This window comes from Hyphomonas sp. BRH_c22 (genome assembly GCF_000961795.1).
Classification (GTDB): Bacteria; Pseudomonadota; Alphaproteobacteria; order Caulobacterales; family Hyphomonadaceae; genus Hyphomonas.
The window spans coordinates 1-57,671 of sequence record NZ_LADU01000099.1 but is presented as its reverse complement, the minus strand read 5'-3'; the positions used below and the strand labels follow the sequence as shown (position 1 = coordinate 57,671).

General features: G+C 61.7%; 52 protein-coding genes (1 of these 52 running past the window's edge). 18 read left to right on the top strand and 34 right to left on the bottom strand.

Annotation, left to right across the window (positions count from 1 at the left end):
- The 9 genes from mnmA to VR74_RS13890 all read right to left on the bottom strand — a co-directional run.
- Positions 1 to 431 carry the 5' end (the start) of a tRNA 2-thiouridine(34) synthase MnmA gene (mnmA, locus tag VR74_RS13930; protein ID WP_045697805.1) on the bottom strand. It extends 754 nt beyond the left edge of the window, so 431 of the gene's 1,185 nt are visible here — the first part of the coding sequence; the start codon lies at positions 429 to 431; its stop codon lies off the left edge, out of view.
- 86 nt (positions 432 to 517) lie between these two features.
- Positions 518 to 1,303, bottom strand: a complete 786-nt coding sequence (locus VR74_RS13925) for a copper resistance protein B (protein WP_045697803.1) — start codon at positions 1,301 to 1,303, stop codon at positions 518 to 520.
- Entirely contained in the window at positions 1,300 to 3,183 is a 1,884-nt protein-coding gene (locus tag VR74_RS13920) for a copper resistance system multicopper oxidase (RefSeq protein WP_045697800.1), read from the bottom strand. Before VR74_RS13920 ends, VR74_RS13925 begins: the two co-directional genes overlap by 4 nt.
- 192 nt (positions 3,184 to 3,375) lie before the next feature.
- The gene (locus tag VR74_RS13915) at positions 3,376 to 4,218 is read right to left on the bottom strand and encodes a protein-glutamate O-methyltransferase CheR (protein ID WP_299950602.1); all 843 of its coding nucleotides are present in this window, start codon (positions 4,216 to 4,218) and stop codon (positions 3,376 to 3,378) included.
- Between the two features lie 70 nt (positions 4,219 to 4,288).
- Complete coding sequence (locus tag VR74_RS13910; protein WP_045697798.1) at positions 4,289 to 4,654, bottom strand: response regulator; 366 nt, start codon at positions 4,652 to 4,654, stop codon at positions 4,289 to 4,291.
- Positions 4,655 to 4,752: 98 nt separating this feature from the next.
- Entirely contained in the window at positions 4,753 to 5,394 is a 642-nt protein-coding gene (locus tag VR74_RS13905; protein ID WP_045697796.1) for a histidine phosphotransferase family protein, read from the bottom strand.
- A gap of 194 nt (positions 5,395 to 5,588) precedes the next feature.
- Complete coding sequence (locus VR74_RS13900; protein ID WP_045697794.1) at positions 5,589 to 5,936, bottom strand: YdbL family protein; 348 nt, start codon at positions 5,934 to 5,936, stop codon at positions 5,589 to 5,591.
- Positions 5,937 to 5,955: 19 nt separating this feature from the next.
- Positions 5,956 to 6,156 carry a YnbE family lipoprotein gene (locus VR74_RS13895; RefSeq protein WP_045697793.1) on the bottom strand — a complete coding sequence of 67 codons (201 nt, stop codon included), beginning with the start codon at positions 6,154 to 6,156 and terminating at the stop codon, positions 5,956 to 5,958.
- Positions 6,157 to 6,229: 73 nt separating this feature from the next.
- Entirely contained in the window at positions 6,230 to 9,568 is a 3,339-nt protein-coding gene (locus VR74_RS13890; protein ID WP_045697791.1) for a YdbH domain-containing protein, read from the bottom strand.
- Positions 9,569 to 9,746: 178 nt separating this feature from the next.
- On the opposite strand from VR74_RS13890, the gene VR74_RS13885 reads away from it, so the two are divergent.
- Together VR74_RS13885 and VR74_RS13880 are read left to right on the top strand one after the other, a co-directional pair.
- Positions 9,747 to 11,120: a M23 family metallopeptidase gene (locus tag VR74_RS13885; protein ID WP_299950599.1), complete on the top strand. Its 1,374-nt coding sequence runs from the start codon at positions 9,747 to 9,749 to the stop codon at positions 11,118 to 11,120.
- Positions 11,121 to 11,234: 114 nt separating this feature from the next.
- Positions 11,235 to 12,602 (top strand): M23 family metallopeptidase, encoded by a 1,368-nt coding sequence (locus VR74_RS13880; RefSeq protein WP_299950596.1) that lies wholly within the window; start codon positions 11,235 to 11,237, stop codon positions 12,600 to 12,602.
- 57 nt (positions 12,603 to 12,659) lie between these two features.
- On the opposite strand, the gene clpB is transcribed toward VR74_RS13880, so the two are convergent.
- The 12 genes from clpB to VR74_RS13820 form a co-directional block, all read right to left on the bottom strand.
- A complete protein-coding gene (gene clpB, locus VR74_RS13875) occupies positions 12,660 to 15,275 on the bottom strand; it encodes an ATP-dependent chaperone ClpB (protein ID WP_045697789.1) in 2,616 nt (871 codons plus the stop codon).
- A 126-nt stretch (positions 15,276 to 15,401) separates the two neighbouring features.
- Positions 15,402 to 15,923 (bottom strand): GNAT family N-acetyltransferase, encoded by a 522-nt coding sequence (locus VR74_RS13870; RefSeq protein ID WP_299950593.1) that lies wholly within the window; start codon positions 15,921 to 15,923, stop codon positions 15,402 to 15,404.
- Positions 15,924 to 15,943: 20 nt separating this feature from the next.
- On the bottom strand, positions 15,944 to 16,651 hold the full coding sequence (locus tag VR74_RS21095; protein WP_299950590.1) for a DUF4167 domain-containing protein: 708 nt from the start codon (positions 16,649 to 16,651) through the stop codon (positions 15,944 to 15,946).
- A gap of 194 nt (positions 16,652 to 16,845) precedes the next feature.
- Positions 16,846 to 17,709 carry a peptide chain release factor N(5)-glutamine methyltransferase gene (gene prmC, locus VR74_RS13860; protein WP_045697784.1) on the bottom strand — a complete coding sequence of 288 codons (864 nt, stop codon included), beginning with the start codon at positions 17,707 to 17,709 and terminating at the stop codon, positions 16,846 to 16,848.
- A complete protein-coding gene (locus tag VR74_RS13855) occupies positions 17,706 to 18,554 on the bottom strand; it encodes a pepsin/retropepsin-like aspartic protease family protein (protein ID WP_045697782.1) in 849 nt (282 codons plus the stop codon). Before VR74_RS13855 ends, prmC begins: the two co-directional genes overlap by 4 nt.
- A gap of 25 nt (positions 18,555 to 18,579) precedes the next feature.
- Positions 18,580 to 19,653, bottom strand: coding sequence for a peptide chain release factor 1 (gene prfA, locus VR74_RS13850; protein WP_045697780.1), 1,074 nt, complete (start codon positions 19,651 to 19,653; stop codon positions 18,580 to 18,582).
- A gap of 60 nt (positions 19,654 to 19,713) precedes the next feature.
- Positions 19,714 to 20,142 (bottom strand): MAPEG family protein, encoded by a 429-nt coding sequence (locus tag VR74_RS13845; RefSeq protein WP_045697778.1) that lies wholly within the window; start codon positions 20,140 to 20,142, stop codon positions 19,714 to 19,716.
- The gene (locus VR74_RS21090) at positions 20,133 to 21,464 is read right to left on the bottom strand and encodes a hypothetical protein (protein ID WP_299950587.1); all 1,332 of its coding nucleotides are present in this window, start codon (positions 21,462 to 21,464) and stop codon (positions 20,133 to 20,135) included. The genes VR74_RS13845 and VR74_RS21090 overlap by 10 nt, the downstream gene beginning before the upstream one ends.
- An 87-nt stretch (positions 21,465 to 21,551) precedes the next feature.
- A complete protein-coding gene (gene ispG / locus VR74_RS13835; RefSeq protein ID WP_045697777.1) occupies positions 21,552 to 22,685 on the bottom strand; it encodes a flavodoxin-dependent (E)-4-hydroxy-3-methylbut-2-enyl-diphosphate synthase in 1,134 nt (377 codons plus the stop codon).
- A gap of 84 nt (positions 22,686 to 22,769) precedes the next feature.
- Entirely contained in the window at positions 22,770 to 23,744 is a 975-nt protein-coding gene (locus VR74_RS13830) for a helix-turn-helix domain-containing protein (RefSeq protein ID WP_045697775.1), read from the bottom strand.
- Between the two features lie 91 nt (positions 23,745 to 23,835).
- Positions 23,836 to 26,100 (bottom strand): phosphoenolpyruvate--protein phosphotransferase, encoded by a 2,265-nt coding sequence (ptsP, locus tag VR74_RS13825; RefSeq protein ID WP_045697773.1) that lies wholly within the window; start codon positions 26,098 to 26,100, stop codon positions 23,836 to 23,838.
- Between the two features lie 26 nt (positions 26,101 to 26,126).
- Complete coding sequence (locus VR74_RS13820) at positions 26,127 to 27,374, bottom strand: aspartate kinase (RefSeq protein WP_045697772.1); 1,248 nt, start codon at positions 27,372 to 27,374, stop codon at positions 26,127 to 26,129.
- Positions 27,375 to 27,466: 92 nt separating this feature from the next.
- On the opposite strand from VR74_RS13820, the gene ubiG reads away from it, so the two are divergent.
- Together ubiG and VR74_RS13810 are read left to right on the top strand one after the other, a co-directional pair.
- Positions 27,467 to 28,243, top strand: coding sequence for a bifunctional 2-polyprenyl-6-hydroxyphenol methylase/3-demethylubiquinol 3-O-methyltransferase UbiG (ubiG, locus tag VR74_RS13815; RefSeq protein ID WP_045697770.1), 777 nt, complete (start codon positions 27,467 to 27,469; stop codon positions 28,241 to 28,243).
- On the top strand, positions 28,240 to 28,854 hold the full coding sequence (locus tag VR74_RS13810; RefSeq protein ID WP_299950584.1) for a DUF924 family protein: 615 nt from the start codon (positions 28,240 to 28,242) through the stop codon (positions 28,852 to 28,854). The genes ubiG and VR74_RS13810 overlap by 4 nt, the downstream gene beginning before the upstream one ends.
- On the opposite strand, the gene VR74_RS13805 is transcribed toward VR74_RS13810, so the two are convergent.
- The gene (locus VR74_RS13805; protein ID WP_045697768.1) at positions 28,851 to 30,221 is read right to left on the bottom strand and encodes an MFS transporter; all 1,371 of its coding nucleotides are present in this window, start codon (positions 30,219 to 30,221) and stop codon (positions 28,851 to 28,853) included. The genes VR74_RS13810 and VR74_RS13805 overlap by 4 nt on opposite strands.
- Positions 30,222 to 30,340: 119 nt before the next feature.
- Between VR74_RS13805 and VR74_RS13800 the strand changes: the two genes are divergently transcribed.
- The gene (locus VR74_RS13800; RefSeq protein WP_045697829.1) at positions 30,341 to 31,834 is read left to right on the top strand and encodes a M20 family peptidase; all 1,494 of its coding nucleotides are present in this window, start codon (positions 30,341 to 30,343) and stop codon (positions 31,832 to 31,834) included.
- Between the two features lie 41 nt (positions 31,835 to 31,875).
- Here the strand turns inward: VR74_RS13800 and VR74_RS13795 are convergent, their stop codons facing one another.
- From VR74_RS13795 to argF, 3 genes are all read right to left on the bottom strand, one after another.
- A complete protein-coding gene (locus VR74_RS13795; RefSeq protein ID WP_045697767.1) occupies positions 31,876 to 32,808 on the bottom strand; it encodes an Hsp33 family molecular chaperone HslO in 933 nt (310 codons plus the stop codon).
- Positions 32,809 to 32,883: 75 nt separating this feature from the next.
- On the bottom strand, positions 32,884 to 33,831 hold the full coding sequence (locus VR74_RS13790) for a radical SAM protein (protein WP_045697766.1): 948 nt from the start codon (positions 33,829 to 33,831) through the stop codon (positions 32,884 to 32,886).
- Positions 33,832 to 33,943: 112 nt separating this feature from the next.
- Entirely contained in the window at positions 33,944 to 34,882 is a 939-nt protein-coding gene (argF, locus tag VR74_RS13785) for an ornithine carbamoyltransferase (protein WP_045697765.1), read from the bottom strand.
- Between the two features lie 197 nt (positions 34,883 to 35,079).
- Here argF and VR74_RS13780 point away from each other — a divergent pair, with 197 nt between their 5' ends.
- From VR74_RS13780 to VR74_RS13770, 3 genes are all read left to right on the top strand, one after another.
- The gene (locus VR74_RS13780; RefSeq protein ID WP_299950582.1) at positions 35,080 to 35,265 is read left to right on the top strand and encodes a hypothetical protein; all 186 of its coding nucleotides are present in this window, start codon (positions 35,080 to 35,082) and stop codon (positions 35,263 to 35,265) included.
- A gap of 195 nt (positions 35,266 to 35,460) precedes the next feature.
- A complete protein-coding gene (locus VR74_RS13775; protein ID WP_045697761.1) occupies positions 35,461 to 36,675 on the top strand; it encodes a saccharopine dehydrogenase family protein in 1,215 nt (404 codons plus the stop codon).
- A 129-nt stretch (positions 36,676 to 36,804) separates the two neighbouring features.
- Positions 36,805 to 37,950, top strand: coding sequence for a carboxynorspermidine decarboxylase (locus VR74_RS13770; RefSeq protein ID WP_045697759.1), 1,146 nt, complete (start codon positions 36,805 to 36,807; stop codon positions 37,948 to 37,950).
- Here the strand turns inward: VR74_RS13770 and VR74_RS13765 are convergent.
- Positions 37,947 to 38,789 (bottom strand): carbon-nitrogen hydrolase family protein, encoded by an 843-nt coding sequence (locus VR74_RS13765; protein ID WP_045697756.1) that lies wholly within the window; start codon positions 38,787 to 38,789, stop codon positions 37,947 to 37,949. The genes VR74_RS13770 and VR74_RS13765 overlap by 4 nt on opposite strands.
- A 104-nt stretch (positions 38,790 to 38,893) precedes the next feature.
- Here VR74_RS13765 and VR74_RS13760 point away from each other — a divergent pair, with 104 nt between their 5' ends.
- Positions 38,894 to 39,337 (top strand): hypothetical protein, encoded by a 444-nt coding sequence (locus VR74_RS13760; RefSeq protein ID WP_299950578.1) that lies wholly within the window; start codon positions 38,894 to 38,896, stop codon positions 39,335 to 39,337.
- On the opposite strand, the gene VR74_RS13755 is transcribed toward VR74_RS13760, so the two are convergent.
- From VR74_RS13755 to VR74_RS13720, 7 genes are all read right to left on the bottom strand, one after another.
- Entirely contained in the window at positions 39,334 to 40,524 is a 1,191-nt protein-coding gene (locus tag VR74_RS13755; RefSeq protein WP_045697752.1) for an aspartate aminotransferase family protein, read from the bottom strand. The genes VR74_RS13760 and VR74_RS13755 overlap by 4 nt on opposite strands.
- Before the next feature lie 718 nt (positions 40,525 to 41,242).
- Positions 41,243 to 41,989, bottom strand: coding sequence for an ATP phosphoribosyltransferase (gene hisG / locus VR74_RS13745; RefSeq protein WP_045697748.1), 747 nt, complete (start codon positions 41,987 to 41,989; stop codon positions 41,243 to 41,245).
- The gene (locus VR74_RS13740) at positions 41,986 to 43,116 is read right to left on the bottom strand and encodes an ATP phosphoribosyltransferase regulatory subunit (RefSeq protein WP_045697746.1); all 1,131 of its coding nucleotides are present in this window, start codon (positions 43,114 to 43,116) and stop codon (positions 41,986 to 41,988) included. The genes hisG and VR74_RS13740 overlap by 4 nt, the downstream gene beginning before the upstream one ends.
- Positions 43,113 to 44,594: a histidine--tRNA ligase gene (gene hisS, locus VR74_RS13735; protein WP_045697827.1), complete on the bottom strand. Its 1,482-nt coding sequence runs from the start codon at positions 44,592 to 44,594 to the stop codon at positions 43,113 to 43,115. Before hisS ends, VR74_RS13740 begins: the two co-directional genes overlap by 4 nt.
- A gap of 266 nt (positions 44,595 to 44,860) precedes the next feature.
- A complete protein-coding gene (locus VR74_RS13730) occupies positions 44,861 to 45,334 on the bottom strand; it encodes a PaaI family thioesterase (RefSeq protein WP_045697744.1) in 474 nt (157 codons plus the stop codon).
- 67 nt (positions 45,335 to 45,401) lie between these two features.
- Positions 45,402 to 45,578, bottom strand: a complete 177-nt coding sequence (locus VR74_RS13725) for a rubredoxin (RefSeq protein ID WP_045697742.1) — start codon at positions 45,576 to 45,578, stop codon at positions 45,402 to 45,404.
- Positions 45,575 to 46,246, bottom strand: a complete 672-nt coding sequence (locus VR74_RS13720; protein ID WP_045697740.1) for a TetR/AcrR family transcriptional regulator — start codon at positions 46,244 to 46,246, stop codon at positions 45,575 to 45,577. Before VR74_RS13720 ends, VR74_RS13725 begins: the two co-directional genes overlap by 4 nt.
- Before the next feature lie 79 nt (positions 46,247 to 46,325).
- On the opposite strand from VR74_RS13720, the gene VR74_RS13715 reads away from it, so the two are divergent.
- Complete coding sequence (locus tag VR74_RS13715; protein WP_045697826.1) at positions 46,326 to 47,600, top strand: cytochrome P450; 1,275 nt, start codon at positions 46,326 to 46,328, stop codon at positions 47,598 to 47,600.
- A gap of 3 nt (positions 47,601 to 47,603) precedes the next feature.
- Here the strand turns inward: VR74_RS13715 and VR74_RS13710 are convergent, their stop codons facing one another.
- Entirely contained in the window at positions 47,604 to 48,965 is a 1,362-nt protein-coding gene (locus tag VR74_RS13710; RefSeq protein WP_045697738.1) for an AarF/ABC1/UbiB kinase family protein, read from the bottom strand.
- A gap of 125 nt (positions 48,966 to 49,090) precedes the next feature.
- Between VR74_RS13710 and VR74_RS13705 the strand changes: the two genes are divergently transcribed.
- The 8 genes from VR74_RS13705 to recF all read left to right on the top strand — a co-directional run.
- Positions 49,091 to 50,269 (top strand): saccharopine dehydrogenase NADP-binding domain-containing protein, encoded by a 1,179-nt coding sequence (locus VR74_RS13705; protein WP_045697735.1) that lies wholly within the window; start codon positions 49,091 to 49,093, stop codon positions 50,267 to 50,269.
- A 216-nt stretch (positions 50,270 to 50,485) separates the two neighbouring features.
- Positions 50,486 to 51,268 (top strand): enoyl-CoA hydratase, encoded by a 783-nt coding sequence (locus VR74_RS13700; protein WP_045697733.1) that lies wholly within the window; start codon positions 50,486 to 50,488, stop codon positions 51,266 to 51,268.
- 93 nt (positions 51,269 to 51,361) lie between these two features.
- Positions 51,362 to 52,429 (top strand): hypothetical protein, encoded by a 1,068-nt coding sequence (locus tag VR74_RS13695; protein WP_045697731.1) that lies wholly within the window; start codon positions 51,362 to 51,364, stop codon positions 52,427 to 52,429.
- A gap of 115 nt (positions 52,430 to 52,544) precedes the next feature.
- Positions 52,545 to 52,808, top strand: a complete 264-nt coding sequence (gene rpsT / locus VR74_RS13690; protein WP_045697729.1) for a 30S ribosomal protein S20 — start codon at positions 52,545 to 52,547, stop codon at positions 52,806 to 52,808.
- Between the two features lie 559 nt (positions 52,809 to 53,367).
- A complete protein-coding gene (locus tag VR74_RS13685; protein WP_045697728.1) occupies positions 53,368 to 54,852 on the top strand; it encodes a chromosomal replication initiator protein DnaA in 1,485 nt (494 codons plus the stop codon).
- 199 nt (positions 54,853 to 55,051) lie between these two features.
- A complete protein-coding gene (dnaN, locus tag VR74_RS13680; RefSeq protein WP_045697726.1) occupies positions 55,052 to 56,173 on the top strand; it encodes a DNA polymerase III subunit beta in 1,122 nt (373 codons plus the stop codon).
- Between the two features lie 4 nt (positions 56,174 to 56,177).
- A complete protein-coding gene (locus tag VR74_RS13675) occupies positions 56,178 to 56,573 on the top strand; it encodes a putative quinol monooxygenase (protein ID WP_299950572.1) in 396 nt (131 codons plus the stop codon).
- 22 nt (positions 56,574 to 56,595) lie between these two features.
- On the top strand, positions 56,596 to 57,671 hold a 1,076-nt coding region (gene recF / locus VR74_RS13670), incomplete at its 3' end, for a DNA replication/repair protein RecF (protein WP_045697724.1).

Sequence of the window (57,671 nt, the reverse complement as noted above, 5' to 3'; positions counted from 1 at the left end):
CAATCGGCGCCCAGCTCCTTCGCGGTGCGAAGCAGGTCCGAGAACTTGACCGTCTGGTTGCAGCGGATGCACGGGATCGGCGTCGATCCGGCCAGATAGGTGTCGGCGAAATCCTCCATCACCTGCTCGCGGAATCGGCTTTCATAATCGAGCACATAATGCGGAATGCCGATCTGGTCGGCGACATTGCGGGCATCGTGGATGTCCTGCCCGGCGCAGCAGGCGCCCTTCTTCTCGATGGCCGCGCCATGATCGTAAAGCTGCAGCGTGATGCCGATCACGTCATAGCCCTCGGCCTTCAGCATCGCGGCCACGACGGAGCTGTCGACCCCGCCCGACATGGCGGCGACAACCCGCGTATCGGCAGGCGATTTAGCAAATCCGAGGGAATTCACGCCGCCCGTCCAGGCAGCGGCTTGTGTGTCTGTCATCTCATACTCCCACCGGGTTCAAGGCCCGGAGCAGCTTCAGGAGCGGCGCATATAGCGCGGGACGGGAGAAATTGCGAGCCCCGGCCTCAGAACCAGGCCCGGACGCCCGCCACGAAAACCGTGCGGCCTGTATCCTCGCCAGCGGCGTCAAGGTAATCAGCCGTCCCGCCAAAATGGTCCTGCCACTCAACGCCGATATAGGGCGCGAACTCGCGGATGATCTCATACCGCAGGCGCAGGCCTGCATTCAGGCTGGTGAGACCGGAGCCGGTTTCCAGTTCCGGAATGTCCTGCGCCGAGAGTTCCGCTTCCATACGCGGCTGCAGGATGAGGCGCTGGGTGAGGCGGAACTCATATTCGGTTTCGATACGCGCCGTCAGGTCGCCCTCGCTGCTGAGGAAAGCGGCCGCGTCGACTTCGAACCAGTAGGGCGCGAGGCCCTGAATGCCGAGCACCGCATGCGTGCGGCCCTTCGGCTCAAGGTCATACCGCACGCCGCCTTGCAGGTCGAAATAGGGCGAGATGGCATGCGACCAGAGCGCCTGGACTTCCGCATCGTCGAGTTCGTCCGTCTCCAGCGAATACTCACCTTCTGACTTGATCCAGAGCTTGTTCACATCGCCGCCATACCAGGCATCGCCATCCCAGACGAGCGCATCGCCTTCGTCCGATGACTGCCATTCAAGCCGGTCAGCCATCACGTAAAACTGGCGCGTATCACCATGATGGCTCAGCACATGGTGGCGCGCTTCGGCCATTTCATCGGCGTCGTAATAGGCATCGGCCATGGACCAGGGCGGCGAGGCCTCCTCGGCGAGGACAGGCATTGCCAGCATGCCGGCCAGGGCAAAAAGTGCCGCCGAACGGTTCATCGCTTCATGTCCTCATGGTTCATCGTGGAATGGTCCATCTCTTCGTCACCCATGACTGAGTGATCCATCGTCGAATGATCCATGTTCTCATGGCCTTGATGGTCCTCCATCGGTGCCGCATCTGCCGGCAGCACCGAGACAACCTGCATCATGCCCGCGGCCATGTGGTAAAGCAGGTGGCAGTGAAAGGCCCAGTCGCCGACATGTTCCGCAGAAATATCGACAGACAGCCTCTCCGCCGGCTTGACGATCACCGTATGCTTGCGCGGCAGATGGCCGCTCGCCTCTGCGCCGGGAATAACGAGATCAAAGAACATGCCATGCAGGTGGATCGGATGCGGCATCATCGTATCATTGATGAGGGTCAGGCGGACACGCTCACCCTCATGGAACTTGATGGACTCTGTGACCTCGGAGAATTTCACACCATCGAACGACCACATGTAGCGTTCCATATTGCTCGTGAGGTGCACGACAATTTCTCGGCCCGGCGCGCGGGTATCCGGGTTCGGGTCAAGGCTGCGCAGCTGGCTATAGGTCAGCGTACGGTGGCCCACATCGGCCAGGCCAATGCCCGGCTCGTCCAGGCGGCTTACCGGCATGGCTGCGATATTGGCAATACCGGGGCCTTTCGCGATGGCGGCCTCCATCGAAACCATCTGCACGGCAGGGCCCTGCGGATCAGGCATCACATGCCCCATCGCCGCGTGGTCCATGGCTTCGGGCGCCTCTGTATCCATCTCCATCGCGCCATGGCCCATGGCCGCATGATCCATCCCCATGTCCTTCATGGTCAGTGTCGGCACAGGCCGCAACGCGGGCACTTCGGCCCGCATCCCGGGCCGCGGACCCAGAGTGGCGACAGCCTGGCCGGACCGGTCAATCGACTCGGCGACAAAGGCAAAAGCCTCCGCCACCTGTGGCGTCACGATGACATCATAGGTCTCCGCCACGCCGATCTGGAACTCGTCGACTTCCAGTGGCTGCACGTTCAGGCCATCGGCCTGCACGATCGTCATTGGCAGGCCGGGCATGCGCACATTAAAAAGCGTCATCGCCGCAGCATTGATGATCCTGAGGCGCACGCGCTCTCCCGGTGTGAACACCATGTTGAAATTGTCTGCCGTCGACCGCCCATTGACGACATAAGTATAGGTCGGCGCGCCAACATCTGCGATATCGCGCGGCGACATGCGCATCGCCCCCCACATGGCCCGGTCATCCAGCGCGGCACCGAGGCCCTTGTCAGACGCATCCTTCAGGAAGTCGCCAACGGTGCGCTGCTGGAAGTTCTGGCTGTCGGAATGCTTCTTCAGTTTCGCAAACAGGCGGTGCGGGTCGCCAAAGGTCCAGTCGCCGAGAACAAGGATGTATTCCCGGTCATAGGCAACCGGGTCCGCGCCCTTCGGGTCGATAATGATCGGGCCATAATGGCCGACCTGCTCCTGCAGCCCGGAATGGGAATGATACCAATAGGTGCCGTTCTGAGGCACGCGGTACTTGTAGGTGAACGTTTCTCCCGGTTGGATGCCCGGAAAGGAAACGCCCGGCACACCGTCCATGTGGAAAGGCACGAGCAGGCCGTGCCAGTGGATGGAGGTTTCCGCGCTCAGCGTGTTGGTGACATTCAGCGTCACATCATCACCCTCCCGGAAACGCAGCAATGGCGCTGGCGCCGATCCGTTGATGCCAATCGCCCTGGCAGCGCGGCCATCAATGCGGATCGGGAACTCGTGGACGGCCAGGTCGAATTCCTTGCCCTGCAGTACAGGGATGCCGAGATTGCCCTCGCTTGCCGAGCGTGCCCATGCCGGGAGGCTGCCGGCAGTCGCAATTACGCTGCCCGCTGCATACTGGAGAAAATGGCGCCGGTTAAACATCGTTGATCCTGCATGCTGGAAAATGATCTGTGCCGTGGTTCTAGCGGAACCGTTGCCCACAACGAAGCATCAACGGCACATAAAACCGATCACTTCGGGGTTATCCAGCCAGAACATACGGCACTCACGGCAGGGAGGAGACCGGCTTACTGCATTTGGCCGGCCGCATGGCGCGGTGAGCACCGGCAAATGTCAGGCGGCAGACGCCTCGGCATTGGCCGTTCCGGCCGCGACCCAGGCGCCGCGGAAATCACGCGCAGGTTCCAGCTTGTCGGTCAGGCCGATAAGGCCTTCGCCCTGGCCGAGCACGATCATGCCGCCGGGAACCAATTGACCCGACAGGCTCTCGACCACGCTGATCCGCGCTGAACGGGCCATGCCCGGAAGCACATTGCGGCAGAAAATGACGTCAAACTTGCCAAGGCCTGCCGCGCTTTCAAGCAGGTTGTGCTGGCGGAAGCTGACACGGCCGCGCAGGGCTTCGCTCGCTTCCCACTGGCCGGTTTCGAGCCGGTTGAAATGCTTGGTCAGCCGGTGGATCGACAGGCCCTTCTGCACGTCGTAATGGCCGTAGCGGCCCAGCCGGGCCTGCTCGGTCGCCGCCTTGCAGATGTCGGTCGATAGGATTTCGATCTTCGCGCCGCGCAGGGCGGGCGGTAATTCGTCTTCAAGCAGGATGGCGAGCGAATAGGCCTCCTGTCCGGTCGAGCCACCCGCGAACCAGACTTTCAGGCGCCCGGTATTGCCCGCCTTGAGCCGCGCTGGCAGTACCTCTTCCAGAACCCGCTTCAGCGTATCGCGGTCACGGAAAAAGCTCGTATCCTTTGACACGAGCGCTGCAGCGACTTCTGCGATCAGGGCCGGATTTGCCCGCGATTTCAGGCAGTGGACAAGGTCCGCCATCGAGCCGAAGCCTTCGCGCCGCGCGATCGGGGAAAGTCGCGCCTCAATAAGATACGCCTTGGATTTCGGAATCGACTGGCCCGACCCTTTCAGGGCCAGATCCGCCAATTCACTGAACACCTCATCCTGCATATCCCGCTCCGGTCCCGGGTGATTCAAACCCTAATCGTTACCAATATCGGGGCTTTTATTAAGAAATGCTTCAAACAAGGCCGACTTCTGCGAATTTGCTCTCAAGAATGTCAGCATCAAACGGCTTCATAATGAACTCGTCTGCCCCCGATCGGAGGGCCTCATTGATATGCTCTGCGTCGTTTTCGATGGAGCAGAATACCACAAGCGGTTTCTTCCCGCCATCTTCCCGCCGAAGCGCCCGTAGGAAATCGAGGCCGTTCATCACCGGCATGTTCCAGTCCAGCAGTACGGCATCCGGCATGCTTTCACGGCAGGCTTTCAGTGCCTCGGCGCCGTCGCCGGCTTCGGTCACGTTGAACTTGAGATCCTGGATAATTCGCGCCGCAACTTTGCGGACGACGCGGGAATCGTCGACAATCAGGCAGGTTTTCATGTTCCGTCTCCAAGAGCAGACTCGTCAGCCGGGTTAACTGGTGCCCGACGAGCGTTAAGAATTCGCTGCCGGACTCAAATAAACCGGCCAGCCCCGGTTCAACCCTCTGCGCGAATACGTGTGGCCATGATGATGGCAACATCGTCGCCCTGCTTGGCGGTGATTTCGCCTTCCAGGCTGTCGCAGATCATCTTCGCGAACAGGGGCTGAATATTTTCAGGCTTCCAGCCTTCCTCGGGCTCGATCCCCTGGACCGACCTGGCCGCTTCATCCTTCAGCTTCACCCGCTCTCCCCGGGATGAGACCGTCAGCGTCATGCCTGCGGCCTCATTGCGCACGCGCGCATGGATAACGCCGCCGCGCGGCAGCGTATCCACCGCCATCATGATCAGGTTCATCAACAGGCGCGCATGGGAATAGCTGAGATGGTCCGTCGTGATATCCCATTCGATACTGGGCTTGAGACCAAGCAGGTAATTTTCTGTGATCTTCTTGAATTCGTGCATGTCCGCCGTGCCCGCCTGCAGGCCAAGCGATCCGTAGGCGTAGCGCAGGAACTGGATCGTGGCGGCCGCCTTGCGGGCGCTCGAGCGCAGCAATTCCTCGAATTGCTGGTCCATTTCGGAATCGCCGGGCTCGTCGAGCATTTCGAGCGCGCTTGTGACGCCCGATACGGGTGAAACAAGGTCATGGCAGATACGCGAGGAGATAAAGGCTGAAAGCCGTGCAGGATCGATCATGGAAGGTCCAGCCCCTTTTTGAACTCAGATTTCGCGCAGAATCGAGTGAGCCGCGCTTCGTGTCAATCAATCGGGTATGAAAGTCTTGCGACGGGACCTGTGGCGCCGATTGGTGAGCGGGCACGCAACAGCCCTCGCAGCGTTGCGGCGAGGGCTGTCAAAAGAAGGGGTGGTTCCGTGCGGAAACCAGAAGGCTATTTCTGCTTCCAGGCGCCGGTTTCGTCCATGTAATACTGGCCAGCTCCGGCGCGGGCGATCTGCTTTTCACCCGTAACGCGGGCGACCTGGGCCACTGTTGTGCCGGTTTGCTCCGACAGCTGCTCGTAGAGTGCGCGGCGCTTGTTGTTGATCTCCTGCACCTTGCGGACAATTGCAGGGTCTGCCGAACCGACAACGCCGAGATAGCCGTCAATACGCTCGCCGACTTCACCGGCCGAAATCGCGGCCTCCAGCTGGGGGTCGCCAGCATGTGCGGCTGGCGCGCTCACGATGGCAAGCGACGCGACGGCGAAAGCGAGAAAGATATTCCTGATCATGTTCATGACTTATATCCTGTCATCGCTATTGAGGAAACAGATCGGGGTTGCTGGAAATCAGGTCTTCGACTTCCTTGTCGAGCTTGATGCGCACTTCCTGATCGATCTTCACGTTCAGATTGATCGTGATGGGCTTGTCGGACGGCTCGATGCGAATGGTCGGCGTGCACGCCGCTGTGAGAGCGATGCATCCGGCCAGAAAGATGGTTTTCTGCGGGGTCGTCAATTTATGACTCCTTTTACTTGAGCACGAGCATGACACGGTTCAGCTTAACGTCAATCGACCGCATGGTTGTCTCTCATTCACCTTGCTGGTTCTCCTTGTCATTAGCCATGTCGACGAGGATTTTGACGAACTTGTCCTGTTGGGAGGCATAGGACCCGCTCTTGAACAGATCAGTCAGGTTGGAATCGAGCGAAAGATTGAACTCGAACGCCTGCCCTTTGGGCATGGTGAGTTTCTTTCCGAACGCGAGGGGCTGCGTATTGCGGCCGATCAGATGCACGCTCGCAACGGTCCGGTCCATCAGGTCGCCGGTCAGCCCTATTTCCAGTACGGAGAATTGCAGGTCTTTCAGCGCATCGAATGCCAGCTTGGCGTTCGGGTCACTATTGGCAGCCGAATCGACCGCATCGCCCGTATAGGCAATCCGCCCGCCGCTTGCGTCAGCCGCAAGTCGCGCGTCACGCACCTGGACTTCGCTGCCGACGAAATCGACCGGGAAAGTGCCGCTCACCGTGCCTGTTGCCTGGACATCCGGCATCTTCAGAACCGCGACCAGCTGGCTGAGTTCGATCGCGTCGGCGGTCACTTCAACGCGCTGGTCCTTGCCGCCAAGCGTCCACTCAAGCGGCGCAAGTGCGAGCCGGCCGCCCGCGAACGGGAACCCGGCCGTCTCGACGCCGACGACCTTGCCCTTGTCGAGATGAAATTCGATACGACCGTCCGTCAGCGGAACGCCGATGTTCATCGCGCCGACGGTGACGACCTGACGGCGATCGGTTGTAAGGGCAAGCAGGTCACTGAACCGGACAGTCCCGTTGACGCCTTCGACCCGGCCCAGCCTTGTTGTCTGGAAACCGAATTGTTCAATCGTGACCTCTCCCGTCGCTGTCATACTGCCCGAGACGATATCGACATCCGCCTTGGCCGACGCATCACCGTCGGCATTGGTGAAGACACCGCGCAGCTTCTCGGACAGCATGACGGGCTGCAGACCGCCCGTGTGAAAGGCGAGTGGACGGGACCGGATCGCCGCCTGGCCCGTCAGTTTCGCGACATCGAGGTCCAGCGTCGTGTCGGCCACAATCCTGTCACTTGCTTGCAGGCGAAGCGGGCCAGTCATCGCCATCTGCCCATTGGTCAGCGTCGCTGTCATGTCAGAGATCAGCGGCTGGTAAATCGGGTCGTCCCTGTAGTCCTGTATCAGCACGCCATTTGCGCCGAGATTGCCGGAAAGGCCGCCCTTCCCGCTGGTGCCGTCGAACCGGAAACTGTGCGCTGATACTCTTGCCGGTATCAGTGTGCCGCCAAAGACGGTTTCACCGAGGCGTGCGGACAGCTTTGGTGCACCACGTCCGGTGGCGATCCCCATGCGGGGTGCTTCGCCGGAAAGCGTCAAGGTGCGCGATCCGATCGTCAGCGGCAGATCCATATGGCTCGCCAGCACCGTCATCGCCAGGCCGCCATTCGACGACCAGTCGACCGACGCCTTCGAGAGCTTAAGCGCACCGGACGTGGAGCCGGTTGAGAAGGGCAGCTCGACGCTACCCAGCGTGACGGCCCCGCTCGGGGATTTGCCCCCCTTGCGAATGAAGCCGCCGCCGGAAGGGCAAACATTCAGATTCACCGGCTCGGCCTGTATGCTGCCGAAAACAAATCCCTGGCTTTTGACGCCGACGCATTTCGTCCCGTCCGGCACGACCTGCCAGCCGGCATCGTCGCGCGTGACGTGGAAACCGCCCGCAATATTCGTCATTTTTAGGTTGATACCGGACACGGGCCCGGACACGGACAGACGGCCGCGGCTAAGCAGGTCGAATGTCTCAGGCGCGCTCGACAGGTTGAAGGTATCAAGGTCGGCAGAGAAAACCTTTGCACCCGCAGTCCACGGGCTCAGCCTGAGGGCGTGCGACGTTATTTCGAGCCCAGCCTCGCCTTGCTGGAACTGATCGAGCGATAGCGTCAAAGTCGGTGCGGCACCGCCCGACAGGGAAATATTGCCGCTGACCTTGCGTTCAGCCCCGCGAATGGCCAGCCATGGTCCCACCTCCGGCGGCGCGATGACCAGACGCAGTCCGGACGCGGCTTCAAGCACGGTTTTCTCGCGGCTCGAGAAGGAAAATACGCCGTCCCGCGAACCGGCACTCAGCTCCATGTCCAGATCGAAATCGGCAAGCGCGCGATCAATGGCCGACCGCAGGCTGGCACCATGATCCGAGAGCATTCCGGGAAGCACAACGGGCGCGGTCAGATCCTTGCGCAGTCCTGGCGTCACCTCCGCGCCGGAGGCCGACGCATTGCCGGCATACAGAAGCGTGCCTTCCGCCGACCGGCTGAACATGCCTTGCGACGCGAGGCGCTCGGCCTTGCCCTGCGGTGCCACGGCGTTGACGGCGTTCAGGCTGACCGGACCGCCTATATTGCCGGCATCACCCGTCAGCTGGGCCTCAAGGGTCATGGCGTCGGCGCCATACCCGTCGCGCGATACCGCCGACGTCTCCAGCCTGAACGCCGCCTTGGTGAGTACAGACATAACATCGCTTGCCGACAGGCTCGGCAGCTCGGTAAAGCTCGCCTCGCCTTCGGTTAGCGCTGCGCTCAGCTTGCCGCCCGGAAAGGAGCCTTCCGCAATCTCGCCCCGCCAGCTCAGCTTCATGGGGCCATCGCCCACATCGGCGGCGTCCACTGTCGCATCGAATGACGCATTCGACACAGACACGGATTTCAGCTCCGCCCGTTCCAGCATGAGGCTGGCTTCGCCGGAAATGCGGCCCTTGTCTGCCTGGAGGGACACGATGCCCTCGGACCATTTGAACTGGCTGTCAGGGCCCTGAAGGTCTGCCGGGTCGAGTACGAGATCCAGGGTGCCCTTTGCCGGAAATGTCCCTTGCATCGAGATCGTAGCTGAGAGTTCACCCGCGTCCGTCGCGAAGAATATGCGGCCGTCCGTGATATCTATCGCCGGCAATTGCAGCGGTGCGGAAGAACCCGACTGGCCACCAAGCTTTTCCAGCCCATAGAAGCGGACGCCTTCATCGTCGAGCGTTCCACGCACCACAGGCTTATCGACTGAAACACCGGTCAGTTCCGGGGTCAGCAAACGCGGCCAGTTCAGGCGGACGATGGCCTCGGTGGCCTCGAGCGGTACATGCGCGCCAGCGCTGACTTTGAGCCCGCGAATTGTGGCACCATCCGAACCAATGCGGACGAATTTCCCCTCACAGGTGAGCGCCCGTTCGGCGCACCAGCCCGCAAGCGCGCGCTCGGCAACCGTCTTGCGCAGGAACCAGCCTGTTGCCAGCAGCCCGATCAGGAGGATGGCGACTGCAAGCGCGGTCCAGCGCACCCAGCGGATCGGTCGCACGAGCGTATCGGCGTCCGAAAAGCCTAAATTTTCGTCATCTGTCGTATTCACTGTGCCATCCGGCTTGCATCTTGCTAGACTGGGATCCTAGAGTTCTATTAAGGCAAGAAGGCCAAATTTAGCGCGTTCTGTATTCTTTAACGCAACGTGCTTATGTCATTATGAACGCTTGTTCATCCTCACCTGTTGCTTGGGTGCTGATGTTCATGAGTAATACGGGAAGTTGCGCGTGGAAGAAATCACCGAAACCGAACCGAAAGAGACACACGCGCCGAACCGCAATGTGTCACAGGGCCTCAAAAGCCTGGCGGTCCTTGTTGTTCTGGGAACGGCCTCTGCCGTGGCCGGGCTGTTCATGGTCGATCCGTCGGGCCAGCCCACACACGGTACGGCCGATGCAGCGACACCGCTCCCGCTCGCCGTCACTCTGCTCAGCGCCACCGACCTGAACGATCCGGCCGTGCTCGCCCGCAATACCGGCACCCTCAAGTCACGCCAGACCCTGACAGACCTCGTCGTCAGTCTCGGCGCCAACCATCAGGACGCCAATAGCGCGCTTCACACGCTCTATTCCGGCGATCTGCTCGACGCGCGCCGCCTGCGTCCGGGCCTCTTGGCAGAAGCCTATATGGAGGACGACCAGCTCAAGGCCCTGTCGATCCGTGCGGAAGCCGATCGCAGCCTCCTGATCACGCGCACGCAGAATGGTACCTGGGAAGCCACCGCCCTCAACGCCCGTCTGACTCCCTCCTACCACCGCATTGCCGCATCCATAGACACCTCGATCTATGACACGGCCCGCAGCCTTGGCGCAGGCGACCAGCAGGTTGTCGATTTTGCCAACGCCTTTGCATATGACGTTGATTTCCAACGCGAAATACATCCCGGCGATGCGTTCGAAATCGTTTACGAAACTTATGTCGACGAACGCGGAAAGCCCGTGAAGTCTGGCGAGGTCGTGTTCGCATCGCTGGACGGCCGCGCCCTCAGCCGCGACTTTTACCGCTTCGCACCCAGCGACGACCAGGTCGCTGACTATTTCGACAGCAAGGGCGAAAGCGCCACCAAATTCCTGATGAAAACGCCCATCAACGGGGCCCGGCTGTCCTCGTCATTCGGCAAGCGGCGCCATCCCATTTCGGGCTATACCCGCCTGCACAAGGGTACGGATTTCGCAGCCCCCACGGGAACGCCCGTCTATGCAGCCGGACACGGCACGGTGGCCCGCGCGAGCCGGTATGGCGGCTATGGCAACTATGTGAAGATCAAGCACGCCAACGGGTATGAGACGGCCTATGCGCACCTCTCGCGCTATGGCCGGGGCATGAAATCCGGCAAGCGCGTCCGTCAGGGTGATATCATCGGATATGTCGGTTCGACCGGTGCCTCGACCGGGCCTCATCTCCATTATGAGGTCTACATCAAGGGCACGCCGGTCAATGCGATGGGCCTGAAACTCCCGACCGGGCGCAAGCTCGCCGAGACGCCGGAAATCCTCGCTGAATTTGCTGCCCGAAAGGCCGAGATCGACCAGATCCGCGCGGATCAAGGCGCTGATTTCGAACAGGCGCTCCTGGTGTCGGCAACCACCGACCAGCCCTGAACCGAGCTGAATCCCTCAAATTGACCCGAAATTCGCGTTTGTGGCGTATTTCTTGCTCGTGATGTCCTGAATCACTCAGCGTGGCCCTATCGGGCCCTGCCAGGGACATCAGGTATGACAAAACGACGTCTGGGACCGGCAAAGGTCGACCGCACATTCCGGCCGGATCGTGCGCTGGAATGGGCCATGGGCGCCTTCGTGCTGTTCGGCATGCTGGCGCTTTTCGTCTTCGTGCGCCCGCAGCAGCCCGCCGAACTCACCAGCGCCGATGCGGCGCAGGCTATGCTGGATTTCCGCGAGAACCTTCCGATGGCCTCCACCGCCAGCAGAATTGGGCAGGTGACGGCCGGCGCAGCCGCAGCCGACGTGCTGGAAGTGCTGGGAGCCAGCGCCGAGGACGCGGAAGCCGCTGTGGATGCCCTGCGTCAGACGGGCCTAGTTGACCGCAAGCGCATGCGCCCCGGCACGGCCCTGACGGCCTACTTCGACGAAAGCGCGCTGCAGGACGACACGAGCCGCCTGATTGCCGTATCGATCAAACCTGACGCCAGGAATACCCTGCTCGCCACCCGCCAGGCCGATGACCGTTTTTTCGTGAGCGTTCTGACCGCACGCCTGATGACCTCGCACAGACGCGTCGCTGGCGAGATCGAAACCACGCTGGCCGCCGCGCTGGCCGAGGGCGGAGGCACGCCGGGACATGCAACAGCCCTCGCTTCCCTGTTCCCCGATGATCCGGCGCTGGCCGCTGGCGGCGTCCGCGGAGACCGCTTCGATGCCGTCTTCGAAGTTGCAGAAGACGAGCGCGGGAATTTCATCGAGAATGGCGATCTAGTCTTTGCCGCCTTCAATGGCACGACCAGCCATGGCAGCTGGTATCTCTACACACCCGGAGACTCCGGCCGTACGGAGTTCTTTGATGCGAACGGTGTGGCCGCTCAGCCCTTCCTCACGCGCTTCCCCATCGGGCGCGTTCCGATCAATTCAGGATTTGGCCAGCGCTATCATCCGCTCACGGGGTACCTGCACCTGCACACAGGCGTCGATTATCGCGCCCCGGCCGGCACACCGATACAGGCAGCCGGAGACGGCGTGATCGAATTCGTCGGCTTTAGTGATGGCTATGGACGGCATGTCCGCATCCGTCACAAGCGCGGCTTCGAGACCCTGTATGCGCACATGTCGAAATCTGCCGGCCTCGCCGCAGGCGACACTGTGAACGCAGGCGACATCATCGGCTATGTCGGCGACACCGGCTCAGCAACCGGCGCGCACCTCCATTACGAAATCCGCCGCAATGGCCGCTACGTGAACCCGATGACGCTCGAACTCCCGTCCGGGCGCAACCTGGCGAGCGAACCGGAGGAATATGCGGCCTTCCTGAAGCAGAAGGCGACGATAGACGCCCTCCGTGGCGCGACAGTTCCCGACAGCCTCATGGCAGCCACCTTGCTGCCCGTGGTGCACACCAGCAGTCCGTGACGGGAAGAGCGATCTGCCGCACCTGCGGAAAGCAAAGGCGCGGCAGAAGTTGTCTCTCTAGTTAAGCGCCACACGTCCCTTGGTGAAATCATTCGGTACGCCGTTGATGGAAAGCATATCGCCTTCGACACCGACATGGATGGTTTCACCGTCCGCAATGCGGCCTTCAAGCAGCAGGCGCGCAAGCGGGTCCTGCAGCTCTTTCTGAATGACACGCTTCAGTGGTCGGGCCCCGTAGACGGGATCGTAACCACGCGCGGCCAGCCAGTTGCGGGCATCGAGGCTAAGGTCGAGCTTCATCTTGCGAGATGCCAGCAGGTGCTCAAGGCGGCCCATCTGGATATCGACAATATGATCGATCTCACCCCGTCCGAGACGCTTGAAGAAGACGATCTCGTCGATGCGGTTGATAAATTCCGGACGGAAATGCATCCGGATTGCGCTCATCACGCTTTCGCGTGCCGCCTCTGACACCTCGCCCTCTTCACCGCTCGCCAGGGCGTCAGCCCCGAGGTTCGAGGTCATGATGATGATCGTGTTCTTGAAGTCCACGGTCCGGCCCTGTCCATCGGTCAGACGCCCGTCATCGAGCACCTGCAGCAGCGTGTTGAAGAGATCCGGGTGAGCCTTCTCAACCTCGTCGAACAGGATCACCTGATAGGGGCGACGGCGTACGGCTTCGGTCAAAGCGCCGCCTTCATCATAGCCGACATAGCCGGGAGGCGCGCCAATCAGGCGGGCAACCGAGTGCTTCTCGGAATATTCCGACATGTCGAGCCGCAGGATCGCCGTATCGTCCTCGAACATGAATTCGGCGAGCGCCTTTGTCAGCTCTGTCTTGCCGACACCGGTCGGACCGACAAACAGGAACGAACCGATGGGCCGGTTGGGATCCTGCAAGCCCGCCCTTGCGCGCCGCACGGCATTGGACACCGCTTCCAGCGCCGCATCCTGCCCGACAACACGTGCCCGAAGCGCATCTTCCATCTGCAACAGTTTTTCCCGTTCGCCTTCGAGCATCTTGTCGACCGGAATGCCGGTCCACTTGGAAACAACGGCCGCAATGTGCTCAGGCCGTACAACCTCGGATACGAGGCCGTCGTCTTCGTCTTCCGATCCTTCGACATCCTTGATCTGCTTTTCCAGCGCCGGAATGGTCGAGAATTTCAGCTCGGACGCCCTTGCAAGATCGCCCGTCCGCTGCGCTTCGGCCATATCGGCATAGGCGCGGTCCAACTGGTCTTTCGCATTGGCCGTGCCCTTGAGCTTGTTCTTTTCGGCCGACCAGGCGGAGGTCAGTTCGTCGGATTTCGACTGCAGGTCGGCAATGTCGGTCTCGATGGTTTTCAGCCGGTCCTTAGATGCCGCATCCTTTTCCTTCTTGAGCGCCTCCGCCTCGATCTTCAGCTGCAGGAGACGACGGTCAATCTCGTCGAGCTCCTCTGGCTTGGAATCCACCTGCATGCGAAGGCGCGACGACGCCTCATCCATCAGGTCGATTGCCTTGTCCGGCAGGAAGCGGTCGGTTATATAACGGTTGGACAGGGTGGCTGCCGAAACAATCGCAGCATCCGACACGCGCACGCCATGGTGCGCCTCGTACCGCGCTTTCAGCCCACGGAGAATGGAGATCGTGTCCTCGACCGATGGCTCATCCACGAACACCGCCATGAAGCGCCGGGCGAGTGCCGGATCACCTTCAACATGCTTGCGATACTCATCGAGTGTCGTTGCACCGATACAATGCAGCTCACCGCGTGCGAGCGCAGGCTTGAGCAGGTTGGACGCATCCATCGCGCCATCGCCTTTACCCGCGCCAACGAGCGTGTGCATTTCGTCGATGAAGAGGATCACACCGCCAGCCGCCTGCTGCACCTCGTTCAGTACCGCCTTGAGTCGCTCTTCAAATTCACCGCGGAATTTCGCACCGGCAATCAGCGCGCCCATGTCGAGCGCAAGCAGGCGCTTGCCCTTCAGGCTTTCAGGCACATCGCCATTGATGATGCGCAGTGCGAGACCTTCGGCAATCGCCGTCTTGCCCACGCCGGGTTCGCCGATCAGCACCGGATTGTTTTTCGAGCGGCGCGACAGGACCTGCATCGTGCGGCGGATTTCCTCGTCGCGGCCAATGACCGGATCAAGCTTGCCGTCACGCGCATCCTGGGTCAGGTCGCGGGAATATTTCTTGAGGGCCTCATAGCCTTCTTCGGCATTGGCACTGTCAGCCGTGCGGCCCTGGCGGAGCTCGCTGATCGCCGCTTCCAGCGACTTGGGCGTCACGCCGGCACTTTTCAGCGCTTCGGCGGCCGGATCACCGGAGAGGCCTGCGATTGCCAGCAACAGGCGTTCGGTGGTGACGAACGAATCGCCTGCTTTCTTCGCGCTGTCTTCCGCATCCTGGAACAGCTTTGCCGATGCTTGCTCAAGGCGCAGACCTGTATTGGCGCCGGTCACCTTGGGCAGTTTTGCGAGTGCGGCATCGACGCCCTGAACAACCAGTTCCGGTCGCCCGCCAGATGCGCGGATAAGGTTCACGGCCAGTTGGTCGCGATCCTCAAGCATGGTCTTGAGCATGTGGGCAGGCGTCAGTGTCTGATGGCCGCTGGCGAGCGCCGCCGTCTGGGCGCCCTGCACAATGGCGCGTGCGCGTTCTGTGTATTGGTCAATATTCATGGTTATCCCCTTCCAAAGGCAGACTTGATCACTGGAAAGAAGACCCCGCTCAGCGGCGGCCTCTGACTATGGTTTCGATTTGGGGAGGGACAGGGAACTCTGCAAGGCATGCAGCCTGCGACAACTTCAATCGCGCCGGAGAATGAACTCGCGGTCAACCTGGGCGCCAACGTGAAAATCGTATTCGCCGACCTTGGTGAAGCCGTAGCGGCTATAGAATTTCTGGGCTTTCAGGTTTTCGGACCAGACTCCGAGGAACAGGGGCGGACGGCCCGCCTCCTCAACCCAATCGAGTACCGGCTCCATCAGCGCGGCGCCGACACCAAGTGACAGGATATCCGGGCGCACATATAGCCGTCGCAGCTGGAGTGCGCCCTTCGGCATGGGGTCCACCGGAAGGTCACAGGGGCTCGCCTGAGCATAGCCTGCGAGCGAGTGATCGGCCGATTCGGCAATCCAGATCGGCCGGTCCGGTCGCGACACCTGGCGTTGCCAGCTCTCCAGGCCATAGTTGTCACCGAGAAAGGCATCGAGATCGTATCGCGAATACAGGTGACCGAACGCTGCCACGAATGATTCGATGCCAAGCGCCTGCAGCGGCTCTGCATCTTCGAGTACGGCGCGCCGTATCACTAAGTCCTGACGCACGCCTGGCACTTCGCGCGAGCCTAGTCTGCAGTGGTCTCGGCGGCGTCGTCAGCGCGAGACACGTCTTCCGAAGCATCAGGCGCAGTCTTGCGGCGACCACGTGACAAGGTCTTCATGACCCCATCAGTCACCGCTTCTGGCTCATCGGAGGCTTCCTTGGCGCGATAGGGCTTACGACGCGATTTCGGACGATCAGAAACTGGTTTGGGCTTCCGTTCGGAAGCGGCATCAGATGCATTCGCCTCATCACCATCAATCACCTTGAAGGAATCTGGCGTATCGGACGTTGCCTCAGCCTCATCGGCCTCGTCATTGCGATTCGACCGTGAGGTGACTTCAACCGAAGCTTCTTCCCGTTCCTGGCGATTGTCCGAATCGGAATCGTCATCAGAGCCATCATTGCGGTTATCACGATCATCGCGCCGGTTGTCCCGGTCATCACGGCCGCTGCGCGGCTGTGGTTGCTGCTGCTTGTCCTTGGCTTCCAGCTGCTTGGCCACGATCCGCTGATAGTGTTCTGCAAACTGGAAATACGCTTCAGACAATACGCGGTCGCCGCTGGTATGGGCGTCCCTGGCATATTGCTGATATTTTTCAAGAACCTGCTGGGCGGACCCACGGATCTTTACGTCCGGACCGACACTTTCATAGTGCCGGTTCGGATTGTTGTGATTGTTGTTACTGCTAGTACCGCCTGAGCGACGATTGCGCCCGCGTGAGCGTTTCATGAATGTGTATCCCGTTTCATGCGCCTGCGTGTCTTGCAGGCAATTCCCAACGCAATGGCCTAAGGATTTCTGGCCGAGCCCCGTATTTGCGCGAGTCTGACGAGGGTGGAGCAGACTTGCCTTAAGCGGCTTCCAACACCTCACGCATAGGTTCTAGCCTGTAATATGCGCTCCGCCAAGCGGAAATGTGCGTGTCAGGAGCGCGGCTGAATCGCCCAGACAACACGGTCATTGCCGCTCAGATCCGGGCAACTGCCGATGTTAACCATCCCGGCACCGGACAATATCTCCTGCACATCCTCTTTCTGGTCGAATCCAATCTCCAGCACCAGCGGCGTGCCCGGCTTGAGTTTCCGCCGCGCAAGCACGGTCAATTCACGATAGGCGTCGAGCCCATCCGTTCCACCATCCAGCGCGGCGATCGGATCATGATGGCGCACCTCGGGCTCCAGGGTTTCGATAAGGGCGCTGCAAATATAGGGGGGGTTCGAGATGACGAGATCCGCCTGCCCCCAGCCCGTCCAGTCTACCCACGACCCTTCAAACACAGTGGCGCGGACATCAAGGCCGAGACGGCAGAGGTTTTCCCGTGCGAGGCTGGCCGCGTCAGGGCTCGCCTCCACCCCGACGCCTCGTGCCTCGACTCGATTGGCAAGAATCGCGGCAAGCAGGCATCCCGAACCCATGCCGAGATCAGCGACCAGCACAGGACGATCAGGCGTTAGCAAGTCAAGCGCTGCTTCGACGACCGTCTCGCTGTCAGACCTGGGAATGAGCGCGCGCGCGTCTGACAGGAATTCGAGCCCGTAGAACTCAGTCGTGCCGAGAATATGCTGCAGCGGGCGGCGGGTCATGCGCTCACGGATCATCCGCTCATAGCGCTCAGCAATGACAGGCGGTGCAGCGTCCTGTTCCGACATGATCCAGCGGGCGGCGCTCATCCCGGTAATGACCCGCATCAGCAGCCTTGCTTCAAAGTATGCGTCATCAATGCCGGCTTCGGCCAGATGCCGCGCGCCCGTTCTGACGATATCGCCGTATCGGACTCCCGCGTTCACGGCCTTGGCTCAAGCCAGAGCCGATTGCCCGGAAAGTCGATCACCATGATGAAGTCACGCAGGACCGACACGCCGACATTGGCGTCAGCGCCATCCGCGGATGGCGCGACGGCCGCGATGAGGTCGTGTACTTCGACGCCTGCAATCGACAGGCTGTCGATCCGCACCAATGTGCGCTCCACTGGCCCTCCCAGGCCGCCGCCTTGTTTAATGCCGAGGATGCGGTCTGCCGTCAGCAGGCCCGCCGCCCGTGCAAATTCTTCGCTCAGCAGGATTTCACTGCCATTGCCAAGATCGAAGTCCGCCTGCACCGGCGCTGCGCCATTGAAGCTGACCGGCATCTGCTTGATGCCATTGGCATCGGACAAGTTGACAAGCATTCCCCGCGGCTGGAAATCATCTGGCACCTGGTGGAACCGGCCAGCTTCGATGTCGAGATAATACCGTCCGGCATCGAATAATTCCCGGCCCATGATGACGGTCACAGGCTCACCGACCACGCGGTTGGCAATGTCTTCGAGGTCGAGAATCGCAATCGCCTGATCGTCCATCCTGTTACCGGCCGCCTCAAGGCTGACGCCTTGCGCGAACTGGACCTCGACCTCAGTGGCGCCCGTTCCTTTCGCCTGGTCCGTGCCCGCCCCAGCAAGGTCAAGGCGGTCTGCGAAGGCGGCGTCCACCAGCGTCATTTCCGCTCCGGAATCCATCAATGCCTCGGCGGGTTCGCCGTTTATGCTGATGGGCATGAAGATCCGATTGCCACTGACACGAATTTCCTCTGGTGGCCGGGACATGCAGGCCGTCAGGGCCAGCGCACCAAGCAAAAAGCTAACCATCGTCTTCATGCCGCTTTTCCTGTCTCCCGATGCCCTATTGCGCATCCATCGCAGCGAGTTTCCTGGCTTGATCCTCGGTTATCAGCGCCTCGATCACATCCGGCAACTTATCGCCGGAAATGATCCGGTCCAGTGAATACAGTGTCAGCCCGATGCGGTGGTCTGTGAGGCGGTTTTCGGGGAAATTATACGTCCGCACTTTCTGGCTTCGGTCGCCTGATCCGATCTGGTTCGCGCGTGCTTCGGCGCGCTCAGCGTCCTTGGCAGAGCGTTCGCGTTCATAGAGGCGGATCTTGAGCTGCTCCATCGCCTTTTCGCGGTTCACGTGCTGCGACTTCTCGGAGCTTGTCGCTACGATACCCGTCGGCAAGTGCGTGATGCGCACCGCGGAGTCGGTCGTGTTGACGTGCTGTCCACCTGCGCCTGACGAGCGCATTGTATCAATACGGATGTCTTCGGGACGCACGTCAATCTCGACATTTTCCGGCGCCGGCAGAACAGCCACGGTAGCGGCAGACGTGTGTATGCGTCCCTGCGTTTCGGTCGCCGGCACGCGCTGGACACGGTGCACACCGCTCTCCCATTTCATATGCCCGAACACGCCGTCGCCGGACACATTGACGATCAATTCCTTGTAGCCGCCAGCGTCGCCCTCAGAGGCGTCGACGATATCCACTTTCCAGCCCATGATCTGGAAATACCGGGAATACATCCGGAACAGGTCGCCCGCGAATAGCGCCGCTTCGTCACCGCCCGTCCCGGCCCGCAATTCCATCACGATGTCAGCCTTGTCATCGACATCCTTGGGCAGGAGCAAAACCTGGACTTCCTGTTCCAGCGCCGGCAGGCGGTCCTTGAGGTCCTCGACTTCGGCGCGGGCGAGCTCGACCATGTCGGCATCACCGCTTGAAATGAGGGCTTCAGCTTCACGCAGTTCCCGACGGGCCGACATCAGCTCGCGGGCCTTGTCGACAACGGGTTTGAGTTCAGCGTGCTCCTTCGACAGGGAAATTATTTCCGCTGTCTCGGTTGCCGCGCCCATGCGGGCTTCGACCTGTTCGAACCGGTCGATGACTTGTTGCAGTCTGGAAGGGGAAATAGTGGCCATGGCCGCCCTTTAGAGCGGTTTTGAGGGCGCGTGAAGCGCCCTCGCTGCCACATATTGCACCTAGACGAAGATTCGGAGCACTTCGCGCACGGCCATTACAATCAGCGTGATGGACGCCAGCGCGAACACGGCGAAGCGCAGGACCACTTTCGGCTGCAGGATCTGGACAAAGGAATGCAGCACGCGCAGGCCGACGTAAATCCATGCCGCCAGCACCATGAAATGCCCTTCGCCGCCCGTCAGCGCGGCAAAGAACATGAGGGCATAGAAGATCGTCGGCTGTTCATGCAGATGGTTGTAATTATCGGCAACCGACCGGACATTCGCTGGCAGCTTGTCACCATATGTGCCAGGGTGGCGAGCCAAATCCGGATCGATATTGGCCTTTTGCATGGCCGGAATCCGCGTGGCGTACATCCACAGCCACATCACAAGCGTCCAGCAAACCAGCGCCAGAACGGGTTTCAGCAGTTCAACAGTTACGGACATTTTGCCCCTCCCACATTTGTTATAATTGAGGAAGCTACGGGGCAATCTGCAGTTTGAACAGCTGTTTCGCGGATCACAGGCTGGCCGAGATGCGCTGCCAGAAAGGCGGTGAACGCGTCGATGTCTTCGGACACGACGCTATGTCCGCCCGGGCGCATCCAGAATGCGAGGCCCGCATCGGGATCGAATGACCGCATGCCATTGGCTGTCAAACCCTTCGCGCCTCCCATCTCGTAGACATCGGAGGCCGCCTGCGCCGCGCGATAGGACGAGTTCGGATCCGACCACACGTCACGCCGGCCATTGCCCAGCAGAACGGGCGTGGGCCCGAGAAGCGCCAGCAATTCGTGCTGCTCGACCGGCAGGCTGGAAAGGTCATCCAGATAGAGCTGTACCGTCGGCGCCAGCCAGTGCGGATAACTCTTTGCCATGCGAACGAGACCTTCTCCCGTTTCCGAGCGCGACAATGACGCTCCGGCGAATCCGGACTGGTGGGCAATCACGGCATCCACGCGCCTGTCCCACACGCCAGCGATCAGTGCCGATTTCCCATGCCGCGAGTGGCCCATCAGGGCGGTGCGGCGGGCATCAATCCGAGGATCGGCCTCAAGCACATCGAGGGCCGCCGAAAAACCGTAGGCCCACGCCATCAGCGCACTGGTCGGGTTCACGGGACCACCCATGCCGGCCATCACCGATTGGGCTTCCCCGTTGCGGTCGGGCACGAGTTCGCTGGCATAAAAGCTCGCATATGCAAGCCCCGCGTCGAAATACCGGGACACGGGCGCTTCCGCGATATAGGTGCCAAAAACCTGGGTCGCCAGGAATCCGACGATCCCTGTCATTTCAGGCCCGTCGCAGATCACGCCATCGGATGCGGTGACCGGACTGCCGGGAAATACATCGCAATTGCCCGAAAACGTCTGACTGATCACGAGTGGGCCAGCCTGAACGGCATTCGGGAAGGCTGTCACGAGATGAAAGGACCGCGCGCCAGGCCCTGACCCGACTGTGATCTCGATCTCTTCCAGCATGCCGCGCCCATCAAGATAGTCAGCATCCACCACGCGCCAGGCACCATGCGACACAGGCATGCCTTCGGGCCATGGCCCATATAGCGTGTCTTCGAAGGCCCGCTTCAGCGCCTCTCGCGGGGCAGAGTTCTCCGCGAACGCAGTCGCCCTCAGCGGCGGCTGGGGCACGGGTTTGTTGCCGGTCTCCAGGCTCGCATAGTTCAGGCCAAGCATGGTGCAGTTGGACATGATCAGGGCCATCAGGCCGATCAGGAGGAGAAGCGGAATCCGCTTGAGAAACCAGATCATTCGGAAATCGCCCTTAAGCCAGCTGAAGCATTGGCCGAATTCTTATCGTCCTTCGACGGAAAGGGCAGTCCCTTCACGAAAACGTTTTTATTCAGCCGCGATGGCTGCGGCCTCGCGCGCTTCGCGCAGCTTTCTGGCTTTCTCTTCAACGGCCTGAACGATTTCCTCGACCATGGTCGCATTGCCGACTTTCCGGTCCGGCTTGCCCGCCGCATACATCATGCCGGATTCGGCCCCGCCGCCGGTAAAGCCAAGATCTGTCATCGCGGCCTCTCCCGGTCCGTTGACGACGCAGCCGATGATCGACAGCGAAATTGGTTCGGAAATATGCGCGAGACGCTTTTCCAGCGTCTCGACAGTCGAAATCACGTCGAAACCCTGCCGTGCACATGATGGACAGGCGATAATGTTGACCCCCCGCGTCCGAAGGCCGAGCGATTTCAGCATCTCGTAGCCGACCTTCACCTCTTCGACCGGGTCAGCCGAAAGCGATACGCGTATCGTGTCGCCAATCCCCGCCCAGAGCAGGCTGCCCATGCCGATCGATGACTTCACTGTGCCGGTCCGCAGGCCGCCCGCTTCGGTGATACCCAGATGAAGCGGTGCATCCGTTGCCTCCGCCAGCTGCTGGTAAGCCGCGACGGTCAGGAACATGTCCGACGCCTTGACGCTGATCTTGTATTCATGAAAGCCGAGATCATCGAGGATCCGGGCATGATCCAATGCGCTCTCGACCATCGCTTCAGGGCAAGGCTCGCCGTATTTTTCAAGCAAATGGCGCTCAAGCGACCCGCCATTGACCCCGATCCGCATCGAACACCCGTTTGCCCGCGCTGCGGCCACCACTTCACGGACCCGCTCAACCGAGCCGATATTGCCCGGATTGATGCGGAGACACGCTGCGCCTGCATCAGCCGCCTCGATACCGCGCTTGTAGTGGAAATGGATGTCCGCCACGATCGGCACGCCGACATTGCGGACGATCTCGTTCAGGGCCGCCGTCGACTCCTGGTCAGGGCACGACACGCGGACGATATCGACGCCTGCATCTTCCATGCGCAGGATCTGGCCAATCGTCGCCGCAGCGTCGTGTGTCGGCGTATTGGTCATCGACTGGACCGCAATCGGCGCGTCCCCGCCGACTTCCACCGAGCCAACGCGGATCTTGCGTGAGATGCGCCGGTCAATATTGCGCCAAGGCCGGATCGGATTGTGGGTCATCGGACGTGAGTCTCCCTGCGGGTCGCTGCTGCCCTTGATGTGGCGTGCCGGGCGGTCAAGGTAAAGCCCCGACTGCGTCGCAGACTAGCGGGTTGCCTTGTTTGCACCGTTCGATGCCACGGTCGGCGCAGCCGTATCGGCGGCTTCGGCAAGCTTCTGGTCAACACTGACCGAGAAGACCGGCGTCGCGTCCGGACCCAATGGACCGATCACCGCATCGCCGAGACGCCACTGGAACGCGCCGCCATCCTTGGCCGACACCGTCCAGCCTGCATCGAGGCGCGGGAAATAGGTCTCGCCCGCCGCCATCACACGGCTTCTGAATATCGTGCCGTCCGCGCCGCGCACTTCAACCCATGCCGGGCGAGCGGCAACAAGCTCAAGCGGGAGATGCGTCGGCAATGGCCGGCTGGCATCGTTTGCATCGTCGAACAGGCTGTGGCGGGCACCATTGACCGCGACAATCGCCGGAGCGGGTGCGAGTTCAGGCGCCGGCTTGATCACTTGCGTCAGGCCAATCGCACCACCCGCCAGCAGTGTAAGCACGGCAGCGGTGGCCGCCATCAGCGGCCATTTGGGCTTTGGCGGTGCGATATCGCCAATTTTCGGAACCGGGGCGGAATTCCTGACTTCCGACACCGCACCGCATTCGTGCGTGTATTGCGCGATAACTTCGCTGTCAGGCAAACCGAGTTCGGCACAATAGGCCCGCAGGTAAGGCGTCAGGTAACCCTTGGGAATCTGGCCGATTTCCATCCGCTCGATCCACATCAGGAAATCCTGACGCAATAGCGACTTGCGGGAAACATCGGCAATGTTGAGGCCAAGCGTTTCGCGAACACGGCGGAGGACCTGGCCCATACGCAGGCTTTCGCCTTCAAATTTCCGGGTCTTGAATATCTCGAGCGCTACGGCACGCATGTCCACGGGTTCAGCTGGCTGCGCTTGCGGCGCTGGCGCGCGCGGATCCTCTGACGTACGGCCCGTTCCACTTGCAATCGCACGTGAGGGAGCGTGCATTTCGGAATCGTGCGCGTTGGGGGTTTCTTCGTGTCCCATATTCTTCCAATCCAGCCGCCAGTCAGTGTATTCGCCTGTTAGACGAGCAATTCCTGGTCCAGAAACATGGTAAATTTAGGACCAGACAGCCTCAACCGTCGGACAATTCCACCCGATGATCCGCCGCCAAAGCTAATACTTGGTTACGGAACGCACCGTCTGGCGTGTCCAGCACCTCAAGGAAATCCCGCCGGAATGCCCCAAGATGAACAGATCTTACCATACGCTTGACCGGACCAATAGCGGCGGCAGGCATCGAAAGCGCATGAAATCCAAGCGCCAGGAAACAGAGCGCCGACAGGGGAGAGGCCGTCGCTTCGCCACACGCCGACATGCGGATCGAATGCGTGGCGCAGTCTTCGGAAACCTGCTTGAGAAACCGCATGCCCGCAGGACTGACCAGATCGTACCGGTCGGAGACTGTCGGCGTCATCCGATCGGCCGCAAAGAAAAACTGCATCAGGTCATTCGTGCCGACGGACAGGAAGTCGACTTCGCCGGCGAGTTCGGACAGGCTGAATGCCAGCGCAGGTGTCTCCAGCATGACACCGATTTCAAGCACGGAGGGGCGCTTGCCTGACCGTGCCTCGGTCCATTCTACTTCCTTCATCAGCAAGTCACGCGCCTCGAAAAACTCGCTCGGCACGGTCACCATCGGGAACATGACCGTGAGCGGTCCGGTCCCGGCTGCCCTGACGAGCGCCCGCAACTGGCGCCGGAACAGGCCCTTGTGGTCCAGAGCGAAACGGATGGAGCGCCATCCGAGCGCCGGATTCTCCTCCCGGGTCGTATTGAGCGCCGGCAAGACCTTGTCGCCGCCAAGATCCACCGTGCGGAAAATGACCCGCTTGCCCGCAGCGCGGTCCAGCACACGCCGGTACAGCGCCACCTGGTCATCCAGCCGCGGCAGCGTCTCGGACACGAGAAACTGGAATTCCGTCCTGAACAGCCCGACCCCATCGGCGCCGACCTGATCGAGCATGTCCATGTCGAGATCGAGGCCCGCATTCAGGTATAGCGAAACCTGGGTGCCGTCCTTCGTCTTGGACGGCAGTCCGCGCAGCGCAGCATAGGTCGCCTGACGCTCGGAGCGCAACGCAACCCGGCCCTTGTAAGCATCGTAGAGCGAGTCATCGGGACGGATGTGCAGCGTGCCCTTCTCGGCGTCCACGATCACCCAGTCGCCCTGGTCAATGCGGGTGGTGAGGCCCTCGATCCCGCCAAGAGTCGGGATGCCAAGGGCACGGGCCACGATGGCAGCATGAGACGACACCGCCGCCTCTTCCATCAGGATCGCGCGCAAACCGGCATTGGCATAGTCAAGCAGTTCGGCGGGACCGAGGCGCCGGGCGACCAGCACGCTGCGCTCTTCGTTGATCTGCGGCTTGCCATCATCGCCTGCCAGAACCCTAAGCAGGCGGTTGTCGAGGTCCTCAAGGTCATTCAGGCGCTCACGCAGGTACGGATCGCGGGCGCTCTGCAGGCGCGCGCGGTGCTCGCGGCGCGCCCGGTCGACGGATGCTTCGGCCGAAAGCCCCGACCTGACGCCCTCGCGGAGCTTTTCGGCCCAGGACGGGTCGTGTGCCAGCAGGCGATAGGTTTCCATCACGTCCCGCGGATCGTCGCCCAAGGCGGCGCCATCCAGCGCCATCATCTGGTCGATCGCCTCTTTCAGTCCCTTCAGGGCTTCGGTCAGCCGCAAGGCTTCCAGGTTCTGATCGGCGGCAAAAAACTTCGCAGCCGGGACGACGGGATCATGCAGCACGGCGCGGCCATATCCCAGGCCTTCGCAAAGCACCCGCCCGGTGAGCGACGCCAGTTTGCGCTCGCGTTTGGACATGTCGCCATTCGACATGTGCTCCGGGTCCATCCGGTCGACGATTTCCGCCAGCACCATCGCGATGGTCTGCAATGTATCGATCTCATCGTCACCATAGGCCCGCTCGGTGCGGTTCTGGACCGTCAGGACGCCAAGGACGCGCCCGCCCCGCAGGATGGGCATGCCAAGAAAGGCGTGGAAGGGATCTTCGCCTGTTTCCGGCCGGTAGGAGAATGACGGGTGACGCGGCGCATCCTGGATGGCCATGGCCTCAGCACGCCTGGCAACGAGGCCTACCAGGCCCTCATTCGGAGCGAGACGCGTGGTCGATACCGCCTCAGGCTTCAGGCCCTCGGTCGCGATCAGCAGCAATTCGCCGCCCGGGAGGCGCAGGTAAATCGAACAAACGTCCGCGACCATTGTCGAGGCGATCAGCCTGACGACCTGGTCCAGCCGAAATCGCGTATCACCATCTTCCGCCATCACCTGGCGGAGGCGATTCATCAGGAGACGCGTGGCCGGCAGGTTATAGGGCATGGTTCTCCCAAGTGTCGCAGTCCGGTTTACACCGCGTCAAGCCCGAAGGCCGTATGAAGGGCCCGAACGGCCAATTCGGTGTAAGGTGCAGCAATCAATACCGAAATTTTGATCTCCGAGGTCGAAATGACATCAATATTGATGCCCTTCTCGTACAAGGCCGTGAACATGGTCTCTGCGACGCCCGTATGACTCTTCATGCCGACACCGATAATGGATATCTTGGAGACGTCCCGCGTCACTTCAAGCTGTTCATAGCCTATGTCGTCCGCCATCTTCTCAAGCGTTTCCTTGGCGATCGGACTGTCACGGTCCGTACAGGTGAACACCATGTTGGCCCGTTCCGGGCCGCGCGCATTGGCCTGGACGATCATGTCGACATTGACGCCGGCACGCGCGAGCGCCGAGAAGATCTTGGCCGAAACGCCGGGCTTGTCGGCCACCCCGTACAGTGTGACCTTCGCTTCGTCGCGTGAATAGGCAACACCGCTAACAACCTGTTTTTCCACGATTTCATCCTCTGAGCAGACAAGGGTTCCGGGATTGGGCTCACCTGGCTTCAGGAAGCTGGATAGAACCCGTACCGGTACATTATGGTTCATGGCGAGTTCCACAGACCGGGTCTGCAGAACCTTCGCGCCGAGCGACGCCATTTCGAGCATCTCTTCGTAAGATATTTTGGGGATCCGCTGGGCCTTCGGCACCATGCGCGGATCGGTCGTGTAGACGCCGTCCACATCCGTGTAGATGTCACACACCTTGGCATTCAGGGCCGCGGCCACGGCCACCGCGCTCGTATCGGAACCGCCCCGGCCAAGCGTTGCCACACGGTCGTCATCCGTCACGCCCTGGAATCCGGCAACCACGGCAATTTCGCCCCGGTCGATCGATTCCGGCAGGCCGCTATTCTCGAAACCGAGAATACGGGCGCGGCCATGGTCTTCGTCAGTCTTGAGTCGCAACTGCCAGCCGAGCCAGCTGCGCGCCTTGAGCCCGCGGCGCCGGAGGGCCAGCGCGAGAAGACCGGCGGTGACCTGCTCGCCAGAGGCAACGATCACGTCATACTCGTCGTGGAAGTCCTCGCGCGGCAGGTCAGGTCCGGCAGCTCCTTCGGCAAAGGCCACCAGCTTGTTTGTCTCGCCCGCCATGGCCGAAACGACCACCGCCATATGCTCGCCACGCGCTGCACGGTCAGCGACAATGTCAGCCACGTTCGCAATGCGGTCGAGATCCCCGACCGAAGTACCGCCAAATTTCAGAACCGTACGCGCCATTTCGCCCCATATCCTGTGCACTGTAGGGATTGCCCTTTATCTGCGCCCTCATAGGGTTAAGTTCATCTCGGATCAAACGGGAACGCCACAGGATGGTAAAAACAATTGAAGGCTCTCGCGCCGCGCCAAGCACGCCGAGCATCGACGCAACTGAAGTTGCCAAGTTCTCTGCCATGGCTGCCGATTGGTGGAACCCGACCGGAAAATTCAAGCCACTACATCAGTTTAACCCGGTACGGCTGAGATTCATCCGCGAAACAGCCGAGGCGCATTTTGCGATTCCGGGCGGCCAGACGAAGCCGCTGGAAGGTCTGCGCCTGCTGGATATAGGCTGCGGCGGAGGATTGGTCTGCGAGCCCATGTCGCGCCTCGGCGCGGCCGTGACGGGTGTCGATGCCTCCGAGGCGAACATCAAGACGGCCCTGACGCACGCACAGGAACAGGGTCTGGCCATTGATTACCGCGCCGGCACGGCAGAAGGACTGATCGATTCAGGCGAGCCGCCGTTCGACATCGTGCTGAACCTGGAAGTGGTCGAACATGTCGCCGATGCACACGACTTCCTCAAGGATACCGCCTCGCTCGTCCGCCCGGGCGGCCTGATGATCGTTGCAACCCTGAACCGTACCGCCAAGGCCCTCGCCACGGCCGTCATCGGCGCAGAGTATGTACTCGGATGGCTGCCGCGCGGGACGCATGACTGGTCGAAGTTTGTTACGCCCGACGAGGTCCGCGCCGCCCTCCTTGCCGCCGGAATGCAGCCTGAACCCGCCATCGGCGTCTCCTACCGTCCCCTGTCTGGTTCGTGGAAGCTGACATCGGACGCATCGGTCAACTTCATGGTCGTCGCAAAGAGGCCCGCCACATGACAAACCTGCCTTCCCCGTCCGACGTGATCGCTTTCTGGATCGGCGACGCTGCATCGTCCGCTGAAGAGGCGGGCATCAAGAACAAGATGTGGTTTGGCAAATCCGAGGAAATAGACGCCGATATCCGCGTCAGATTCCTTCCTCTCCTCGAAACCCTGGCTGCCGGGGCCCTGGCTGACGACTGGGCCGTGCGCGGTGCGAGCGAGCGACTCGCTGCGATCATCGTGCTGGATCAGTTCAGCCGGAACATGTTTCGCGGCAGCCCCCGCGCCTTTTCACAAGACGCGCTGGCGCTTCGCCTCTGCAAGGAAGGCCTGTCCCTTCGCGAGGACCTCTCGCTCAGTGAGGTCGAACGTATCTTTTTCTATCTCCCGCTCGAACACTCCGAGGATATCGGCGACCAGACCCGCGCGGTCGAGATGTTTTCCGCGCTGGTAAAGGATGCGCGCAGCGATTTCAGGCAACTCGCCGAGACGACACTCGAGTATGCCTATGCCCACAAGGCTGTGATTGAGCAATTTGACCGGTTTCCGCATCGAAACGAGACACTGGCGCGGGAAACCACAGCCCAGGAAGCCGCGTATCTCGCGAAGCCCGGGAGCGGCTTCTAGTCGAGCATCTGAGGCCCGCGCGGATCGAGGCTCTTGGCCACATCCTGCTGCATCGCGCGCGACAGCGGATAGGTCCAGGACGCAATCGACGCGCCTAGATACAGCACGCCGGGCAGCAGGCAGAAGATCATCAGCAATCCGTTGATGGCTTCAGGCGTGTTCGGCTGGCCCGGATGGAACCCCGCCAACTGGCCTACCATCAGGTAACCGACACCAAACGCAAGGCTGGAGCCTGTCTTGTAGGCGCTGGTCAGGATCGAATAATAGATCCCGGCGCGGTTCTCCCCGGTCCGGGAGGCATGCCATTCCACGACATCTGCGGTCATGGATCGCGTCAGGATGATCGGTGCGCTGAACGCAGCGCCGTTGATAATGGCGCCAACAAGCAGAGGCCCGAACCCGCCAACCTGACCAAACAAATAGTAGAGGATGTAGCTGAGCGCCGACATCATAGTCGCTGCGCGGAAAGCGACATTCTTTTCCGTCCGTTTGGCCAGCAACAACCATAGCGGCATGGCCGCAACCGCCGTGATGAAGAAGATCATCAGGATCAGGCTGGACTGGCCATCGCTCAGCCCGAACACGTATTCGGCGACAAACAGGTAGTTCGCGGCCGTGACGGCAATGGCCGTCCCGGCCAGCAGTTCCATCGCAAGCAGGCGGCCGAACATCTGGTTCTTCAGCGCGCCGAGGAGCGGTTTCAGCTCGAACTTCATCGCATGTCCCTGATCGCCCGGCACGGGCCGGTCCGGCACGAAGAAGAAGGACAGGGCGCCCGCCACAGGCAGGGACACGAGCAAAACACCGCCCATCACCGCGACCTGTGCAAAACGGTCCAGTTCAAATCCGAACAAGGGCAACAGCGCCGGCAGCGCGAGCAGTGTCAGCATCGACAATGTGCTGATTATCTCCGGCCACAGGAACAGGCGGGAGCGTTCGTCATAGGTCGTCGCAATCGCCGGCACCCAGGCTGAGCGAGATGTCTGCAGCAGGGTGAAGCCGACATAGAACAGCGCCATCCACCCAATGAAGTAAGCGGGACCAACCCCCGTGCGCGGCGGCATGTAGATAAAGAAGGTCGCGACCGCGAGCAGCGGAATGCTCAGCAGTATCCAGTGGCGTACGCGCCCCAGCGGGCTGCGATAGCGATCCACCAGATAGCCCATGACCGGATCGGTGAAGATGTCCCAGAACCGCAAGAGCATGAACAGGAGGCCGGTCATTTCCAGCCCGAGGCCCACCTCATTGGCATAGAGCGGTGACAGGTACACGGCGAGCGGCAGCCCCACTCCGGCGAGTGGAATACTGAGGCTGGAAAAGGCGAGCACGCGGGGAAGAGACAGGCGTTGTGGTGTCGTCTGGGTCATCCCGCCAAATTGCCCACGTAATTCGTGACGGCCAAGTCATTTTTTTGCCCTGCGAAGCCTTGACGGACGTCGCGGGAGCCGCAACCGTCCGGGTCAAAATCGACAAGGGTGGACTGGACATGCTGAAAAAACTGATCTTGGGGACGGCGGCACTGATCGTGCTTATCGTCGGAATCATTCTCGTCCGGACGTTCTCCTATGGCGGCGAACCGGTCGGCCAGCGGGTGGAGTTGCCAGACGCACCCGCAGTTTCAGCAGAATCAGCTGCCCGGCACTTGTCCGAAATCATCCAGTTCAAGACGGTCACCCTGGCGGGCGGGGATCCGCGTCCTGGCCAGGAGGGCGAATGGCTGGCGTTGCACGACTGGCTGTCTGAAACCTATCCTGCCGCGCATGCCGCCATGACCCGCGAAATCGTGCCCGGCACGCTGACCCTCCTCTACACATGGCAGGGAAGCGATCCGTCGCTGAAACCTATCCTGCTGATGGCGCACCAGGACGTCGTTCCGGTCAATATGGGCACGGAGTCCGACTGGACCGGCGCCCCCTTTGCTGGCGAGATCATTGACGGCTTTGTCTATGGCCGCGGTGCAATCGACGACAAGGGCAACCTAGTCGGCCTCATGGAAGCGGCAGAAGCGCTCGCGGTCTCCGGCTTCAAACCGAAGCGCACCGTTCTCTTCATGTTCGGACATGACGAGGAAGTATCCGGCTCAGGTGCGGAGGCGGGCGTCGCCCTGCTCAAATCCCGCGGCGTGGAACCTGAAATGGTACTCGACGAGGGCTTCATGATCATCGATCCGTCGCCCCTGTCCGGCAAGCCGATGGGCATTATCGGGATCGCCGAGAAAGGCTATGTGACCGTCAATGTGACGGCCGTTGCGCAAGGGGGGCACTCGTCCACGCCGCCCCGCAACTCCGCAAACGTCAACCTCGCAAGAGCCATTCTGGCGCTCGAAGAGAACCAGATGCCGGCCGATTTTTCCAAACCGCCTGTATCGGACCTTTTCCGCGCCGCCGGAAAGGACATGCCCTTTGCCCAGCGCATGGCCATGGCAAACCTCTGGCTGTTCCAGGGAATGGTCGAATCCTCCCTCGCGAAGAATTCCGCCGGTAACGCCATGGTCAGGACCACGACCGCACCAACCATGTTGCGCGGCTCGGCAAAGGAAAACGTCCTGCCGCAGCGCGCCGTCGCGACGGTGAACTTCCGCGTGCATCCAAACGATACGCCGGATGACGTGATCCAGCACGTGAAGGATGTCACCTCCGGAATTGACGGGATCGATGTCGAGACGGGTGGCGAAGGCATCAACAGCCCCGCATCCCCCGTCTCCCCGACCGACAACCGCGCCTACGCCGTGCTGGCAAGCGTCGCCGAGGTTACGGGCAATGGCGCGCCCGTGGCCCCAGGCCTGGTGCTTGGCGCAACCGACTCCCGCTACGCCGCCGCCATTTCCAGCAGTATCTACCGTTTCGCCCCTGCCATCATGACGCCAGCCGATCTGACCGGATTTCATGGCACGAATGAACGCATCTCGGTCGAGAACATGGGCCGGCTGTCAAAGGGCTATGCGCAGATCATCCTCGGCATGGACGGCCCGGACGAATAGTCCGGGCGCGCCAGCAACCCGCAGGAATCCTGCCAGGGTGATCAGCTGACCTTGCCGGTGACTTGCCCGATCGGCACCACATAGTGACGCGAACAGAACTGGCAGTCGATGGCCAGCGTGCCGTCGGGCTCGACCATTTCGCGCAGTGCGTCATCCGGCATGGATTGCAGCGTGCCGATGAGGCGTTCCTCGTTGCAGGTGCAACTGTCGACAAGGCCGACCCGGTCTTCCATCCGCACACCCTGTTCATGGAACAGGCGGAACAGGAGGTCCGGCATGGCCAGGTCCGGGTCGACAAGTTCAGCGTCGCTGAGCGTGCCGAACAGGGCCTCGGCTTCGCGCCACACCTCTGACGTGTCGCCACGCGCCTCGTCACTTGCGATGCGCTGCACCAGCATGCCACCCGACACCCAGATCGGCGCTTCGCCTTTCCGGTCGAGTTCCGCAATGGTCAGCTTGATCCGGCTGGGCACCTGCTCGGACTGAGCGAAATAGTCTTCGGCGCATTCCGACAGCGTACCTTTTTCCAGCGGCACAATGCCCTGATAGGGCGCAACCGATGGATCGTTCTGGATCAGGATCAGCGCAAGGCGCCCGGTGGGTCCGAACAGCTGTGGCATGTGCGGGGCTGCGCCCTTGTTGACCTTCTCAAGGTGGGCCCAGCGATCGGCGTCAAACTTGGCATAGCCGCGCACGCCTCCGTCGGTGCGATATTCGCCGACCAGCATGGACACCGGACCATCGCCTTCGGCCTGGACCAGGATCCGGCCTTCGAATTTCAGCGACGCGCCGACCATTGCGGCCAGAGTGACAGCCTCGCCCAGGATGCGGGCCAGATGGGGCGGATAGTCGTGGCGATGCAGGATGGGTGACAGGCTTTCGGCGCCCATGCGGACGGCGCGGCCGCGCACGGGGCGCTGGTCGATCTGGAAGTTGACGACAAAATCGCTGTCAGGACGGGCAGTATCGGGCATGGGGTCGCTTTCCGGCGGGGCGGGTGAAGGCCCCCATGTGGCAGCGCCGGGGCGGTGCGGCAAGGGGGAGGCCTGTCAGGCTGAGCAGCTGCCGCCACCGAGGACGCAAAAGCTGGCGCACCAGGCATGGTTCAGGCGCACGGGCTCTGCCGTCGCCTCGGCCAGTGACGCACCGAGTTCGAAGGCCGGATCATCGACGAGCAGGGTGCACGCCGTGACCGTCGCCCGGTCGGCTCCCTTGCGGCGAATGACCATGCGCTGGGTGGCGCACATGATGTCGGCCGGGTCCTTGGACAGGATCTGCCAGCAGGCCGTCGTGATCTCCGGCGGATCATCGCGCGCAATCATCTCCGGGAACAGCACGAGCTGCGTTTGATCGGACGGATCGAGTGAAAGGCCGAGATGCCGTGCCAGTTGGCCATAAGCCTCGCGGGCGTAGTTTTCATCCTCGGTCAGGGCCTGCCGCCCCGCCAGGGCCACCCTTACCCCCTGCTCACCCAGCCATGCCACCCCTCTGCACGCCTCCGCAAACGCCCCCTCTCCCCGCTCGGCATCGTGGGCTGCCTCACTATGGGAATCGAGCGAGACACGCAGGGTCATCTGGTCACCGAAACGCGCCTGCAGGTCCTGAAGGCCCGCCTGGATACGTGGCCGCATCATCGGCCGCATGGCATTGGTCAGAAGCAACAACCGATGCCCGCGCGTGAGGACGGCCTCCATGATCTGCAGTATTTCCGGGCACATGAACGGCTCGCCGCCGGTGATGCCGATTTCCTTTGGACCCTCTCCGAGCGTTTCGATTTCATCCAGGAACGGCGTCACGTCCGCCTCTCTCAGGTAGACGAGACGGTCATTGGTCGGCGAACTCAGGATGTAGCAGTTTGCGCATTCGATATTACAAAGCGTGCCGGTGTTCAGCCATAGCGTCTTCAGCCCCCGCCAGTCGACACTGGCACGGGTCTCGCCCTTCGCCGTGGTGAAGGGATCGGAGAATTTCGCGCGCGGAAAGATCGTGTCAGCCATGCGCCCTGTGTAGCCACAGGCACATGATTCACGCCAGCGGGTTCGCGCATTCGTGATTATTCCGCTGCCAGCCACGCCAGGCCTCGGAGACGCGCGGTCGCAGGATTGAAGCCTATTTGTCGAGGCACCAGCGCAGGATGGCCTTCTGGGCATGCAGACGGTTTTCAGCCTCGTCCCAGACGAGCGAGCTCGGTCCGTCGATCACTTCCGCGTCAACTTCCTCGCCCCTGTGGGCTGGCAGGCAATGCAGGAATTTTACACCGCCGGCCGCCAGTTCCATCAGGTCTTCGGTCACGGCGTAGGGTTCGAGTATTTCGAGGCGCCGCTCGGCGTCCTGGTCGCCCATCGAAACAAAGGTATCGGCGATGACGACATCAGCCCCCGCGACCGCTTCCTCGGCTGTTTCATAGAGGTCGATCCGCGCCTGCATCTCGCGGGCGATCTCGACATCCTCGTCATCCGGCGCAAACCGTTGCGGCGTGCCCACGGCCAGCGAGAAACCGAACTTCCCAGCCGCGTGCAGGAAGCTCGCGCAGACATTGTTGCCGTCGCCAACCCAGGCGATGCGCGATCCGCGCAGGGTCAGGCCGCTCTCTTCCAGCGTCTGAAGATCGGCCATGATCTGGCAAGGGTGCGAGCGGTCTGTCAGCCCGTTGATGACGGGCACGCTGGAAAATTCGGCAAATGTCTCGACATCGGTGTGATCGTTCGCGCGGATCATCACGGCATCGACATACCGGCTGAGCACGCGCGCCGTGTCTTCGATTGTCTCCCCGCGGCCAAGCTGCATGTCGTTGCTGGTTGCCGTAATCGAAGACCCACCCAACTGGCGCATCGCCATATCAAACGAAAAGCGCGTCCGCGTGGACGATTTCTCGAAGATCATGGCCAGTGTGTGGCCTTCCAGCGGCGCGCCCGTATCCACCCGGCCTTTTGGCCAGCCGGCCCGCGCCTTCTTTGCCCGATGGGCCTCATCCAGAATGGCGCGCAGCTCAGCCGAATCGAGGTGCCAGATGTCGAGGAAGTGGCGAGGGGCTGAATCTGAATGCATGCGCGAGCGCTCCCGTTGAAAACGAAGCGCGGGGCATAGCGCGTTTCATGGCCAAGCGCCAGTAAACCGCAAGTTCAGCTCAGCTTTCCGTTACGAATGCGTCATTTTTTGAGAATGAGTTGCAAACAGAGGCGCGCTATGCAAAATTTAATTGAGAATGAGTCGCAAATATCAGATTGGAGACCCTGACAATGTGCATGCCCATAGACGATAGCGCGATGCTTTGCTGGCTAAAGCAGCAGGTGCGCGTGCTGGAGGCGTGGCGCGAGGAACTCGCCTGCCGGTCCGAGATTGAAATCGCCATGGTGACCCGCCTGGAACGCCACTATGCGTGGCTGACCGATGAAATTTCCCGGCTCGACCCGCCCCTCCGCGCGGCCTGAGCCAAACCTTTGCCGCAGCGCCGGAGGCGGATACGCGCGTTTCCTCCCAAACGCCATTTCCAGCGTTGCGGCAATCCGGATGGCGCGGCTGCCCCGCGCCATCCGCCCACATCTCTCCACTGGCGAAGCCCTCCGGTTTGCCCTATGTGACGGGCAAGCCCACCGGCCCCTCTAGTTTCAGGAGAGACAGGACTAATGGACACCGTACTCATCATAGGCGCCGGCGCTGCCGGGTCTGTCGTCGCGCAGAAATGCGCCATGGACCGCGACACGTTCAAGCACATCACGCTTGCCTCGCGCCGCATCGAAAGCTGCGAGAAAGTGGCAAAACTCTGCAAGACACCGATCGAGATCGCGCAGGTCGATGCCGACAATGTCGCCGAGGTCGTCGCGCTCATCAACAAGGTGAAACCGGACCTGTTGATCAACATGGCCCTGCCTTATCAGGACCTGCCGATCATGGATGCCTGCGTCGAGACCGGCACCAACTATATGGACACTGCGAACTATGAGCCGCGTGACGTCGCCAAGTTCGAATATAGCTGGCAGTGGGCCTATCACGACAGGTTTGTCGAGAAAGGCATCACCGCCATTCTCGGCTGCGGTTTTGATCCCGGCGTGTCGAACATCTGGTGCGCCTATGCCCAGCAGGAACTGTTCGACGAGATCGAGTATATCGACATTGTCGACTGCAATGCCGGCGACCATGGCAAGACATTCGCGACGAACTTCAACCCGGAAATCAACATCCGCGAAGTGACGCAGGACGGGAAATACTGGAAAGACGGCGAGTGGATCGAAATCCCCGCCCTCTCCATCAAGTGCGATATCGACTATCCCGAAGTCGGCCCCCGCGCCTCCTACCTCATCTATCACGAGGAAGAGGAAAGCCTGGTCAGGAACATCAAGGGCCTGAAGCAGATCCGCTTCTGGATGACGTTCGGCGAGGCCTATATCAAGCACCTTGAAGTGTTCAAATCCATCGGCCTGATCGGCCTGGAGCCCATCAAGCACAAGGGCATGGACATCATTCCGATGGAATTCCTGCGCGACCTGCTGCCCGTGCCCTCGTCCCTCGCCGAGGGCTATACCGGCAAGACCAGCATCGGCGTGATCATCCGTGGCAAGAAGGATGGCAAGCCTTTGACCAAGATGCTCTACAACGTGTCCGACCATGCCGAGACGAACCGGGAAGTCAGCGCGCAGGCCGTGTCCTACACGACCGGCGTGCCGCCCGTTTCCGGCGCAGCCATGTTCTTCAAGGGCATCTGGAGCGGCAAGGGCGTCTTCAACGTCGAGCAGTTCCCGGCCAAGCCCTTCCTCGATGATGTCGCCAGGCGCGGCCTGCCCACGACGATCGTGGACCTCGAGCCCGGCGCGCAGGACGAACTCTTCGCGGTGAAGACCTGATTTTCAACGTGGGGCTCATCCTGAGCGAAGTCGAAGGACGAGCCCCGGGCTACGTACGCTATCATTCTGCCCGCGCCCGCCCTTCGACTTCGCTCAGGATGAGCGCTCATTTTGCAAGAGTCCGAGAACATGAATTCCGTATCGATTCCTGAGAGCATCCCCACGCCCGTGTTCGTCCTCGACGTTGCCCGTCTCCGGACAAACCTGGAGACAGCCACGCGTGTGCGCGAGGAAGCCGATTGCAAGGTCCTGCTCGCCACCAAGGCCTTCGCAATGCCCGCCGTCTTCCCGATGATGCGCGACTATCTCGATGGCACGACAGCCAGCGGCGAGCACGAAGCCATCATGGGGCACAAGGAATTCGGCAAGGAAGTGCACGTCTATTCGCCCGCCTATACCGAGGATGAGGTGCGACGCCTCACCGAGATCGCCCAGCACATCTATTTCAATTCGGCCGAACAGCTTTCCCGCTTCGGCGCCATCACGCGCGAGGCAGGCTGCAAGGTCGGCCTGCGGGTGAACCCCGGCTATTCCAATGCCACGCTCGGCGGTGACCTCTACAACCCCACCGCCCCCGGCAGCCGCTTTGGCGAGGTGCCGGACATGCTGGACAGCGTCGACTGGTCCGGCGTCGATATCTTCCATGTGCACGCCCTCTGCGAGAGCCTGCACGAAGGCTCGGTCGGCCTGATCGAATTCGTGGCCGAGAATTTCGGCAAATACATTGAGCAGGTCTCGGCCGTGAATTTCGGCGGCGGGCATTTCCTCAACAAGCCCGGCTATGACGTGGATGCGCTGATCGCCGCGATCAGGGCCTTCAAGGCGAAGTTCAACGTGGAGGTCGTGCTGGAGCCCGGCGCGGGCCTCGTCGTGAATACCGGCGAGCTCTATGCCACAGTCCTCGCCCTGCACAGGAACGAACTCAACCTTGCGATCCTCGATGCCTCCGCCTCGACGCATATGCCCGACGTTCTGGAAGTGCCCTACCGGCCGGACATTGTCGGTGCGGGCGACCCGGGCGAACTCGCGCACACCTACCGCCTCGGCGGCAAGACCTGCATGACCGGTGATGTGCTCGGCGACTATTCCTTTTCCGCACCGCTAGTGCCCGGCCAGCAGCTGATCTTCACCGACCAGATGCACTACAGTTTCGTCAAGACGAACACGTTCAACGGCACTCCGCTGGCAAACCTCGCCGTGCGCTGGGAAGACGGCACGGTCGAGCCGATCTCCAATTTCGGCTATGAGGAATTCCGCCGCCGGCTGGGGCGTTAGGCTTTTCCGGAAGCGTTCAAGCCAAAGTCCTGATCGTTGCGAAGGGACGGAATGCGCCTCCGTGCCGTCTCGACCTCCTCAATGTCAATATCAGCCCATATGATGCCCGGCTCGGCATGATCGGCCTCGGCCAGGATTTCGCCCCACGGCGAGATGATCAGCGAGTGCCCGAACGTCTCGCGTCCGTCCTCATGCTTGCCGCCCTGTGCAGGCGCGACCACGAAACAGCCCGTCTCGATGGCCCGCGCCCGCAGCAGGACATGCCAATGCGCCTCGCCCGTCACGCGCGTAAAGGCGGCAGGCACCGTCAGGATCGATGCGCCGGCCTGCGCCAGCTGGCGATAGAGATGCGGGAAACGGACGTCATAGCAGATGGTCATGCCGACCTTGCCGAAATCCGTCTCGGCCAGCGCGGCAGTCTCGCCGGGCCGGTAGGCGCGGGATTCGCGATAGCTTTGCCCGTCGCCCACTTCGACATCGAACATGTGAATCTTGTCGTAGCGTGCGCGAATGGTCCCGTCCGGCGCGATAAGGAAAGACCGGTTTGCGAACCGGTCTTCGCCGTCCACCGTCACGGCGATTGAACCAAGCAGCAGCCAGACACCGAGTTCCGCCGCAAGCGCGCGCATGGCGGCCAATGTCCGGTCATCCGCCTCCTGAACGATCTTTGGCCGCGCCATGCCGGGGCGGATGTCCAGCAGATTAGTCATTTCCGGGGTGGCAATGAATTTCGCGCCCTGCCCGACCGCCTCACGGACCAGTCCGTCCGCCATGGAAATATTCGGTGCCACGTCCACACCGGAACGCATCTGGATACAGGCTGCACGCATCTTGCTCATGGCGCCATCCTAGCGTGTCTTGCGCCAAGCGATAGCCTGGCCAGCCTTGACGTAACAGCCTCTCTCCCGCCAGTCTGCGACATGGACCAGATGGGGAGAGGCTGATGTCGGGAATGGATCCGGAAACAATTCGCGTGGCGGTGGACATATCGGGGCTGGCGATCACGCTGGCCGGGTTTATCTTTGTGATCATGCAGATCAGGCGCCTTGGCCAGTCGATCCGCACGACGGCCCATGCGGCCATCTATTCGCAGGCCGCAGATTTCCGCACCCATTTGATGACCTATCCGGAGCTCAGGAAGTATTTCTTCGACGGCGCAGACATCGAAACCGGCCATCCGGACTATGAAAGGGCGGCCACACTATCCGAGCTCTTCCTGAACTACCTGGAACACCTGTCGGTACAGAAAAGCCATTTTGCCGGAACAGACGGCACGGCATGGATCAAGTTTGCGGGCCAGTCGCTTGAGCGCAGCCCGATTTCCAGACGCAGGCTGCAGGAAAACAAGGCCGCCTATTCACCGAAACTCCTAGCCCTGCTTCACTAGGCCGGCTGCCAGTCCGTCAGTGCCGCATCAAGGATCCCCGTCGCTTCGCGCACATGTGCGTCCGTGATGATCAGCGGCGGTGCAAGACGCAGCACATTGGCCCCGGCGACACCGACCAGCAGGTTGTTTTCGCGGCACGCGCCCTGCAGGCCTTTCGGATCGGCTTTCATCTTCAGGCCGGTCAGCAGGCCTTTGCCCGTCACGCCTTCCACCTTGTCGGGATGGCTGTCGGCGAGGCTTTTCAGCCCCTGCGCCAGCGTACCGGAAACACGGCGCACCTCGGCGAGGAAATCCTCGTTCGCGATCATGTCCCAGACAACATTGCCAACCGCCATGGCCAGCGGGTTGCCGCCATAGGTCGAGCCGTGGCTGCCAGGCTGCATGTGCTCGGCGCAGGCTTCGGTCGTCAGGCAGGCGCCGAACGGAAAGCCGCCGCCGATGCCCTTCGCGGCGCAGAGAATGTCCGGCTCGGCGCCGTCAACCCAGTTATGGGCGAACAGTTTGCCCGTGCGGCCCATGCCGCACTGGACTTCATCATAGATCAGCAGGATCCCGTGCTCGTCGCATAGCTCGCGCAGCCCGACGAGGCACTGGTCCGGCATGGCGCGCACGCCGCCTTCACCCTGAACAGGCTCGACGAGGACCGCTGCCGCCGTCGGGCGGGCGGCCGCTTCCTTCAGCGCGTCATGGTCACCCCATTCGAGATGCACGAAGCCGGGCAGCGCCGGGCCGAAACCTTCAAGATATTTCGGGTTCCCGCCGGCATTGATGGCGCCGATGGAACGGCCATGGAAGGCGCCGGTAAACGTGATGATGTCGATGCGTTCTTCACGGCCATTGGCCCAGTGATACTTCCGGGCCGACTTGATCGCGCATTCGATCGCCTCGGTGCCGGAGTTTGTGAAAAAGACGCGGTCTGCAAACGTGTCGCGGCAAATCTTGTCAGCCAATTGTTCGGCGGCCGGCACGCGGAACATGTTCGACGTGTGCCACAGCTTCCCGGCCTGGTCGCGCAGCGCATCCACCAGGGCCGGGTGGGCATGGCCTAGCGCGGTCACGGCAATACCCGCAATGAAATCGAGATAGCGAGTGCCATCCTCGGTGAAAAGATAGGCTCCCTTGCCTTCGACGAAGACTTCTTCGGGTGGCCGGTAGACGGGCATGATGTGCTGGCGTGGATCGGTCATGAATGCTCCCTGCGGTGCGCAAGCGTAATGTGTTGACGCTACGCTTGGCGAGACGCCTTCGGGAAGTCAACTCATGCGCCGCTGATCCCGGTGAATTGCCGAAGGCTCACACGGCCTCCATGGCCAACGTCCGGCCATCCTGCGGACATGCTTCGAACCGGCAAATGATCGCAATGACACCTTGCGGTCCGGTCCTCCGCAAGCGAATCATTCGCATTATGAGCCAGGCGTCGAGCAGAAATGGAAATGACTTTCATCCCTGCGGAGCAAACAGGTTCTGGATTTCAGAGTTGAACACCATTCTGTTTACGAACGATCATTCGAACTTGCGAAATCCCGACTGTATTCGACGTCACGGGATGCGAGTAACTCGCCCCGCACGTCCGGCCCCACCAAAGGGGCCCAGTTCGGCGATTACAGAAAATTAATTGAAAAACGATAAAAATACTTGACGATTATCGATAAGTGCATATTGTTAATCGGGAAGCCGAGGCGGATCGGACGCAATGTTCAAAACGCCCCCTACCTCACCTGAGCCGTTGTTACGGTTCGTCTCGGCCTTCAACCTGCTTGATGTTTCCCCTGGCATGAAGCGTACCGAAAAGACCTGATACACCTCCAAACAGAAAGAGGCGCCAGACCTGAAACCGGGTCTGGCGCCTCTCCACCGTTTGCAGCGTTTCCTCCCAGAAACTTGCCTGTTCATAGGTGACCAGTTTCACACTTGTGTCAAGAATGTGTTCAATAATTTTTTCGCATCGGTTGTTGAACCCGGAGCCAGCCTTCCAAGAAGCTTCGAGCAAGACGCCTGTGCGGCTTCACTCCAGTCCGCAGTCGGAGACAATGCGAAGGAGGCTTCGCTTTTAAGAATGACACCGTCGGACAAGATCTTCAAGCCATTCGCGCGGAGCGTCGCCCCCGTCGATGTGATGTCCACAATGACATCCGCCGCGCCGGTTGTCGGCGCCGCTTCAGTCGCGCCCGCGCTCTCGACAAGACGATACTCGCCGACCGATTTCGCCGCGAAGAAGCGCCGTGTCAGGCGCATGTATTTGGTCGCCACACGCAGACGCCGGTGGTGCAGCTTGCGGAACGCCGCACCCGCCGCTTCAAGGTCCGACATCGTATCCACGTCCAGCCACGCCTGCGGCACTGCAACAATTACATCCGCAGCGCCAAAGCCAAGCTGGCGCACAACCCGGAAGTCACCTGGTCCTTCAGGGGCCAGGTCGTGAAGCAGGTCTTCGCCCGTCACGCCGATATGCAGGCTGCCTTCAATCAGCCCCTGGGCAATCTCCCGCGCTGACAGCAGGCGCATCTCGACATCGCCCAGTCCGGCAATCTCGGCCTGGTAGCCGCGGTCTCCGCCGATCTGGCTGACCGGGAACCCGAGACCCGCGAGCCATTGTTCCGTCTGTTCCTTGAGACGTCCCTTGGACGGGATCGCGAATGATAGCTTGCTCATGACATGCTCCCCCGTGCACGGACGACCCTGTCAGGACGAACGACCCCGCCAATACCGGTCGCCTTGGCCCGTCCGCCCGACAGACCCGCAATCAAACCGTCATAGCGTCCCCCGGCGGCAATCGGCTGGCGCTCGGTCAGCGCCCCGGCAAAGGTCTCGAAAACGAAGCCGTCATAGTAGGTAAAGCGCCGGCCGAATCCGGACCGGAACCGGCCACGCTCGCCGAGCTGCGGCACCGCGGCAATGATCGCATCGACCCGCCTGGCGACACGCTCGATCACCGGGCCCATCGCTGCAAGCCCGTGCTCATTTGCAATGCCTGACAGTTCTGACGCTGTTTCGGGCGCGGCGCAGTTCACGCTTGCAAGCGCGCCGAGCGCCCGGCGCGCATCCTCAGGCACCCCGCCTGCATCGGCCGCAGCCGCCTTTGCCACCAGGCCCTCAATGATCTCGCCAACCGAGCGCGTCCCGATCATCGGAATGGACCTGTCGCGCAGCGCATCGAGAAACAGTTCGTTTGCTACGTCCGGAGCAGCCTCAGAAAGCGCATGGGCAAGGTCGACTTCCGGTGCTGACGGCGCCCCTGCCAGCAATTCGGCCACGCCGCCCTCCTGTCGGAACGCCCGCTTCAGCAGGTCGGTCGTCACGCGGGCCAGACCGAGCGCGTCGACAAAGGCAGGAAACACAGCAAGGTCACCCATCACCATGCGCCAGTCTTCAATGCCGCATGCCGCAACCGCCGAATGGACCAGCGCGAAAGCGTCAGCATCCTCGTCCGGGCTGGACGCGCGGCCGAAGCGTTCAAAGCCTACCTGCGTAAATTCCATCGAATCATCCGGCGAGGCCGGCAGGCGGAAGGCACGCGCCGCATAAGTGTAGGCTTCAGGGCCGTTCTTCCCGGAAGAAAGGCGATCCGCTTCCAGTCCGGCAACCGGCAATGTCAGGTCTGGCCGCATCACCATTTCATTGCCGCGATGGTCCGTGAACACGCAAAGCCGCGCCCGCACCGCCTCGCCGGACAGTTCGAGCGGAATATCTGACGCCAGCACATAGGCAGGGTCAACCGGGCGTGCGCCCGTGCGCGCAAAAACGGCGCTCGCGGCTTCGGCAATCTGCTCCGGCGTCATCCCTGTGCCTCGACAATGCGGCGCACAGCCTCCACCATTTCGGCGCGCGGCACTTCGATCTGCCCGGGCCGTGCTTCGCGGTATTCCTCGTTGGACTGGATCGCTTTCGCTTTCAGAGCGCCCATTTCGAGGTCCTTGATCGTGACGGTCCCTTTGGCGAGTTCATCACTGCCAACCATCACCACGGCAGGCGCGCCGCGGCGGTCGGCATATTTCATCTGCGGCCGCATGCCCGAGGCGCCCATATAGGCCTCCGCGCGCAGACCCGCCCGGCGCAGCTCAGTCGCCACTTCGAGTGCGATCGCCGGGTTTTCCTTGTCGAGGTTCAGCACCACGACCGGGCCGTCGAGCTTGCTCGTCTCGCCCATGATGGCGAGCGCCGCAGCCAGCCGCGAGATGCCGACGGAGAATCCCGTTGCCGGAACCGTCTCACCGGTAAACCGCGCAACCAGGTCATCATAGCGTCCGCCGCCACCGATGGATCCGATGCGGTAGGACTTGCCGTCCTCGCCGGTGACCTCCCGCAGCAATTCAGCCTCGTAGACAGGCCCGGTATAATATTCGAGCCCGCGCACAACGGACGGATCAATCACGACATCACCCTCGGGCGCGCCAAGCGCTTCGAGCGCCACGGCAATCGCCTCAAGCTCCGCGAGCCCCGCCTTGCCTTCCTCGCTGTTGCCTGCGGCCTGCGAGAGGTTGGCGAGCGTCTCGGCCCGGGTCTTTGCGCCTGCTTCGGCGAAGGCCATCACGGCTTTGACTTCCGCGTCACCGAGGCCTGCGCCCTTGGTGAAGTCGCCGCTCTCATCGAGACGCCCCTTGCCGAGCAGGTCGGCCACACCGCCGGAACCCAGACGGTCAAGCTTGTCCAGGGCACGAAGGATTGCGAGGCGCGAGCCCTCCGACGTCGCCCCGACACCGTCCAGCACACCGTTCAGCAGGCGCCGCGTGTTCACCCGAATGACAAACTCGCCGGTCTCCATGCCGACCGCGCGCATCGCTTCGGCCCCCATGGCAATCATTTCGGCGTCTGCGTGGAAGCCCGGCGCGCCCACCGTGTCGGCATCGCACTGCCAGAATTCGCGGAACCGGCCGGGCCCCGCTTTCTCGTTGCGCCAGACCGGCCCCGCAGCATACCTGCGAAACGGCCTGCCAACGGTCTGGCCCGCCTCCGCGATGAACCGGGCAAGGGGGGCGGTCAGGTCATAGCGCAGCGACATCCACTGCTCGTCATCATCCTGAATGGCGAAGACACCCGCATTCGGCCGGTCATCATCCGGCAGGAATTTGCCGAGCGCATCGGCGTACTCGAACGCGCCAGTCTCCAGCGCCTCGAAGCCCCACTGGCGGTAAACGGCCGTAACCTTTTCGACCAGTTCGGCCTGCGCATGGATCAGCGCTTCGCGTTTGTCGGGGAAACCCCGCGGCTTGCGGGCGAGATCCTTGCCGGTGAGGGGCTGGGTGTCCTTGTCGCTCATGTCATTCAGGTCCTGTTTGCCGACGCGCCCCGCATAGACGCAGACGGTCCGGATGGAAAGGCAACACAACGCAGAAGCGCGTCCCTGCCGCGGCTCGCCTCATCTGGTCTGGTTCTGGGAGATGAACACTTGCAGGAGGCGCAGCCGAACCGGTTCGCGCCTCGTCGGCGCGTCACGCGTGGTGATGATGGTGGTGCAGCATTGTGTTCATTGCGCAGGCGGATAAGCAGCCGCCCGGAGAAAGTCAAGCCGGAGACCTGCCCTGTTCAGGCGTCCTTGCCGGGCCGCGTGAAGGGCTTTTCGGCGCCGTCCCGCCGGGCAATCAGTTTGAAAATGCCCGTTCCGCGCATCAGCAGCTTGTCGCCCGTCCAGATGCGGCCCTCGACCGTGATGACATCATCCGCCACCCCGACCACTTCGCCCTTGCCTTCGACAAAGCTGCCAAGCGTCGCCCCTGACAGGAAATCGCACATCAGGCGGATGGTGACCCACCAAGTGTCATCATCCTTCTCGACGGCCCCGCCCCAGGCCATGTCTGCGAAGGTCATGAGCATGCCGCCATGTGCGTTCATCATGCCATTGGTATGATGCTCCTCGACGCGAAACGCCCGTGTCAGGCCGGTTTCGTCGCGCTTTTCGAACAGCGGGCCAACCTGGCGGCCAAAGCCGCGATGCCATGGCAGTTCATTATAGCCTGCCGGAATGTCGAACGTCTGGCTTCTGGTAAAATCATCGGTCATGGACAGCGGATTAGCGCTGGTGCGCCGGCAAGACCAGCCCCTTGCGCGCCAAATCGCGCACCGCCTGCTAAAGTTCGATCATGTCGAAGTCCGACTTCGGCGTTCCGCACAGCGGGCAGATCCAGTCATCCGGTATATCCGCCCAGCGTGTGCCCGGCGCGAGCCCCTCATTCGGGTCACCCAAAGCTTCTTCGTAAATGTAGCCGCACGTGCGGCACTGCCAGATCTTGTAGGGTTCGCTCATTGATCCGCCTCCCGGCTGGCCGGCGCGAGACGGGCCCGCAAGGAGGCCAGCAATTCATCCCGCACTGGTGCGATCTGCGTCGCGGGGTCGATCAGGCACTGCATCCTCAGGCCCAGCAGGGCACACCCGGTCAGCAGCGCCTGCGCATCCGCATCCACATCGGCGCGAATGCCGCCATCCGCCTGCCCTCGTTCGATCATCGCCCGGATAAGGACCCGCTCGATCGCATGCGAGTCGGCGAAGGCGGACCGGAAGTCGAGCTGGTCGGCAACGGCAGCGGAGAGCAGCATGAAATACGCCTTGGCCTCGTCTTGGCCTTCGAGTGTCTGGCAATGCAGGTCGACGAAAGCGCACAGCGCCGACAGGCCGTCCATGTCCGCCACCCGTTCCCGGTCGAGGGCTTCGCCCTGCCAGCTGTGCAGATGGTCGATCAGGGCGCGGATCAGGCCGTCCTTCGAGCCGAAGCGCTGGGTGATCAGGCCGCGCGAAAATCCGGCCTCCCGGCCGATCATGTCGAACGTGGCAGCCGAGACGCCATTCTCCGACACGACACGGATCGTGGCTTCCAGCAGCTCCCTTTCGGACCGGTCGCGGCGCTCCGCCTGCGTCAGGCGCTCAGTATCGGATGCAAGGATGCCGGACGTTTCGCTCATACTGACACTTAACATATTTGTTGGCCATATAGCAAGTATGTGATAGACACATCGCATGAACCCGCCGACGGCGCGGGAAGAGGAGGAAGACACCATGGCCATCCCGAGCCAGATCGCGGCAGATATCGTTGATCCGAAAGCCTATGCCGACTGGGACCGGTCGCATGAGGCTTTTGCCTGGTTGCGCAAGAACGCGCCGCTGGATGTGGCCGAGATCGAGGGTTTCGATCCCTTCTGGGTGGTCTCCCGCCATGCCGACATTCTCAATATCGAGCGCCAGAACGACCTGTTCCATAATGAAGACCGCTCAGCCACGCTGACCACGATCGAAGCCGACCGGAAGGTCCGGGAAATGATGGGCGGTTCGCCCAACCTCCTGCGCTCGCTGGTCCAGATGGATAATCCGGACCATATGCAGTATCGCCGCCTCACACAGGCCTGGTTCATGCCGCAGAACCTGCGCAAGCTTGAAGATCGCATCCGCGAGATCGCGCGCGGCTTCATCGACAAGATGGCCGACAAGGGCACTGAATGCGACTTCGCCCGCGATGTCGCTTTTCTCTACCCGCTGCACGTCATCATGGAAGTTCTCGGCGTGCCGGAGATCGACGAGCCGCGCATGCTGAAGCTGACGCAGGAACTTTTTGGGGCGCAAGACCCGGAAGTGAACCGCTCGGGCGCAGCAGTCGAGAGCACGGATGCGGGCCTCGCCAACATCCAGGCCACGGTCGCCGATTTCTTCGAGTACTTCGTGGCCATGACGGAAGACCGCCGGAAAAATCCGCGCGAGGATCTTGCCAGCGTGATTGCCAATGGCGCGGTCTATGACCAGCCGCTCGGCCACCTCGAAGCCATGAGCTATTACATCATCGCCGCCACAGCGGGACACGATACGACATCCAACACGACAGGCGGCGCGCTCTGGGCCCTGGCCGAAAATCAGGACCAGTTCCGCAAGCTCAAGGGCGACCTGTCGCTCATTCCGTCCATGGTCGAAGAATCGATCCGGTGGGAAACGCCGGTGAAACACTTCATGCGCACGGCGACCGCCGACACGGAAATCGCAGGCCGGAAGATCAAGAAGTTCGACTGGCTGTTCCTGGCCTATCCGTCCGGCAATCGTGACGAGGATGTATTCGACGCCCCCTACACGTTCAAGGTCGACCGCTCACCCAACAAGCATGTCGCCTTCGGCTATGGCGCACACGTGTGCCTGGGCCAGCACCTGGCCCGTATGGAAATGCGCATCCTCTGGGAAGAATTGCTGCCGCGCCTCGAATCCGTGGAACTCAACGGCAAGCCCACGCGCGTACAGGCGAACTTTGTCAGCGGTCCGAAATCGATCCCGATCAAGTTCAAGATGACATAGGCCTCAGTCCAGGCCGGCCGCCTTGAGCGCGCCGGCCTGGCGTTCGGCGACGACCTTCACATCGAAGCCTTCGAGGCTTTCCTCGAACAGGCGGTGATAGTTTACTTCAGCCTTGAGGCGCAGATAGGCGGCGCCAAGGCCGATGGCGGCGCGGTCCATGAACACGAACTCGCGCGGGATCTTCACCGGCCCCTTTTCCTTCAGCAGCTTGCGCACCTGGAAGGCTTCCTTGCGGCCATACTCGCCCGCTGACACGCCATCAGCGACGCTGCGCACGCGGTCGTCCAGCAACGGCCCATAGATGAAACGCGCCCAGATGTTCAGCACTTCGACCAGTTCCCGCGACAGGTTCTGGAATCCCCATTTTTCATAGGCCGCATAGGCCCCATCGAAATCGTCGCGCAGCATGGCGCGGTAGAGGTCGACCACGCCTTCCACGAAGGTGGGCGGAAAGACCCGGATACAGCCGAAATCGAGCAGGTTGATGCCGGTGCCTCCGCCCGTCACCTGGTAATTGCCCAGATGCGGATCGCCGTGGATCACGGCGTGGCCATTGAATGGGCCCCACCAGGTCCAGAACAGCATCTCGGCGATATGATTGCGCGTCTCCTGGGGGGCATTCTCGAACGCGTCGAGGCGCTCACCGTCCAGCCACGTCATGGTCAACAGGCGTTCCGTCGACAGTTCCGCAACGGGTTCCGGCACCTGCACGAAATCCTTGTCGGCCAGCATGTTCCGGTAAAGCGCCATATGCCTGGCCTCGCGCTCATAATCGAGCTCCTCCCGCAAACGGTCGGTCACTTCGCTCACCATCTCGGTCAGGTCGATCGAACCATCCATGCGCTTGAACAGGCCGAGCATGGCCTTCAGCTGGCCCACATCGGATTCCACCGCGCTCGACATGTCGGGATATTGCAGCTTGCACGCTACCCGGCGGCCATCATGCATCCGCGCGTCATGCACCTGCCCGAGCGACGCCGCATGCGATGCCTCCTTCTGGAAGGCGTCGAACTTCGACAGCCAGTCCGGGCCAAGCTCGGCCCGCATCCGGCGCTTGACGAACGGCCAGCCCATCGCGGGCGCCTGCGCCTGCAACTGGCCGAGTTCGGCCGCATATTCGGCTGGCAGGAAGTCCGGGATGGTCGATACCATCTGCGCCACTTTCATCAGCGGCCCCTTGGACCTGCCAAGGGCGGCCGCCAGAGCCTTGGCGATCCGTTCGTCGCCCTGGTCGCCACCGAACAGGGAATTGGCCGCAAAGCTGATACCGGCGCCAGACAGGTTTGCGCCCACACGGGCCGTACGAGCGATCCGTCCGGTCAGTCGGTTGCGTTCCGGATCGGGCACGTCAGGGATATCTGTCATAGGGGCGATATAGGCTGTTTCCAGCCGAAAGGCAGGGGTGGCATTTGCAAAAAGACCGCCCCGATGGTTGCGGCACCCCTTCGAGTGAGGCAAGTCTGGGCGCTCAGAATGCTGGAGGCTGCCCCATGAACTCGTCTGCCGAATTTGATGTCGTCATCTATGGGGCCACAGGTTTCACCGGGCGGCTCGTCGCCGAATACATGAATAACACCTACGGCGTCGGCAAGGACGTCAACTGGGCCATGGCCGGGCGGTCCCTCGACAAGCTGAAAGCCGTGCGCGACGAAATGGGGATCGCGAAGTCGGTCGACCTCATCGTGGCTGACGCGTCAGACCCGGCGTCTCTGGAAGCCATGGTCAAGTCCGCACGTTGCGTCCTGACGACGGTCGGCCCTTACCAGCTTTACGGCACACCTCTCGTCGAGGCCTGCGCCACCCACGGCACCGACTATGTCGACCTCTGCGGCGAAGTCGCATGGATGCACGACATGATCGCCGCCTATGAAACCAAGGCAAAGAAAAGCGGTGCGCGCATCGTCTTCTCGTGCGGCTTCGACTCGATACCGTTCGATCTCGGCGTACTGTTCCTTCAGAACGAAATGATGCGCCAGTTCTCCACACCGGCGGTTCGGGTCAAAGGGCGCATGCGTGCGATGGCCGGCACGTTCTCCGGCGGCACGGCTGCGTCAGGCCGCGAAACCATGGCCCGCGCCATGCGCGAGCCCGCTGTGATGGCTGTCCTGCGCAACCCCTTTTCGCTCGCCGGCGGGTTTGAAGGCCCCGAACAGCCGCACGGCATGTCCGTTCAGGAAGACGAGGATTTCGGATCCTGGGCCGCCCCTTTCATCATGGCCACGATCAACACCAAGAACATCCACCGTTCGAATGCGCTGATGGGCCACCCCTACGGGCGCGACTTTGTCTATGACGAAATGATGCTGACAGGTCCGGGCGAAGCCGGAAAGGCGGCGGCCGAAATGGTGGCCAAAAGCGATCCGATGGGCGGGGATGACGCGCCCAAGCCTGGCGAAGGCCCGTCAAAGGCCGAACGTGAAGCCGGTCACTACGATTTCGCGCTGCTCGGCATCACGAAAAATGGCGACAGAATCCGGGCCACGGTCAAAGGCGACAAGGATCCCGGCTATGGTTCCACGTCCAAAATGATCGCCGAGTCAGCCATCTGCCTCGTCAAGGACTGCACCGACCTCGCAGGCGGCATCTATACGCCCGCATCAGCCATGGGACTCACGCTTGTCGCCCGCCTCCAGGCGAATGCCGGATTAACCTTCAGTATCGACAAATGAGGCAAAAGGGTGACAAGCGCCCCTTTTTCAGGCTATAGCGCCCGCGTCCGCCCCTCATCGCGGTCGTAACCGGAGAGTCGTTAACCGCCTCATCCTCCACCGGACCAAGATATCCGGCATGATATTATCCCCCAAAAATCAACCAATCCGGCAGCTGCGAGCAGAACGCCAGCGCCCCAGGCCGAACCATCGGCCGCAAGAAGGACCCGTCGCCCCATGTCATACAATACGTTGTTGACCGAGTCTGATGCCGACACCGGCGTCGCCATCATCACGTTGAACCGTCCCGATCACCTCAACGCACTGAACGACGCGATGATGACGGAACTGACGCACGCCATCGACCGCTTCGAGGCCGACAAGGAAATCGGCTGCATCGTGCTGACAGGCTCGCGCAAGGCCTTTTCAGGTGGCGCCGATATCCGCGAGATCATGGATCAGGACTATCCGGCAGCCTATTATGAAGACCTCATCACCCGTAATTGGGAACGCGCCGCCAGCGCCCGCAAACCCATGATCGCTGCCGTCAGCGGCTATGCGGTCGGGGGCGGGTGCGAACTGGCCATGATGTGCGACATCGTGATTGCAGCAGACTCAGCCCGGTTCGGCCAGCCCGAAATCCGTCTCGGCGTCATGCCGGGCGCCGGCGGCACGCAGCGGCTGGCCCGCTTCATCGGCAAGTCGAAAGCCATGGAACTCTGCCTGACCGGCCGCATGATGGAAGCCGCCGAAGCGGAACGCTGCGGCCTGGTCGCGCGGGTCGTTCCGGCCGACGACCTGATGGATGTCGTCCGTGAAATGGCGCGCACGATTGCGTCCATGCCACGCGCTGCAGCGATGATGACAAAGGAAGCCATCAACGCCGCCTATGAAACGCCCATGTCCCAGGGCATCCGGTTCGAGCGGCGCCTGTTCCAGTCTCTGTTCGCGACCGAAGACCAGAAAGAAGGCATGTCGGCCTATGTCGAGAAGCGCTCGGCGCACTTCAAGGACCGCTAGACGCCCCGCACAGTCCCTATTCTCCTTACGAACAAGTCTGTGTTAGCCTCAGCCAGTCTACAGGGCGGGGGCGACTTGGCGGAAGGGACAGTAATGGGTGAGGTAAGCGCGGTTTCGGCCGGCCTGTTTGTCAGCGTACTTGTGGCATTATTCGTGATCGGCGTCGCAGTAGCAGCCTTGATTCACAGGTCTCGCGGGCCATTCATTCTATCCGGCGACGATGAAACCTATCTCGTTCGCAACCCTGATGGACGGATCCAGGCTCTGGCCTCTGACATGAAGATCAGGTTTGGCGATCCGCGCATCGTCCAGTTCCAGCGCCGCCAGCACTTGCGGTTCCCCGTCTACGATCCGCGCTTCAATTCGCTTGCACACGACCATCTCGTCACCGAATCCGGCGCCATATCGCTGCGTATTCACACGACCACGCCGTTCCCCTTCACAGCTGTCACGAATGACGGGCATGAGGTGACTGTCACCTCATCGGTCAGCTTCTGCGTCAATCGCGACCGTGTGACGGACCTCGCTCGTCTCGGCGATTTCGGTGATCAGTTCGAGCGGCGCATCCGGTCTGCCTTTTCCGGGGCCATCGGCCGGCGCAAGGACGAGCAGCTGCGCGAAAGCCATCATGAAATTGAGCGCGAAGTCACCGAGGAACTCGCCGGCATGGAAACCGGCAGCGGTGACCTTGGCGTACCGCTTGGCGTGTCCGTCTTCGAGGCCCGCTTCAGCTATCGCGACGGCTCCACCCTTCCCAGTGAGGTCATGGTCGCATCACGCTCGTTGATGTCGGACGAGGCTGGCGCCTCCACGGATGGAACAGGTGCCGCGACCGAGCCCCGGCGCCTGGCACTGGCGCCCGCCGCTGAGCCGGTGGATTTGGGATCGCGCGGCACGGAGACGCCGGGCGCCATGCAGTTCCTCGGCACGGAACTCGACAAATTGCTGGACCAGTTCCGTGATCGCAGCCCCGAGCAGATTTCTGCGCTGCTGAGCCTGATGGAGATGCAGACGCGCCAGAATATCGTGTCCATGCTGGCGAAATCAGGCGGACTCGTTGTCTTTTCGGCAAAGGAGCTGGGACTGGAAGGCAACGCCGCCCTGACCGAGAGGCTTCAGGCAATGGCTTCGGAGACTGAAGACGCACCGGAAACTGAGTAGGGACGGCCAGGGACAGCAGTTTTCTGTCAGCCCCCCAGTTGACGCATTCGCACCGTTTATGTATGCCCCCGCCTTCAGCTTGAGGGAGGTCTCCTTCGGGCTTCAGGAGTTAGACATGGCAAATACCCGTTCCGCCAAGAAGATGGTCCGCAAGATTGCGGCTCGCACCGAGGTCAATAAGGCGCGCCGCTCGCGTGTGCGCACATATGTCCGCAAGGTCGAGGAAGCCATCGCCGCAGGCGACAAATCCGCTGCACAGGACGCCCTGCGCGTCGCACAGCCTGAGCTGATGCGCGCCGTCACCAAGGGCGTGATGCACAAGAACACATCTTCGCGCAAAGTTTCGCGTCTCTCGGCCCGCGTCAACGCGATGGGCTGAGGCCTTTTCGGGCACTGTCCGATACACAAAATCAAAGCCCGCCCGGCTCATCCCTGGCGGGCTTTTTCTTGCGCCGAATTAATGATCGGTTTCTCGTCAGCCCGCCCGGAATATGGTCTACTTTATTCGACAAAATATTCTGGTCCGTTGCAGCATTTTTGCGCAGTTTGACAGGCCAGAGATGCAGGATCGGGCGGCTTGAATACGCGGATCAAAAAGAAGCAGATTTTGACCGGAATTTCACAGCCAATTTTCCATCAGGGGTGTTGACAGAACAGACGCGAACGATTGCGCCGGATGACTCACTCACAAAAAAAATGCACCTGATAAGCGGCTGATTTTGATGCGATTTTGAAGACATGGCGCAAGAGTCAACCAGCCAATTCCCGTCGTCATCAAAAAGATACACTTGCCACCAATTCGGCCTGACGGTACCTTGTGGATATCAGCTTTTAACTCTCCCTGCACGGAGTATTTACGGGGCCCAGATAGATATCTGGAGGGAGAGTTGCGTGCCTGCTGATCAGGACTAAACATAACAAGAAAATGGGGCTCGGCGATGGACCGAAATACACTTTTTGATTCTGAGCATGGCGTAGAGTTTTCGGGCACGGAAAAAGTCAATAATCTCCCAGGCCAGGCGATCTGGACACAAGTTCGGGAAAAGCTGGCAACCGTGTTGAACGCAACGGATTATGACCGTTGGATCGAAGACCTGCGCCTGATTGCGGAAGTCGATGGTGAAATGGTGATCGCGGCCCGTGATCCCCTTGCCTATGACCGCGTCGTGGCTGAGCACAAGCGGCTGATCCAGCGCACATGGCGTGAACTCGATCCTGCCCGGCGCGGCATCCGGCTCGAATGCTGGCGCAATGCGCGCGCTGAAATTCGCGATCTCGTGTCCGATCCCTGGGCCGACATGGCGGCTGCGCCCCAACCGGAGCCCGCGATCGCAGGTTCTGGCGATGGCGAGAAGCCGACAGGTGCCTCCAGTGCAAACGGCGCGCCCGAGATGACATTCGAGACGCTGGTCGTCGGCCAGTCGAACGAGATAGCCGTACAGCTTGCGCAGCGGATTGCGGCAGGCCAGACCGTCGGAACATCGACAACGCTGATCTATGGCCGTCAGGGCACCGGCAAGACGCATTTGCTGGTGGCGCTGAAGAACCGGGTTGAAGCCAGCGATTCCGAGCGGGTCGTCGTCTATCTCACGGCCGAGGAATTCATGTCGGCCTATCATGACGGCGTGAAGGCCAAGGACACGAGCGGGCTGAAAAGGCGTCTTCGGTCGGCGACGCTCCTGCTGATCGACGACCTGCACCGTATCGCCGGCAAACCGGGCACCGAGACCGAGCTCTACCAGAACATCCGCGAAGTCACCGGCAATGGCGGTCAGGTGGTTCTGGCAGGCGATGAAGCCCCTGGCGATGTCACAGGCTTCGGCCCCCGCATGCGGGCCGAGCTGAAGGGCTCGATCGCTGTCGAAGTGGGGCTTCCCGACGCTGACATGCGCCGCGAAATCCTTGTGCGCCTTGCAGCCCACATAGAAGCGGGGCATCCAGACTTTGTCCTGACCGACGAAATGATCACGCGCATCAATGCGGGCATCCGTGGCCCCGGCCGCGAGCTGACCGGTGCGATCTGGAGCCTTTACACCGAAGCCGGCTTCGGTGACCGGGCCCCGACCATGGACATGCTGGACCGCGTGATCCGGCGCCATCAGGGAGAAATCAAAGTGCCCACGATCGAACTCGTCAAGCGTGCGACAATGAAGGTGTTCAACATCTCCAAGAGCGATCTGGAAAGCCCTTGCAAGGCCCGTGCAGTCGTCTATCCGCGTCAGGTGGCCATGTATCTCTGCCGCGAAAAGACCGGCAAGTCGCTTCCACAGATCGGTCACAGTTTCGGCAAGCGCGATCACACGACCATCCTCTACGCCCACCGGAAGGTGACGAAGAATATCGCAACCGACCCGGAACTGGCGGGCGACATTGCCCGTGTGTCCGAGGCGATTTTCGAGCTCCAGGCGGCAGGCGCAAACTAGAACCGCCAGGTATCCCTTGGGCATCGCCGGATCGGCGCTTGGCTTTTCCGCCCGATTGTTTAAGGGTTCTTAGCCCGCTCTCCACCAGAGAGCGGGCTGATTCTGCCAGGGGCCTCCAGCCCGTTCGGCACGAACCAGTCCAATCGAATATGACCAGGCAGACAGGCGCACCGGGCGCCGGTGAGGGACGGACAAACAGATGAAGCTAACCATTGAACGCAGCGATCTCCTCAATGCCCTCTCGCATGTGCAGAACGTCGTTGAGCGCCGCAATACGATTCCGATCCTGTCGAACGTCCTGCTGCAGGCCAGCAAGGGCCAGTTGAAGCTCACCGCGACGGATCTCGACATCGAGGCCGTCGACAGCGCCGACGCGAAAGTCACGGCGGAAGGGGCGATCACTGCGCCCGCCGGGACCTTGTTCGACGTGATCCGCAAGCTGCCCGCCGGCGCAGAGGTTGAACTCGAAACCCAGCCCGACAACCAGCGCCTCACGATCCGCGCAGGCCGTTCGCACTTCGAACTGCCCACCCTGCCCGCCTCCGATTTCCAGACGATGAGCAGCGATGACGGCGCGACCAGCTTCTCGGTCGACGCGAAGGATTTCGCCCGCCTGATCGACAAGACGCGCTTTGCGATCTCGACCGAAGAGACCCGCTACTATCTCAACGGCGTCTATCTTCACGGCGTCAAGTCAGACGATGGCACCCCGGTCCTGCGCACGGTCGCCACTGACGGTCACCGTCTGGCCCTCGCCGAAATTCCTGCGCCGAAGGGATCTGAAAATCTCGAAGGCGTGATCGTCCCGCGCAAGGCTGTCGCCGAAGCGCGCCGCCTCGTCGATGCGATTGACGGCGATATCGAGATTGAAGTGTCCGACACCAAGATCGTGGTGCGCGCGGGCCGCGCTGTGCTGACATCGAAACTGATCGACGGATCCTTCCCCGACTATTCGCGCGTCATTCCCAAGGGCAATGACAAGAAACTCGTCGTCGACAACAAGGCCTTCGAGGCCGCTGTCGACCGCGTCTCGACCGTTTCGGCAGAGCGCTCGCGTTCGGTCAAGATGTCACTGTCCGAAGGCAAGCTGACCCTTGCGGTCAACCATGCCGAAACTGGCGCCGGCAATGAAGAGCTTGAAGCCGAATACGGCTCTGACCCGATGGAGATCGGCTTCAACGCCAAATACCTCCTCGACATCGCTGGCCAGATCGAGGCTGAGACCGCCGAGTTCATGTTCAACGATCCGGCCTCCCCCGCGCTCGTGCTCGACCCGTCGGACGACAGCGCGCGCTATGTGCTGATGCCGCTTCGGGTGTAATGTCATGATCCTGGCCCTGCACCGCCGCCGGTTTCTGATCGGCGCGGCTGCAACGGCCAGCTTCGGCGCATGTGCATCACCAGGGACGCAGACCAACACGATGTATGGACTGATCGGCAAATTCACTTCCACGGACGGCGACCGTGACCGGCTGGCGGCCATCTTGCTGAAGGGCCTGCGCGACATGCCCGGCTGCCTCAGCTATATCGTCGCCAATGATCCAGGCGATCCCAATGCGCTGTGGATCACCGAGGTCTGGGACAATGCCGACAGCCACAAGGCCAGCCTATTGCTGCCGTCTGTCCAGGCCGCCATCCAGGAAGGCCGCCCCCTGATCGCCGGCATGCAGCAGGTCGCCGAGACCGCACCCGTCGGCGGCCACGGCCTGACGGCGACATGATTTCCCGGCCCCCCGGCATGTCATGACCGCGCTCACCCGCCTTTCGCTGACGGACTTCCGCAACTACGCGGCGCTCTCCCTGCATCTCGACGGTCGCCACGTCTGCCTGTTCGGCGCGAATGGCGCGGGCAAGACCAACCTGCTCGAAGCCGTCAGCCAGCTCGGCCCCGGGCGCGGGCTGCGGTCTGCCACCCTGCCGGAAATGGTCCGCAAGGATGCCGCGGGCGGCTGGACAGTCGCAGCCACGCTCGCCAATGACCAGAAGATCGGTGTGGCGCTCGAAAGCGGCTCCGGCGCCAAGCGCAATGTCCGCGTCGATGGCGCCTCCGCCACCGCATCAGACCTCGCAGACCTGATCCGCATCGTCTGGCTGACCCCTTCCATGGACAGCGTGTTCCGGGGCGGGGCGTCCGACCGCCGGCGCTTCCTTGACCGCCAGGTCATGTCGCATGTGCCGACCCATGGCCGCGCCGCCAGCCGGTACGAACAGGCGATGCGCGAGCGCAATGCCCTCCTCGAACGCGGGCATGTCGATCCGGCATGGGCCGACGCAATCGAGGCGCGCATGGCCGAGGCCGGCGCCGAGATTGCCATCAATCGCGCCCATGTACTGGAATCCCTGCAAGTCGCCATCGAAGCCCGGCCCGAGGGCCATTTTCCCAAGGCAGACCTGACGCTGGACGGCGATGCCGAACAGGCGGCCCTGCGCGGTGACGATTTCAAGTCGATTTTCGAGGCGCTGGCCGAAACCTTCCGCACGACACGCCGCCGCGACATTGCCGCCGGGCGCACGATTGACGGCCCGCACCGCTCTGACCTCATGGTCATTCACCGTCCCACCGGCGCCCCAGCCCGCGATGCCTCGACCGGGCAGCAGAAGGCGCTCCTCATCGGCCTGATACTTGCCTCGGCTGGCGCGCTGAGGGCCGACGGCGATGGTCCGGCGCCCTTGCTACTGCTCGATGAAGCCGCCGCGCACCTCGACCCCGACCGCCGCGCAGCCCTCTATGACGAGCTGTGCGCCCTTGGCGGGCAGGCCTGGCTCACCGGCACGGAACGCTTCCTGTTCGAGGCGTTCGGTGACCGCGCCCAATGCGT

What these genes read in the sequence shown, in the direction of transcription:
- VR74_RS13925 (WP_045697803.1), bottom strand. Translation starts at nt 1,303, where the DNA reads ATGAACCGTTCGGCGGCACTTTTTGCCCTGGCCGGCATGCTGGCAATG.
- VR74_RS13920 (WP_045697800.1), bottom strand. Translation starts at nt 3,183, where the DNA reads ATGTTTAACCGGCGCCATTTTCTCCAGTATGCAGCGGGCAGCGTAATT.
- VR74_RS13915 (WP_299950602.1), bottom strand. Translation starts at nt 4,218, where the DNA reads ATGCAGGATGAGGTGTTCAGTGAATTGGCGGATCTGGCCCTGAAAGGG.
- VR74_RS13910 (WP_045697798.1), bottom strand. Translation starts at nt 4,654, where the DNA reads ATGAAAACCTGCCTGATTGTCGACGATTCCCGCGTCGTCCGCAAAGTT.
- VR74_RS13905 (WP_045697796.1), bottom strand. Translation starts at nt 5,394, where the DNA reads ATGATCGATCCTGCACGGCTTTCAGCCTTTATCTCCTCGCGTATCTGC.
- VR74_RS13900 (WP_045697794.1), bottom strand. Translation starts at nt 5,936, where the DNA reads ATGAACATGATCAGGAATATCTTTCTCGCTTTCGCCGTCGCGTCGCTT.
- VR74_RS13880 (WP_299950596.1), top strand. Translation starts at nt 11,235, where the DNA reads ATGACAAAACGACGTCTGGGACCGGCAAAGGTCGACCGCACATTCCGG.
- clpB (WP_045697789.1), bottom strand. Translation starts at nt 15,275, where the DNA reads ATGAATATTGACCAATACACAGAACGCGCACGCGCCATTGTGCAGGGC.
- VR74_RS21095 (WP_299950590.1), bottom strand. Translation starts at nt 16,651, where the DNA reads ATGAAACGCTCACGCGGGCGCAATCGTCGCTCAGGCGGTACTAGCAGT.
- VR74_RS13855 (WP_045697782.1), bottom strand. Translation starts at nt 18,554, where the DNA reads ATGAAGACGATGGTTAGCTTTTTGCTTGGTGCGCTGGCCCTGACGGCC.
- prfA (WP_045697780.1), bottom strand. Translation starts at nt 19,653, where the DNA reads ATGGCCACTATTTCCCCTTCCAGACTGCAACAAGTCATCGACCGGTTC.
- VR74_RS13845 (WP_045697778.1), bottom strand. Translation starts at nt 20,142, where the DNA reads ATGTCCGTAACTGTTGAACTGCTGAAACCCGTTCTGGCGCTGGTTTGC.
- VR74_RS21090 (WP_299950587.1), bottom strand. Translation starts at nt 21,464, where the DNA reads ATGATCTGGTTTCTCAAGCGGATTCCGCTTCTCCTCCTGATCGGCCTG.
- ispG (WP_045697777.1), bottom strand. Translation starts at nt 22,685, where the DNA reads ATGACCCACAATCCGATCCGGCCTTGGCGCAATATTGACCGGCGCATC.
- VR74_RS13830 (WP_045697775.1), bottom strand. Translation starts at nt 23,744, where the DNA reads ATGGGACACGAAGAAACCCCCAACGCGCACGATTCCGAAATGCACGCT.
- ptsP (WP_045697773.1), bottom strand. Translation starts at nt 26,100, where the DNA reads ATGCCCTATAACCTGCCGGCCACGCGTCTCCTGATGAATCGCCTCCGC.
- VR74_RS13820 (WP_045697772.1), bottom strand. Translation starts at nt 27,374, where the DNA reads ATGGCGCGTACGGTTCTGAAATTTGGCGGTACTTCGGTCGGGGATCTC.
- ubiG (WP_045697770.1), top strand. Translation starts at nt 27,467, where the DNA reads ATGGTAAAAACAATTGAAGGCTCTCGCGCCGCGCCAAGCACGCCGAGC.
- VR74_RS13810 (WP_299950584.1), top strand. Translation starts at nt 28,240, where the DNA reads ATGACAAACCTGCCTTCCCCGTCCGACGTGATCGCTTTCTGGATCGGC.
- VR74_RS13805 (WP_045697768.1), bottom strand. Translation starts at nt 30,221, where the DNA reads ATGACCCAGACGACACCACAACGCCTGTCTCTTCCCCGCGTGCTCGCC.
- VR74_RS13800 (WP_045697829.1), top strand. Translation starts at nt 30,341, where the DNA reads ATGCTGAAAAAACTGATCTTGGGGACGGCGGCACTGATCGTGCTTATC.
- VR74_RS13795 (WP_045697767.1), bottom strand. Translation starts at nt 32,808, where the DNA reads ATGCCCGATACTGCCCGTCCTGACAGCGATTTTGTCGTCAACTTCCAG.
- VR74_RS13790 (WP_045697766.1), bottom strand. Translation starts at nt 33,831, where the DNA reads ATGGCTGACACGATCTTTCCGCGCGCGAAATTCTCCGATCCCTTCACC.
- argF (WP_045697765.1), bottom strand. Translation starts at nt 34,882, where the DNA reads ATGCATTCAGATTCAGCCCCTCGCCACTTCCTCGACATCTGGCACCTC.
- VR74_RS13780 (WP_299950582.1), top strand. Translation starts at nt 35,080, where the DNA reads ATGCCCATAGACGATAGCGCGATGCTTTGCTGGCTAAAGCAGCAGGTG.
- VR74_RS13775 (WP_045697761.1), top strand. Translation starts at nt 35,461, where the DNA reads ATGGACACCGTACTCATCATAGGCGCCGGCGCTGCCGGGTCTGTCGTC.
- VR74_RS13770 (WP_045697759.1), top strand. Translation starts at nt 36,805, where the DNA reads ATGAATTCCGTATCGATTCCTGAGAGCATCCCCACGCCCGTGTTCGTC.
- VR74_RS13765 (WP_045697756.1), bottom strand. Translation starts at nt 38,789, where the DNA reads ATGAGCAAGATGCGTGCAGCCTGTATCCAGATGCGTTCCGGTGTGGAC.
- VR74_RS13760 (WP_299950578.1), top strand. Translation starts at nt 38,894, where the DNA reads ATGTCGGGAATGGATCCGGAAACAATTCGCGTGGCGGTGGACATATCG.
- VR74_RS13755 (WP_045697752.1), bottom strand. Translation starts at nt 40,524, where the DNA reads ATGACCGATCCACGCCAGCACATCATGCCCGTCTACCGGCCACCCGAA.
- hisG (WP_045697748.1), bottom strand. Translation starts at nt 41,989, where the DNA reads ATGAGCAAGCTATCATTCGCGATCCCGTCCAAGGGACGTCTCAAGGAA.
- VR74_RS13740 (WP_045697746.1), bottom strand. Translation starts at nt 43,116, where the DNA reads ATGACGCCGGAGCAGATTGCCGAAGCCGCGAGCGCCGTTTTTGCGCGC.
- hisS (WP_045697827.1), bottom strand. Translation starts at nt 44,594, where the DNA reads ATGAGCGACAAGGACACCCAGCCCCTCACCGGCAAGGATCTCGCCCGC.
- VR74_RS13730 (WP_045697744.1), bottom strand. Translation starts at nt 45,334, where the DNA reads ATGACCGATGATTTTACCAGAAGCCAGACGTTCGACATTCCGGCAGGC.
- VR74_RS13725 (WP_045697742.1), bottom strand. Translation starts at nt 45,578, where the DNA reads ATGAGCGAACCCTACAAGATCTGGCAGTGCCGCACGTGCGGCTACATT.
- VR74_RS13720 (WP_045697740.1), bottom strand. Translation starts at nt 46,246, where the DNA reads ATGTTAAGTGTCAGTATGAGCGAAACGTCCGGCATCCTTGCATCCGAT.
- VR74_RS13715 (WP_045697826.1), top strand. Translation starts at nt 46,326, where the DNA reads ATGGCCATCCCGAGCCAGATCGCGGCAGATATCGTTGATCCGAAAGCC.
- VR74_RS13710 (WP_045697738.1), bottom strand. Translation starts at nt 48,965, where the DNA reads ATGACAGATATCCCTGACGTGCCCGATCCGGAACGCAACCGACTGACC.
- VR74_RS13705 (WP_045697735.1), top strand. Translation starts at nt 49,091, where the DNA reads ATGAACTCGTCTGCCGAATTTGATGTCGTCATCTATGGGGCCACAGGT.
- VR74_RS13700 (WP_045697733.1), top strand. Translation starts at nt 50,486, where the DNA reads ATGTCATACAATACGTTGTTGACCGAGTCTGATGCCGACACCGGCGTC.
- VR74_RS13695 (WP_045697731.1), top strand. Translation starts at nt 51,362, where the DNA reads ATGGGTGAGGTAAGCGCGGTTTCGGCCGGCCTGTTTGTCAGCGTACTT.
- rpsT (WP_045697729.1), top strand. Translation starts at nt 52,545, where the DNA reads ATGGCAAATACCCGTTCCGCCAAGAAGATGGTCCGCAAGATTGCGGCT.
- VR74_RS13685 (WP_045697728.1), top strand. Translation starts at nt 53,368, where the DNA reads ATGGACCGAAATACACTTTTTGATTCTGAGCATGGCGTAGAGTTTTCG.
- dnaN (WP_045697726.1), top strand. Translation starts at nt 55,052, where the DNA reads ATGAAGCTAACCATTGAACGCAGCGATCTCCTCAATGCCCTCTCGCAT.
- VR74_RS13675 (WP_299950572.1), top strand. Translation starts at nt 56,178, where the DNA reads ATGATCCTGGCCCTGCACCGCCGCCGGTTTCTGATCGGCGCGGCTGCA.